This is a genomic window from Halobacillus litoralis (assembly GCF_009856445.1).
Lineage (GTDB): Bacteria > Bacillota > Bacilli > Bacillales > Halobacillaceae > Halobacillus > Halobacillus litoralis.
The window spans coordinates 226,206-281,945 of the sequence record NZ_WMFA01000002.1 but is presented as its reverse complement, the minus strand read 5'-3'; the positions used below and the strand labels follow the sequence as shown (position 1 = coordinate 281,945).

General features: G+C 45.3%; 65 protein-coding genes (2 of these 65 running past the window's edge). 20 read left to right on the top strand and 45 right to left on the bottom strand.

Annotated features, from left to right (window positions below; genetic code table 11):
* Positions 1 to 628, bottom strand: partial view of a nitrilase-related carbon-nitrogen hydrolase gene (locus GLW00_RS06650; protein WP_160912427.1) — the 5' portion only. The gene continues 824 nt to the left of window position 1, outside the view; the window shows 628 of its 1,452 coding nt (coding positions 1–628); it begins with the start codon at positions 626 to 628; its stop codon lies off the left edge, out of view.
* 225 nt (positions 629 to 853) lie between these two features.
* Positions 854 to 1,936, bottom strand: coding sequence for a mechanosensitive ion channel family protein (locus tag GLW00_RS06645; RefSeq protein WP_160912425.1), 1,083 nt, complete (start codon positions 1,934 to 1,936; stop codon positions 854 to 856).
* Positions 1,937 to 2,266: 330 nt separating this feature from the next.
* Here GLW00_RS06645 and GLW00_RS06640 point away from each other — a divergent pair, with 330 nt between their 5' ends.
* Positions 2,267 to 3,370 (top strand): diguanylate cyclase, encoded by a 1,104-nt coding sequence (locus GLW00_RS06640; RefSeq protein ID WP_160912423.1) that lies wholly within the window; start codon positions 2,267 to 2,269, stop codon positions 3,368 to 3,370.
* Between the two features lie 183 nt (positions 3,371 to 3,553).
* Here the strand turns inward: GLW00_RS06640 and GLW00_RS06635 are convergent, their stop codons facing one another.
* From GLW00_RS06635 to GLW00_RS06600, 8 genes are all read right to left on the bottom strand, one after another.
* Positions 3,554 to 3,997 carry a GNAT family N-acetyltransferase gene (locus GLW00_RS06635; RefSeq protein ID WP_160912421.1) on the bottom strand — a complete coding sequence of 148 codons (444 nt, stop codon included), beginning with the start codon at positions 3,995 to 3,997 and terminating at the stop codon, positions 3,554 to 3,556.
* A 63-nt stretch (positions 3,998 to 4,060) separates the two neighbouring features.
* Positions 4,061 to 4,240: a hypothetical protein gene (locus tag GLW00_RS06630; protein ID WP_160912419.1), complete on the bottom strand. Its 180-nt coding sequence runs from the start codon at positions 4,238 to 4,240 to the stop codon at positions 4,061 to 4,063.
* Positions 4,241 to 4,514: 274 nt separating this feature from the next.
* Positions 4,515 to 4,952 carry a cell wall hydrolase gene (locus GLW00_RS06625; protein ID WP_160912417.1) on the bottom strand — a complete coding sequence of 146 codons (438 nt, stop codon included), beginning with the start codon at positions 4,950 to 4,952 and terminating at the stop codon, positions 4,515 to 4,517.
* Positions 4,953 to 5,205: 253 nt separating this feature from the next.
* Entirely contained in the window at positions 5,206 to 5,610 is a 405-nt protein-coding gene (locus GLW00_RS06620; protein ID WP_160912416.1) for a hypothetical protein, read from the bottom strand.
* An 18-nt stretch (positions 5,611 to 5,628) separates the two neighbouring features.
* A complete protein-coding gene (locus GLW00_RS06615) occupies positions 5,629 to 6,462 on the bottom strand; it encodes a DUF817 domain-containing protein (RefSeq protein ID WP_160912414.1) in 834 nt (277 codons plus the stop codon).
* Positions 6,463 to 6,472: 10 nt separating this feature from the next.
* Positions 6,473 to 6,685, bottom strand: coding sequence for a helix-turn-helix domain-containing protein (locus GLW00_RS06610; protein ID WP_160912412.1), 213 nt, complete (start codon positions 6,683 to 6,685; stop codon positions 6,473 to 6,475).
* Positions 6,686 to 6,695: 10 nt separating this feature from the next.
* Positions 6,696 to 7,178: a DUF2975 domain-containing protein gene (locus GLW00_RS06605; protein ID WP_160912410.1), complete on the bottom strand. Its 483-nt coding sequence runs from the start codon at positions 7,176 to 7,178 to the stop codon at positions 6,696 to 6,698.
* 650 nt (positions 7,179 to 7,828) lie between these two features.
* Positions 7,829 to 8,995 (bottom strand): lactate 2-monooxygenase, encoded by a 1,167-nt coding sequence (locus GLW00_RS06600; protein WP_160912408.1) that lies wholly within the window; start codon positions 8,993 to 8,995, stop codon positions 7,829 to 7,831.
* A gap of 266 nt (positions 8,996 to 9,261) precedes the next feature.
* Here GLW00_RS06600 and GLW00_RS06595 point away from each other — a divergent pair, with 266 nt between their 5' ends.
* The 5 genes from GLW00_RS06595 (at position 9,262) to GLW00_RS06580 (ending at position 12,819) form a co-directional block, all read left to right on the top strand.
* Positions 9,262 to 10,104: an aldo/keto reductase gene (locus GLW00_RS06595; RefSeq protein ID WP_160912406.1), complete on the top strand. Its 843-nt coding sequence runs from the start codon at positions 9,262 to 9,264 to the stop codon at positions 10,102 to 10,104.
* 235 nt (positions 10,105 to 10,339) lie between these two features.
* Positions 10,340 to 10,840 carry a DUF3231 family protein gene (locus tag GLW00_RS06590; RefSeq protein WP_160912405.1) on the top strand — a complete coding sequence of 167 codons (501 nt, stop codon included), beginning with the start codon at positions 10,340 to 10,342 and terminating at the stop codon, positions 10,838 to 10,840.
* 81 nt (positions 10,841 to 10,921) lie between these two features.
* Positions 10,922 to 11,044 carry a hypothetical protein gene (locus GLW00_RS20795; RefSeq protein WP_272482810.1) on the top strand — a complete coding sequence of 41 codons (123 nt, stop codon included), beginning with the start codon at positions 10,922 to 10,924 and terminating at the stop codon, positions 11,042 to 11,044.
* 82 nt (positions 11,045 to 11,126) lie between these two features.
* Entirely contained in the window at positions 11,127 to 12,260 is a 1,134-nt protein-coding gene (locus GLW00_RS06585; protein WP_160912403.1) for a zinc-dependent alcohol dehydrogenase, read from the top strand.
* A 121-nt stretch (positions 12,261 to 12,381) separates the two neighbouring features.
* Positions 12,382 to 12,819 carry a YndM family protein gene (locus GLW00_RS06580; protein ID WP_160912401.1) on the top strand — a complete coding sequence of 146 codons (438 nt, stop codon included), beginning with the start codon at positions 12,382 to 12,384 and terminating at the stop codon, positions 12,817 to 12,819.
* 77 nt (positions 12,820 to 12,896) lie between these two features.
* On the opposite strand, the gene GLW00_RS06575 is transcribed toward GLW00_RS06580, so the two are convergent.
* A complete protein-coding gene (locus tag GLW00_RS06575; RefSeq protein WP_160912399.1) occupies positions 12,897 to 13,829 on the bottom strand; it encodes a nucleoside hydrolase in 933 nt (310 codons plus the stop codon).
* Between the two features lie 114 nt (positions 13,830 to 13,943).
* A complete protein-coding gene (locus GLW00_RS06570) occupies positions 13,944 to 14,375 on the bottom strand; it encodes a hypothetical protein (RefSeq protein ID WP_160912397.1) in 432 nt (143 codons plus the stop codon).
* A gap of 469 nt (positions 14,376 to 14,844) precedes the next feature.
* Here GLW00_RS06570 and GLW00_RS06565 point away from each other — a divergent pair, with 469 nt between their 5' ends.
* A complete protein-coding gene (locus GLW00_RS06565) occupies positions 14,845 to 15,573 on the top strand; it encodes a PAS domain-containing protein (RefSeq protein WP_160912395.1) in 729 nt (242 codons plus the stop codon).
* Between the two features lie 283 nt (positions 15,574 to 15,856).
* Here the strand turns inward: GLW00_RS06565 and GLW00_RS06560 are convergent, their stop codons facing one another.
* The 11 genes from GLW00_RS06560 to dacB all read right to left on the bottom strand — a co-directional run bounded on the left by GLW00_RS06560 (position 15,857) and on the right by dacB (position 30,312).
* Entirely contained in the window at positions 15,857 to 17,080 is a 1,224-nt protein-coding gene (locus GLW00_RS06560; protein ID WP_237417457.1) for a M14 family metallopeptidase, read from the bottom strand.
* Positions 17,081 to 17,159: 79 nt separating this feature from the next.
* Entirely contained in the window at positions 17,160 to 18,368 is a 1,209-nt protein-coding gene (locus GLW00_RS06555) for an aspartate kinase (RefSeq protein WP_160912393.1), read from the bottom strand.
* 18 nt (positions 18,369 to 18,386) lie between these two features.
* Positions 18,387 to 20,195 carry an IucA/IucC family protein gene (locus GLW00_RS06550; protein WP_160912391.1) on the bottom strand — a complete coding sequence of 603 codons (1,809 nt, stop codon included), beginning with the start codon at positions 20,193 to 20,195 and terminating at the stop codon, positions 18,387 to 18,389.
* Between the two features lie 16 nt (positions 20,196 to 20,211).
* Positions 20,212 to 21,549 (bottom strand): lysine N(6)-hydroxylase/L-ornithine N(5)-oxygenase family protein, encoded by a 1,338-nt coding sequence (locus tag GLW00_RS06545; RefSeq protein WP_160912389.1) that lies wholly within the window; start codon positions 21,547 to 21,549, stop codon positions 20,212 to 20,214.
* On the bottom strand, positions 21,524 to 22,072 hold the full coding sequence (locus tag GLW00_RS06540; RefSeq protein ID WP_160913758.1) for a GNAT family N-acetyltransferase: 549 nt from the start codon (positions 22,070 to 22,072) through the stop codon (positions 21,524 to 21,526). The genes GLW00_RS06545 and GLW00_RS06540 overlap by 26 nt, the downstream gene beginning before the upstream one ends.
* Positions 22,073 to 22,094: 22 nt before the next feature.
* Positions 22,095 to 23,843 carry an IucA/IucC family protein gene (locus GLW00_RS06535; RefSeq protein WP_160912387.1) on the bottom strand — a complete coding sequence of 583 codons (1,749 nt, stop codon included), beginning with the start codon at positions 23,841 to 23,843 and terminating at the stop codon, positions 22,095 to 22,097.
* Complete coding sequence (locus tag GLW00_RS06530) at positions 23,840 to 25,348, bottom strand: pyridoxal phosphate-dependent decarboxylase family protein (protein WP_160912385.1); 1,509 nt, start codon at positions 25,346 to 25,348, stop codon at positions 23,840 to 23,842. Before GLW00_RS06530 ends, GLW00_RS06535 begins: the two co-directional genes overlap by 4 nt.
* A gap of 5 nt (positions 25,349 to 25,353) precedes the next feature.
* Entirely contained in the window at positions 25,354 to 26,703 is a 1,350-nt protein-coding gene (locus tag GLW00_RS06525; RefSeq protein ID WP_160912383.1) for an aspartate aminotransferase family protein, read from the bottom strand.
* A gap of 292 nt (positions 26,704 to 26,995) precedes the next feature.
* The gene (gene lipP1, locus GLW00_RS06520; protein ID WP_160912382.1) at positions 26,996 to 27,943 is read right to left on the bottom strand and encodes a LipP1 family hormone-sensitive lipase; all 948 of its coding nucleotides are present in this window, start codon (positions 27,941 to 27,943) and stop codon (positions 26,996 to 26,998) included.
* Complete coding sequence (locus GLW00_RS06515; RefSeq protein ID WP_160912380.1) at positions 27,940 to 28,575, bottom strand: GNAT family N-acetyltransferase; 636 nt, start codon at positions 28,573 to 28,575, stop codon at positions 27,940 to 27,942. The genes lipP1 and GLW00_RS06515 overlap by 4 nt, the downstream gene beginning before the upstream one ends.
* A gap of 240 nt (positions 28,576 to 28,815) precedes the next feature.
* On the bottom strand, positions 28,816 to 30,312 hold the full coding sequence (gene dacB / locus GLW00_RS06510) for a D-alanyl-D-alanine carboxypeptidase/D-alanyl-D-alanine endopeptidase (RefSeq protein ID WP_237417456.1): 1,497 nt from the start codon (positions 30,310 to 30,312) through the stop codon (positions 28,816 to 28,818).
* Positions 30,313 to 30,642: 330 nt separating this feature from the next.
* Between dacB and GLW00_RS06505 the strand changes: the two genes are divergently transcribed.
* Positions 30,643 to 31,254 (top strand): hypothetical protein, encoded by a 612-nt coding sequence (locus GLW00_RS06505; protein ID WP_160912378.1) that lies wholly within the window; start codon positions 30,643 to 30,645, stop codon positions 31,252 to 31,254.
* A 957-nt stretch (positions 31,255 to 32,211) separates the two neighbouring features.
* A complete protein-coding gene (locus GLW00_RS06500) occupies positions 32,212 to 33,798 on the top strand; it encodes a M4 family metallopeptidase (RefSeq protein WP_160912376.1) in 1,587 nt (528 codons plus the stop codon).
* Between the two features lie 104 nt (positions 33,799 to 33,902).
* Here the strand turns inward: GLW00_RS06500 and GLW00_RS06495 are convergent, their stop codons facing one another.
* From GLW00_RS06495 to GLW00_RS06470, 6 genes are all read right to left on the bottom strand, one after another.
* The gene (locus GLW00_RS06495) at positions 33,903 to 34,415 is read right to left on the bottom strand and encodes a DinB family protein (protein WP_335808449.1); all 513 of its coding nucleotides are present in this window, start codon (positions 34,413 to 34,415) and stop codon (positions 33,903 to 33,905) included.
* Between the two features lie 153 nt (positions 34,416 to 34,568).
* The gene (locus GLW00_RS06490) at positions 34,569 to 35,414 is read right to left on the bottom strand and encodes a DUF2785 domain-containing protein (protein ID WP_160912374.1); all 846 of its coding nucleotides are present in this window, start codon (positions 35,412 to 35,414) and stop codon (positions 34,569 to 34,571) included.
* Positions 35,415 to 35,443: 29 nt separating this feature from the next.
* A complete protein-coding gene (gene fosB, locus GLW00_RS06485) occupies positions 35,444 to 35,869 on the bottom strand; it encodes a metallothiol transferase FosB (RefSeq protein ID WP_160912372.1) in 426 nt (141 codons plus the stop codon).
* 39 nt (positions 35,870 to 35,908) lie between these two features.
* Positions 35,909 to 36,775, bottom strand: a complete 867-nt coding sequence (locus GLW00_RS06480; protein WP_160912370.1) for a protein kinase family protein — start codon at positions 36,773 to 36,775, stop codon at positions 35,909 to 35,911.
* A gap of 92 nt (positions 36,776 to 36,867) precedes the next feature.
* Positions 36,868 to 37,410: a GNAT family N-acetyltransferase gene (locus GLW00_RS06475; protein ID WP_237417471.1), complete on the bottom strand. Its 543-nt coding sequence runs from the start codon at positions 37,408 to 37,410 to the stop codon at positions 36,868 to 36,870.
* On the bottom strand, positions 37,394 to 37,777 hold the full coding sequence (locus GLW00_RS06470; RefSeq protein WP_160912368.1) for a VOC family protein: 384 nt from the start codon (positions 37,775 to 37,777) through the stop codon (positions 37,394 to 37,396). Before GLW00_RS06470 ends, GLW00_RS06475 begins: the two co-directional genes overlap by 17 nt.
* A gap of 79 nt (positions 37,778 to 37,856) precedes the next feature.
* Between GLW00_RS06470 and GLW00_RS06465 the strand changes: the two genes are divergently transcribed.
* The 5 genes from GLW00_RS06465 to GLW00_RS06445 all read left to right on the top strand — a co-directional run bounded on the left by GLW00_RS06465 (position 37,857) and on the right by GLW00_RS06445 (position 40,534).
* Positions 37,857 to 38,036: a hypothetical protein gene (locus GLW00_RS06465; protein ID WP_160912366.1), complete on the top strand. Its 180-nt coding sequence runs from the start codon at positions 37,857 to 37,859 to the stop codon at positions 38,034 to 38,036.
* A 12-nt stretch (positions 38,037 to 38,048) separates the two neighbouring features.
* On the top strand, positions 38,049 to 38,231 hold the full coding sequence (locus GLW00_RS06460; RefSeq protein ID WP_160912364.1) for a hypothetical protein: 183 nt from the start codon (positions 38,049 to 38,051) through the stop codon (positions 38,229 to 38,231).
* A 313-nt stretch (positions 38,232 to 38,544) separates the two neighbouring features.
* A complete protein-coding gene (cidR, locus tag GLW00_RS06455) occupies positions 38,545 to 39,429 on the top strand; it encodes a cidABC operon transcriptional activator CidR (protein WP_160912362.1) in 885 nt (294 codons plus the stop codon).
* 204 nt (positions 39,430 to 39,633) lie between these two features.
* Positions 39,634 to 40,188, top strand: a complete 555-nt coding sequence (locus GLW00_RS06450; RefSeq protein ID WP_160912360.1) for an acyl-CoA thioesterase — start codon at positions 39,634 to 39,636, stop codon at positions 40,186 to 40,188.
* Positions 40,163 to 40,534, top strand: coding sequence for a hypothetical protein (locus tag GLW00_RS06445; RefSeq protein ID WP_160912358.1), 372 nt, complete (start codon positions 40,163 to 40,165; stop codon positions 40,532 to 40,534). Before GLW00_RS06450 ends, GLW00_RS06445 begins: the two co-directional genes overlap by 26 nt.
* A 98-nt stretch (positions 40,535 to 40,632) precedes the next feature.
* On the opposite strand, the gene GLW00_RS06440 is transcribed toward GLW00_RS06445, so the two are convergent.
* From GLW00_RS06440 to GLW00_RS06405, 8 genes are all read right to left on the bottom strand, one after another.
* The gene (locus tag GLW00_RS06440; protein WP_160912357.1) at positions 40,633 to 41,019 is read right to left on the bottom strand and encodes a VOC family protein; all 387 of its coding nucleotides are present in this window, start codon (positions 41,017 to 41,019) and stop codon (positions 40,633 to 40,635) included.
* A gap of 39 nt (positions 41,020 to 41,058) precedes the next feature.
* A complete protein-coding gene (locus GLW00_RS06435; RefSeq protein ID WP_160912355.1) occupies positions 41,059 to 41,877 on the bottom strand; it encodes an MBL fold metallo-hydrolase in 819 nt (272 codons plus the stop codon).
* Positions 41,878 to 42,024: 147 nt separating this feature from the next.
* Entirely contained in the window at positions 42,025 to 42,963 is a 939-nt protein-coding gene (rbsB, locus tag GLW00_RS06430; RefSeq protein ID WP_160912353.1) for a ribose ABC transporter substrate-binding protein RbsB, read from the bottom strand.
* A 10-nt stretch (positions 42,964 to 42,973) separates the two neighbouring features.
* Positions 42,974 to 43,930, bottom strand: a complete 957-nt coding sequence (gene rbsC, locus GLW00_RS06425) for a ribose ABC transporter permease RbsC (protein WP_160912351.1) — start codon at positions 43,928 to 43,930, stop codon at positions 42,974 to 42,976.
* Positions 43,923 to 45,413, bottom strand: a complete 1,491-nt coding sequence (locus GLW00_RS06420) for a sugar ABC transporter ATP-binding protein (RefSeq protein WP_160912349.1) — start codon at positions 45,411 to 45,413, stop codon at positions 43,923 to 43,925. Before GLW00_RS06420 ends, rbsC begins: the two co-directional genes overlap by 8 nt.
* Positions 45,414 to 45,427: 14 nt before the next feature.
* Positions 45,428 to 45,814, bottom strand: coding sequence for a D-ribose pyranase (gene rbsD, locus GLW00_RS06415; RefSeq protein WP_160912347.1), 387 nt, complete (start codon positions 45,812 to 45,814; stop codon positions 45,428 to 45,430).
* Positions 45,811 to 46,701, bottom strand: coding sequence for a ribokinase (gene rbsK / locus GLW00_RS06410; RefSeq protein ID WP_160912345.1), 891 nt, complete (start codon positions 46,699 to 46,701; stop codon positions 45,811 to 45,813). Before rbsK ends, rbsD begins: the two co-directional genes overlap by 4 nt.
* Positions 46,702 to 46,706: 5 nt before the next feature.
* Complete coding sequence (locus GLW00_RS06405; RefSeq protein WP_160912343.1) at positions 46,707 to 47,684, bottom strand: LacI family DNA-binding transcriptional regulator; 978 nt, start codon at positions 47,682 to 47,684, stop codon at positions 46,707 to 46,709.
* Positions 47,685 to 47,829: 145 nt separating this feature from the next.
* Here GLW00_RS06405 and GLW00_RS06400 point away from each other — a divergent pair, with 145 nt between their 5' ends.
* Positions 47,830 to 48,498, top strand: coding sequence for an HAD hydrolase-like protein (locus tag GLW00_RS06400; protein ID WP_160912341.1), 669 nt, complete (start codon positions 47,830 to 47,832; stop codon positions 48,496 to 48,498).
* A gap of 36 nt (positions 48,499 to 48,534) precedes the next feature.
* Here the strand turns inward: GLW00_RS06400 and GLW00_RS06395 are convergent, their stop codons facing one another.
* Positions 48,535 to 49,371 (bottom strand): LysR family transcriptional regulator, encoded by an 837-nt coding sequence (locus GLW00_RS06395; protein WP_160912339.1) that lies wholly within the window; start codon positions 49,369 to 49,371, stop codon positions 48,535 to 48,537.
* 138 nt (positions 49,372 to 49,509) lie between these two features.
* Between GLW00_RS06395 and GLW00_RS06390 the strand changes: the two genes are divergently transcribed.
* Together GLW00_RS06390 and GLW00_RS06385 are read left to right on the top strand one after the other, a co-directional pair.
* The gene (locus GLW00_RS06390) at positions 49,510 to 49,842 is read left to right on the top strand and encodes a DMT family transporter (RefSeq protein ID WP_237417455.1); all 333 of its coding nucleotides are present in this window, start codon (positions 49,510 to 49,512) and stop codon (positions 49,840 to 49,842) included.
* A gap of 2 nt (positions 49,843 to 49,844) precedes the next feature.
* Positions 49,845 to 50,144: a DMT family transporter gene (locus GLW00_RS06385; RefSeq protein WP_160912336.1), complete on the top strand. Its 300-nt coding sequence runs from the start codon at positions 49,845 to 49,847 to the stop codon at positions 50,142 to 50,144.
* Positions 50,145 to 50,238: 94 nt separating this feature from the next.
* Here the strand turns inward: GLW00_RS06385 and GLW00_RS06380 are convergent, their stop codons facing one another.
* The 3 genes from GLW00_RS06380 to GLW00_RS06370 all read right to left on the bottom strand — a co-directional run bounded on the left by GLW00_RS06380 (position 50,239) and on the right by GLW00_RS06370 (position 51,771).
* On the bottom strand, positions 50,239 to 50,622 hold the full coding sequence (locus GLW00_RS06380; protein ID WP_160912334.1) for a hypothetical protein: 384 nt from the start codon (positions 50,620 to 50,622) through the stop codon (positions 50,239 to 50,241).
* 98 nt (positions 50,623 to 50,720) lie between these two features.
* Positions 50,721 to 51,596: an aminoglycoside 6-adenylyltransferase gene (locus GLW00_RS06375; RefSeq protein ID WP_160912332.1), complete on the bottom strand. Its 876-nt coding sequence runs from the start codon at positions 51,594 to 51,596 to the stop codon at positions 50,721 to 50,723.
* Positions 51,597 to 51,609: 13 nt separating this feature from the next.
* Complete coding sequence (locus GLW00_RS06370; protein ID WP_160912330.1) at positions 51,610 to 51,771, bottom strand: hypothetical protein; 162 nt, start codon at positions 51,769 to 51,771, stop codon at positions 51,610 to 51,612.
* Positions 51,772 to 51,862: 91 nt separating this feature from the next.
* Between GLW00_RS06370 and GLW00_RS06365 the strand changes: the two genes are divergently transcribed.
* From GLW00_RS06365 to GLW00_RS06355, 3 genes are all read left to right on the top strand, one after another.
* Positions 51,863 to 52,240 (top strand): nuclear transport factor 2 family protein, encoded by a 378-nt coding sequence (locus GLW00_RS06365; RefSeq protein WP_202412401.1) that lies wholly within the window; start codon positions 51,863 to 51,865, stop codon positions 52,238 to 52,240.
* Positions 52,241 to 52,338: 98 nt separating this feature from the next.
* The gene (locus tag GLW00_RS06360; protein ID WP_160912329.1) at positions 52,339 to 52,785 is read left to right on the top strand and encodes a DUF2243 domain-containing protein; all 447 of its coding nucleotides are present in this window, start codon (positions 52,339 to 52,341) and stop codon (positions 52,783 to 52,785) included.
* Complete coding sequence (locus GLW00_RS06355) at positions 52,778 to 53,560, top strand: cytochrome c oxidase assembly protein (RefSeq protein WP_160912327.1); 783 nt, start codon at positions 52,778 to 52,780, stop codon at positions 53,558 to 53,560. Before GLW00_RS06360 ends, GLW00_RS06355 begins: the two co-directional genes overlap by 8 nt.
* 10 nt (positions 53,561 to 53,570) lie before the next feature.
* Here the strand turns inward: GLW00_RS06355 and GLW00_RS20930 are convergent, their stop codons facing one another.
* The 4 genes from GLW00_RS20930 to tyrS form a co-directional block, all read right to left on the bottom strand.
* On the bottom strand, positions 53,571 to 53,810 hold the full coding sequence (locus GLW00_RS20930; RefSeq protein ID WP_160913749.1) for a tetratricopeptide repeat protein: 240 nt from the start codon (positions 53,808 to 53,810) through the stop codon (positions 53,571 to 53,573).
* Positions 53,811 to 53,822: 12 nt separating this feature from the next.
* A complete protein-coding gene (locus GLW00_RS06345; RefSeq protein WP_160912325.1) occupies positions 53,823 to 54,041 on the bottom strand; it encodes a hypothetical protein in 219 nt (72 codons plus the stop codon).
* Between the two features lie 185 nt (positions 54,042 to 54,226).
* A complete protein-coding gene (locus GLW00_RS06340) occupies positions 54,227 to 54,847 on the bottom strand; it encodes a nucleotidyltransferase domain-containing protein (protein ID WP_237417454.1) in 621 nt (206 codons plus the stop codon).
* A gap of 22 nt (positions 54,848 to 54,869) precedes the next feature.
* Positions 54,870 to 55,740, bottom strand: the 3' portion of a protein-coding gene (tyrS, locus tag GLW00_RS06335) for a tyrosine--tRNA ligase (protein ID WP_237417453.1). 368 nt of this gene lie beyond the right edge of the window; the window shows 871 of its 1,239 coding nt (coding positions 369–1,239); the start codon falls outside the window, past its right edge; its stop codon occupies positions 54,870 to 54,872.

Here is a 55,740-nt window from a genome sequence, read left to right as displayed (position 1 = left end):
CCGTTTGATGATCCACTGATCCGTTGACTCTCAAACTCCCCCAGACTATGGTAAGTAAAAGAACCATGACTGTTGCCAGGGCGACTCCCTTTCTGTGTACTTTCGGCCGATCAAGCGTCAGCCAATACACGATGGCAGCGACCCACGTAAGGACGAATGTGAGCCCCGTCACCCCGATGATTGAGGCTACTTGCGCCATTGGCAGGAAATGGGCCTGCGAATACCCAAGGACGCCAAACGTACCAAACGGGTTCAAATACACATTCGTATAGTCTAAAAGGGTATAGGAGCTAGGGAAAATCAATGTGACCAGAAAGGATCGGGTCACCCGGTAACACAGTTTCTGCAAAACGAAGGGCAGCGCATATAAAGCCCCCGCCACCGCAGGGATAAAACCGAATAGAGGAATATCCAATTCCGGAAGCATACGGTTAAAACTCAACTGATTCCCCAGAGCCATGATGAGCGTAAGAAGAATCCACGCCCAACGGCCCCTCAAGTCCTTTACGGCAACCATGAAAACGAACGGAAACACCCAGGCAGCTATGGCAATCAGATATTTCCCGTTACTTAACATCATAAGTACTGTCCCTAATAATAATAAACTAAAAATGTACCTTTTCTTCAATTATATTCCCTCCTTTTCACTGATACTCTTATTCTAGGAGCTCAGCGCGGCAGAGGAATCTGTTTATGAATAGAAGGGACAAAAAGCACGGTCAAAGGTACAAATAGTAAAGTGAAAAGGGCAGACTCCTGCACGATTCGTAACTGCTTGGAAAATTCCTTTTATACACCCACGAAAAAAGGCATAAGCCTTCAACGAAGGCTTATGCCTAGACTCAACTAACTCTCAAGAGTCCTCTTCCTGACCTTTCAGTAAAGATGGAGGAGCAGATTTAATGTGCAGATCTCTTTGAGGGAAAGGAATTTCAATCCCGTTTTCATTCAGCTGCTCATAAATGGAGAAGTTCAGCTCACTTTTCATCCGGATCACTTCTTTCGGATCGGATATCCATAGAAACAGTTCAAAGTCCAATGACGAGTCACCGAACCCTTTAAAATTCACGAAAGGCGCTGGTGATTCAAGGACGAAGGCGTGCTCCTGCCTTGCCAATTCGGCAACCACAAGCAGGATCCTTTTCACCTTCTGCACATCACTTCCATAGGCCACCCCGATGGGAATCGTCAAACGAAGCCTCGGATCCGCAAACGAACGATTCACTACTTTTTCCTCTAAAAAATAAGAATTCGGGATGATGATGTGTTCATTCTCCAGCGTACGGACGACTGTCGCACGCATGCTGATTTTTTCAACATCCCCGATGACATCGTCAATAAGCACCCTGTCTCCAACTTTTATCGGTCGTTCAAAAAGGAGAATCAAACCGGATATAAAGTTTGAGGCGATGTTCTGCATACCGAAACCGATCCCCACACCTAAGACGCCGGCAAAAACGGTAAGAGCACTAAGATCGATACCGACCGTCGTCAAACTGACCAATACAGCGACGACCATAATGACATAATGGACGATCCGCTCCATCGTGAACTGGATGCCCTTATCCAAATGATGACGCTCAAAGAAAAACGGCAGCAGATGTTCATTCAGAACCTTTGACAGCCTGTAGGCAAAAGTGATGATCAGCACGGCTATTATGATTAAGAACAGTGTAATCTCTACCTGACCGATGGTGAATAGCGGATACAGGAGCCAGGCAGAATCAGAGAAATAGAAAATCACGAATAAAAGCAGGCCATTGAACACCACCCAATTAATCAAAGAGAAGGCGGCTCGCTGAATACTTCCCTTATCCCGGAAGACCCGGTTGATCAAGAAGCTCAACCCCAAGCGGCTCAAGAATAAAAACAATAGGAAGCCCAGCACGATCAGTATATCTGACCAGGGCCAGTCATTTACCTGGAAGATTGACATAAGTATTCACTCCATAAAAGTCTATAATCCTGTTATTCCCTCTTAGAATATATTAAACAAAAGAGAAAAAACTCCTCCCCTTCCACGCATCGGCGATAAAACTACACCAGCCTTATTTTCAAACGATCGTAAAAATTCAAAGGACAGGCACAGCAATTTTGAGTTTACTATTTTCTTCATTTATAAGAAAAGTATATAATACTACACAGACTATACCAACGATTGCCCCTCCCCTACTCTCGTACAGCAATGGTTCATGAGACAAGACGAGTGACCGGAGCGGGAACCGACCTCACGTACGAGGAATTTTTACATAAATAGGTGATACCCATGATTTTAAAAGAACTGATTTCCAACGTAGCCCTATTAATTGCCTCCTTATTCGTTTATTCACAGTCCACACATGCCATGCCTTTGAGCCGTTCTTCTACGATGAAGACGAAAATCTTCTCAGGTATTCTTGCAGGTATTTTAGCGAATGTCCTGATGCAGTACAGCATGCACTTTGATACGACCATTGTGGATCTTAGGCACATCCCTGTCATTTTGGTGGCGTACTATGGCGGGCCGGTTCCTGCTCTTGCCTCCATGTTTCTCGTCATTATCGGCCGGTTCTTTATCGGCTTCAATACATCATCGATGCTTGCGCTATTGCTCATCGTTTCAATTACACTTTTCACGTTGACTATAACTAAACTGAACATGTCCAAACGGAAGAAGATTTTCCTGACACTTACTTCATCAAACGTGATCTTCACCTTTATGATTGTTTACCTCTTAGAAAATCCAGGGACCTTGTCCTTCCTGATTCCGTCTTTTTGGATCATTTCGTACATGGCTGGTTTTATCTCTTTCTATGTGATCGAATTCGTCCGTAGAAGTCAAAACATGTTGAATAAATATAAAGCAGAAGCAGCGACAGACGGTTTGACTGGATTGAACAATGTGCGCAAGTTCGATGAATCTTTCAACAAGATCGCCTCACAAGCCATACATAATGAAGAAAAATTGTCGCTGTTGTATATCGATATTGACCATTTCAAAAAGGTCAACGACACCTATGGCCATAAAGAAGGGGATCAGGTGTTAATCGAACTAAGCCGGATTCTGAAAAATACCGTACGCTCCTTCGATATTGTGAGTCGAAATGGTGGAGAAGAATTCACCGTCATTCTATTGGATTGTCCGACAGATCGTGCCATGGAAATCAGTGAAAGGATCAGAGAAAGAGTGGAAAATCACCCCTTCCTGTTAACCACCGGACAGATGATTCACATTACCGTTTCCATCGGGCTCGCCTGCTACAATGAGACGACGATACAGCCGAAACTATTAATCAAAGAAGCGGATCACGCCCTTTATGACGCCAAGCAAACGGGCAGAAATAAAGTGTGCATCACCTCAGGCCGGGAATGGGTAAGTCATCGAGCGTAACGTTTCACAGTTGCGCTCTCTTCATGCACTTTTAAATGATGTGGACCTAGACCAAATAAAGACTTAAGTACCTGGGATGCCCTCATGGAAGTGACAGGAAAATTAGTGGGATTAAAACGATCTGAATTCAAAAAAAGCAAGCCTACCGCTGTTAGGTTTGCCCGCTTTGAGGATAAGAAAATCTTATAAGACCATTCCCATCTCGATATCACACTGTTTCTGCTCAATTTTCTTAAACCCGATTTTTTCATAAACACGAATCGCTGCTTTGTTTTGCTCATCCACCTCTAACCTTACCTCATTCATGTCCTCATCGTAGTGATGAATGCCAAAGGCTATGCCCTGCTTCACGTAGGTTGCCCCTAACCCTTTTCCAATCCAATCCGGCCTCAAGGCTAACCCGATTTCCATGAGGTTTCTGTTTATATTGAACTCAAACAATCCAACAACTTCCTCATCGACGAAGGCGGCATATCCCTCGCATCCACCAGGACCCTTTAACTGACCTGTGTGCTGAAATGACTCAAAATAAGGCTTCATTTCCACTTTTTCTACGAAGTTCTCATAATTCCATGAATCGATTTGTTTCACATCTTCTAGCTTGATCGGCCTGAACTTGAATTCCATTGAACCACTCCTTACTACAATTTCCATGGTTACGCTCTCGATTTGCAAAGGTCCTGTGCTGCTCTAATATCTCTTCCCTTGTCTTTTTGATAGGAACAGAAGGACGAGACTATAACCAAGACTGCCTCCAACAATGGTCAATAACAACTGTCCACTATCAAAACCGGAGTGGGTGAACATGTCGGTCACGACTAAACCAAAAAGCACGCCAATGAACAGCAGAACGGCTTTCTTCCAATTCATGCTTTCTACACCTCCTCTTTGCTCTTCCATGCTCCTTAAGACCAACCAAAATGGGGTCCTCCGCAAACGTTCAAATCTAGTGATCGTTCACTCTGAAAATGGATTCGATGCCTATGTATTGGCGGATTTTGTTACTTTTCTTTCCCCTGCCCATCATTTCTCCATTCCCATTATTTCAGACCCCTTCCTAGTACTCAAGGAGCATTTTAAAAGCGCAATCCTATGCAGGACTGCGCTTCATCTAGCCTTTCCATCCCTTGCCATCACTGGCTTCTTAAATGTAAACACTGGCACATGTTCCAGCTACAGGTTCATAATAGCAATGATTTTTATATCTGCCTGTGAACTGCTGTCCATACCATGTAGGAGGGCACGTGGCATTTGGATTGAAATACCATAACGCATACTTTGCTGGGTGCTGCCTCCAGAACCTTAAATTCTTTTCTGCTAATCTTTTTTCCGTAGATCTCGCCCGGTTATAAAAAAGATTTCCTTTCTGGACCGCTTCGAAAGAATAATTTCCTCCCTGGACTTGAAAGATGACATCCCGGATGTTTCTTACATCCGTAAAATCCAGGCAGTCCGCGGCTGCCCGATTCACAATGACATTGCCGACGTACAACATCCCCTGTTTTCCTTCACCCACAGCTTCTGCCCGCATCATCCGAGCCATCAGAGCAACATCTGAATCTGTATATTTCACTCTCACCATTTTTACTCACCCCAACATATTCTATGAAAAAAAGCTGGGTTCATGTCATGATTCAGCAATGGATGAGCGCTGGACTGCCTCGCTGAGTAAAGAAGCCAAGTTTTAGTCAGGAAGCGAAAAAGGCCCCCAACTTATAAAAGCCGGGGAACCTTTTATTACTACCATTTAAGTGTGGGAATCACTCCACCAGCTGCCACTTACCTGATCATCATTGATATTAAGGTGTTCAAGTTCCAACGTGTGGCAGGGTGGTTCACATCTGTGATATTCCATCCAAAAAGAGAGCAAAAATCAAGCTGACCAGCGTAAATCCGGCTAGAGGAATGGCGAATGCGGGATTATTCTTCATCTCTAATCCTGATAAAATCACACCCAAACCACAGAGAACGACCCATACCGGAAGGAAAAGCACGTCTGCCACTCTTGCAGGCAGCCAACCATAGAAGCCTGTTAACCATAAAACCCAATGGGTAAGCAGTAAGCTGCCAATCACCAAAGAACTCTTAAACGGCAAAGATCCTCTTCCTTGTTTTTTCACGATATGTAAGGGTACAAGCACCATCAGGAATCCCACCACTATAAAAAATCCAAGTAGTAATACAGATATCCCCATGTCATCACACTTCCTCTCTTCCCAAAAATGAAACGCCTCTGTCATGCCCATGCCTTCTATGACTCACAAATATAACTTTCCATAACGCTTCTGAACCTTTGGACGTCTCTCCTCACCACTGAAGCCGCGACTTTTTGCAGGGTGTTTCTTGACCCGTTTCAAAGTCGCTACAATGAGAAAACTCACAATAACTAATAACAGCCAAGAACTCACTTTCCCAAGATGAACGAGACTCCAGGCATCCGCCTGGTTCGGGTATTCCCATGCGCTGAAATAAGTGGCGATATTTTCTGCGACCCATATGAAAAAACCGATCAGCACAAACGAAAGCGCAAGGGGCATCCGGTAACGCGTACCATTCACCTCGTAGCGGACCCATGCTTTCCAAAAAACAAGAAGGACAAGGCCTGATAGCCACCATCTGATATCGATCCAATAATGGTGGGTGAAAAAATTCAAATAGATTGCTGAAGCCAGAGGAACGACAAGCCACGCTGAAGGCCAGCGTACCAACTCAACCTTGAGCCTTCTCCACGCCTGACAAAGATAACTTGCCACACTGGCATACATGAAGCCGCTATATAATGGGACCCCGAAAACTTTCGAGTAGCCTTCTTCCGGGTAAGACCAGGAGCCCATATGAACTTTGAATAGTTCGAGGGCAAGCCCAATCACGTGAAACAACGTAATCACTTTCAGTTCATCCCTTGTTTCAAGTCCGGAGCGCACCATCCACCACTGCATAAGAAGACAAATGATCAGCAGCCAGTCATACCTAGGCAGCAAAGGCATCGGAATCCATTGTGTAATCGCCAAAGAAGCAAAGATAACGACAGGGAACAAACAGGACCATGCTTGCTCCCAACCAAAGTGTAAGAGTTGTTTCACCGCTCTCATCTCATCCCTCCTAATCTTCGTCTTCCTGATATTCCAGAATGTCCCCCGGCTGACAGTCAAGCGCCTGACAGATCGCTTCCAAGGTAGAAAAACGCACCGCCTTCGCCTTGCCATTTTTCAAAATAGAGAGATTCGCCATCGTAATACCGACCTTTTCCGATAGCTCGGTCACGCTCATTTTCCTTTTCGCAAGCATCACATCAATATTGATAATAATCGCCATATGGATCACCTCAGACCGTAAGATCATTTTCAGATTTAATAGTAATGGCTTCTTTCAGAAGTCTTTGCAGGACAGCAGCAAAGACGGCGATGACGGCAGAAGCGAGGATGATGACCATCGCAATGACAATCAGACCAGGAGCGTCATCGAGTTCAGCGACCGTATAGATCACCGGCATGAGGACCACGTAAAGAACGCTGATGGTGACAGCACAAAATTTGATGACCCTCAGTGCGTTGACCGATAAGTCTGAGAACGCCTTATTGCTGTCAATATAATTCAGAAGCTTAAACGCTTGATACAGCGCAAAGTAAAAAGGGATGGCTGTCAAATACATATAAATGAAGACCACCGGTTCAATGATTGGAAAATCAGACAACAGCACGCCCGCATATTCCGCAAATTCAGGAACAAAAAAGATACACAACGCAAGAACTGGCAGCCCAATCAAAAAGACCGCCAGCTTCAAAAAGAGTGTAGATCCACGTTTCATAAAAAGCACCTCATCTCCTAATATCTTTTCTTATCATACAACTACATTTATTGTTTATCAATAAAAATATATCTTTTATAGATATTTTATTATTGATTTGGAGGCACATAACCTTTGACTGTTTCCATGAAAAAACGCAGACCTCCTGTAACTCAGAGATCTGCGCTATTTATTAGTGAATCCTGGGAGGGGCAACTCTTTGGCGCGACTCGCATCCCCTTTGGCGCGATTCACCACCCCTTTGGCGCGACTCACCACCCTTTGGCGCGACTCACCACCCTTTGGCGCGACTCGCCTTCCCTTTGGCGCGACTCACCTTCCCTTTGGCGCGACTCACCACCCTTTTGGGGCGACTCGCATCCCCTTTGGCGCGACTCGCATCCCCTTTGGCGCGACTCGCCTTCCCTTTGGTGCGACTCGCATCCCCTTTGGCGCGATTCACCACCCCTTTGGCGCGACTCGCCTTCCCTTTGGCGCGACTCGCATCCCCTTTGGCGCGACTCACCACCCCTTTGGCGCGACTCACCTTCCCTTTGGCGCGACTCACCACCCTTTTGGCGCGACTCACCACCCTTTGGCGCGACTCACCACCTCTTTGGCGCGACTTGCCTTCCCTTTGGCGCGAATCATCACCTGTCAGCATGCGCCGGTCATCTGTCCTCGAGCAGGACGGATCGATTCAATTCAGACACCGACGAACAGCCGCTTAAAGCCATAGTGATATCCGTGTCTGCCAGTAAATTTCTCAACACCTCATGCACCCCTTGTTCACCGGCTACCGCAAGGCCATACATGCAAGGCCGTCCTACCAGGACAGCTTCTGCTCCGAGAGATAATGCTTTAATCACGTCAGCTCCCCGGCGGATTCCTCCATCCATCAGCACAGGGAGCTCATTTCCTACCGCTTCAACAATAGGCGGAAGAGCCTTCAACGAGCTCATGGCTCCATCCACCTGCCGTCCACCATGATTGGATACGATGATTCCATCCACGCCGTATTCCAATGCTTGCTTAGCATCATCCGGATGAAGAACGCCCTTCAGCAGGATTGGTAAATCGGTATGCTCTCTTAGGAAAAGCAGGTGCTCCCAAGTCAATCCCGGGTTTCCGAATGTTTTTGTCCAATGCATCACGGCCTGTGTGGGGTCCTCTTCAGGAGGTGATGCGAGTCGAGACCGAAAGACAGGGTCGGTAAAGTAGTTTCCGACACCCTCGCCAATCAAAAAGGGCAGGTACACATTTTTCAAGTCTTTTTCCCGCCATGCCATCATAGGCGTGTCCAAGGTAACGACAATCGCATCATATCCTGCTGTTTCTGCCCGTCGCACAAAACTTGCCGTCACTTCTGGATCCTTATTCCAATACAATTGAAACCATTTAGGAGCGTCCCCCATCACTCCGGCTATTTCCTCCATCGTTTTTGTAGAGGCAGAACTTGCGATGTAAGGAATATTTAATGCTGCAGACGCTTTGGCTGAAGCTAATTCTCCCCCTTCATGAATAATCGACTGCACACCAATCGGCGCCTGCAGAAGGGGAGTCTCGTACTTTTTCCCGAATAATTCAATGCTTAAGTCACGATCCTCTACATTTTTAAGCACCCGCGGGACGATTTTCCACCGGGTAAAGCTGTGGTGATTATCTTTCATCGTCTCTTCACCACCTGCGCCTCCCGCTACATAATAGAAAGGACCATCCTCCAGAACTTCTCTCGCTTTCGCTTCCCAATCTTCATACGATACGGGAAGCCTATCAGGATCAGGCTGAGTCATAGTCCGATAAACTTCAAATTGAACTTGATTTCCGTAATTGGACATTCTTCTTCCTCCTCAACAATCTCGTTTCAACTCGTGTATTTCCCTATTATTCCCTTTTATCCTAACATAAATTGTAAGCGCTTTATAAAAGATGTTACACTCCCTTTTCATCCACTTCGCCGTAATTCATTCCTTTGCATCAAAAAAGTTCATTTCTCTTGTAAACGCTGACATTGGTTTACAGTTCTGCTGACAAGGTAAAAGAGTAGATGTTTAAACTAATTCCTTCCACTAATAGGAAAGAACCAAAAAGGAGTGCATGTAGAATGAATCAATCTATTCCTGAAATCCAACTGAACGATGGTCTCACCATTCCTGCCTTGGGATTTGGTACGTACCGCCTGAACGGAAACCGCGGTGCTTCAGCTATTCAAAGTGCCATAGACACAGGCTACCGCCTCATTGATACCGCTTATAACTATGAAAACGAAGCGACGGTAGGAGAAGGAATCCGCCGCAGTAACATTCCGAGAAATGAATTAAGAATCACATCCAAACTTCCTGGTCGCTACCATGAATATGACAAAGCCGTAACAGCCATCCAGGAATCTCTGTTCCGTGCCCAGCTGGACTATTATGATCTTTATTTAATCCATTGGCCGAATCCAAAAGAAGATAGGTATGTAGAAGCATGGCAGGCATTGATTGACGCCCAAAAATGGGGATTGATCCGCTCCATCGGTGTATGTAATTTTCTCCCTGAACACTTGGAGCGCCTCGAACGGGAGACAGGCATCATACCGAGCATGAATCAGGTGGAGCTCCATCCCTTTTTCAATCAGGAAGAACAAAGAGCCTACCACCAGGAAAAACAGATCCAAACACAGTCCTGGAGTCCGTTGGCGCGAGTCCAGAACATCCTCGACAATGAGACCATCCAATCCGTAGCGGAACGACATGGAAAAACGGTTTCCCAGGTTATTCTGCGCTGGCATTATCAACTCGGTTCTGTCGCTATCCCTAAGTCCTCTTCTCCTAAACGGCAGAAAGAGAATCGTTCTGTTTTCGACTTTTCACTAAATGAAGAGGAAATGGAGCGCATCAATCAATTGACTCGACCGGATGGCAGAATGAATGATCAGGATCCTGCCACTTACCAGGAATTTTAAATAAGCTCAATCGATTACTCTCCACCCTTAAACCTTAATAAAGAGAAGCAGCACTATACCCACGTGCTGCTTCTCTTTATTGTCCAACGAATCTCTTTCCCACTTCTTTCCTCATGGAGGACCAGAGAGATAGAAATGGTCCCTCGTCGATTACATACAACCGCCGCCATTTGATGAATCATTTTTTATAAAGAAAGAATACTACCTCTGTACCAAAAATAAAGGAGTGGAGAACATGGGTATTTTAAGTGGAAATCAGCAACAGGAGCCCCTTCATTACGGAGAGGTCTTCAGCCTTTGGAGCTATTTGTCAGTGGCAAAAGGTGATTCTGCCAGCTATCAAACCTTGTATAATCATGCGGGTGACAAAGAATTGAAACGTCTTCTGGAGGAGCTTGTCCAGGGAATCAGACAGGAAACACAGGAAATTGAAGATATCCTGAAAGTGAACGGAGTCGTTCTTCCCCCTTCTCCACCTGAAAGATCTGTAGCGGACCTTGAAGACATTCCCGTAGGCGCACGCATGAATGATCCTGAGATCAGTGCAGCCATTTCGCTGAACATTGCTCAAGGTCTCGTCGCCTGCAGTCAAGCTATCGGTCAAAGCACGCGTGAAGATATTGCCATGTTGTTCGGTAAGTTCCATATGAACAAAGCTCAGGCCGGTGCCAAAGCACTTCGACTGAACAAAGAAAAAGGCTGGTTGGTTCTGCCTCCTCAGCATAAAAAAAGCTGATTAACTTAAAGTCCTGCCAACATTACCACAAGGGCTACCCTTGTGGTAAAACTTTAATTCTTTAAGAAAAGAGGGATGGGTTTGAATGAGAAAGTAGACAAGATCTATTTCACCCTTTTAGCAAGTACCATTTTGTCCACCATACTAAGTATCGTAGTGATTACTCTTTCAGTAAAACATGATCAGAAAGTGAATGGAAAATAAGCGCAACTCCCCTGAGGTCACATACACCAAAGTAACCTCACATTCACAGCTGGAACGAATCTATAGGAAAGAAGGATGATCGATGAAAGCTGTTACCTACCAGGGAAAATATTCGGTCGCCGTCAAAGAAGTGGAAGCTCCAAGGATTCAGGATAAAGAAGATGTCATTGTCCGTATTACATCAACCGCCATTTGTGGTTCTGATCTACATTTATATCAGGGCAATTTTCCTCTGCCGATCGGCTATATCATTGGACATGAACCGATGGGAATCATTGAAGAAGTCGGTCCTGATGTTACAAAAGTAAAAAAAGGAGACCGGGTTGTTATCCCCTTCACCGTTGCCTGCGGGCATTGTCCTTATTGTGAAAGCAATCATGTCAGTCAATGCGACCAATCCAATCCTCATTATGATTCCGGCGGTCTTCTCGGATACTCAGAGAAATTCGGAAATTATCCAGGTGGTCAAGCAGAATACCTCCGTGTTCCTTTTGGAAACTTCACACCATTTAAGGTTCCTGAGGACTGTGAACTGGATGATCCATCTTTGTTGTTTCTTTCAGACGTCCTTCCGACTGCTTATTGGAGCGTTGAAAATGCAGGTGTCAAACCAGGAGATGCAGTGATTGTCCTTGGTTGTGGTCCGGTCGGTTTAATGGCTCAAAAATTCGCTTGGCAAAAGGGAGCAGAACGTGTCATCGCTGTCGATCACCTTTCCTACCGCCTCAACCATTCCAAAATCAACAACCGGACAGAAGTATTTAATTTCACAAAGCACAAAGACATGGGAGAAGTACTGAAAGAAACGACTAAAGGTGGAGCCGATGTTGTGATTGACTGTGTGGGCATGGACGGAAAGAAATCTCCACTGGAATTTATGGAGCAAAAACTTAAACTCCAGGGTGGAACACTCGGGGCGATCCAAATCGCCTCAAAAGCAGTGCGGAAATGTGGAACCGTGCAGCTTACAGGGGTCTATGGAGGAAATTACAATGCATTTCCACTTGGGGCATTTTTTTCGAGGAACATCCAAATTAAAATGGGCCAGTCCCATGCACGCTCTTATATGAAGCCACTTTATGAACAAATTGTACGAAACGAAATTGATCCTAAGGTTATCCTGACTCATGAACTACCTTTAGAAAAAGCAGCTGAGGGTTATAAGAAATTCAACAATCGCGAAGATGACTGCATCAAGGTCATCTTAAAACCCTGATACCTTAATAGGGAAAAAATACGAAGAATAAATCAGAAATTTCAAGAGTCCAGGTTCTCTTGATACGAGAGGAATAATTTCAACCCAATGGCACATCTTATAACTTGAGGAGGTGCCATACATGACTCATGTAAAATTACTGGCCCTGAAATTTGTCATCACGTTAGGCATTCTGTTTATCATCTTAGGTTTAGGATTTGACGTCTCTTTCGGAAACGTCTTTCTCATATCTCTTGTTGTCAGTGCTCTTGGCTATTTAGGAGACGTGACGATTCTAAAGAAATCCAGCAATACGATGGCTACGGCCGGAGATTTTGTGCTTAGCTTCGCTGTTATATACTTTATGACAGATGCACTCACCGTCGGAGACGATGTATTTGAAGCCACACTGATTTCGGCGATTTCCTTAGCGATTTTCGAATATTTCTTCCACCAGTCAGTGGCAAGAAGCCTCGATCAGGAAAAGGAAGAAAATCACGAAGTACGCTCCACTGGCCAACTGCAAACGGAGGCTTCGGAAGAACTTTTTCCGTATGAAGAAGAGGATAAAGAAAAATAGGAGCTTGACCAAGGGAAAACATACCATGTTTTCCCTTGCTTCATTTCACCTGCATTTTCAAGGTCCCACTACTTCCATTATTCCACGCGGACCATCACCTTTTTAAACTCTTCCATAAACTTTTGATAATGAAGATTGATGGCAATCTTCGTATCCCCTTTAGGACTGGAAGGGCGAACGTCAATATAGGAGAGCCCTCTTGTTTCAATTCCTTCAGCTACATTGGCATCATAATATATGTAATCGACTAAATCTGGATTTTTCACAAGCATCACTGTCAGCAAATCATGAATGGGGGCTCCCTTTATACCAGGGGTCTTATCTTTATAAAAACGGTAGTAATATTTGAAGATGGGAGCAATCAAATATGAATAAACATTCTTTTTCGATTGAGCGATTTCCTCTACAACATCCGGTGTAATGACAGCATAACGCGTAACATTCAAGGGTGTGACCGTTAGATTTTCAGCGAAGGTAAGGACATAGTTGGAAGAAGTCGGATCCCCGAAGAAATTGGCTTCCGCGAGAGCCGTTATATTTCCAGGAACGAAAAAAGCGCCTCCCATAACAAAAAAAGACTGAACGAATTTTATTTCTTCTGGAAATAAAATAAATACAGTGGCCAGTGTCGTCTGTCGTCCCGTACTTACAATGATCAGCTCATCCTTGTACTTTTCCATAAGCATCCGGATGGTATCAAAAGGGGCGGTCTCATAGGTCATGTCTTCAGGAGGACGGATGGGGCCGATGCCTTCTTCCCCATGAATTTCGGGGTAAAAGAATACTTCTTCCTGCTGCACTGGATTCGATGCCCCAGGGATGATTGGGATATCATCTCTCCCCGCTAATTGCACCAAATAAGCCGCATTTTTCGTAGCTTGTTCTCTTGTTATGTTTCCATAACCGGTAACAATGCCGACGATATCAAGTTCAGGATCCAACATGGCGTACATAATCGCTAAAGAGTCATCGATCCCAGGGTCACAAAATAAAAGAATTTTCTTCCTCATAAACCGTCCTCCTCTACCCTATATCTTATTCAAGAAGAAGGAACGCTTATGCCGCTTAGTAGGAGGAACCTGTACTTTCAACGTTCTCTTGATGACTTTCCATAAACAAATCCTTTATTCGGACATCTCTTCATCCCAACTGTCCTTTCTTAATTTGTAGATATAGAGCACAGGGACCAGGAAACTTATAAAGATGATCCCTCCGATCAGAAGGCCATTCCATATCGTCTGACCTTCTGAGAAAGAAACAAGCATTCCAACAATCACCGATAGGACCCCGACAATCGACAACGATACATATAAACCTTTCAGAGGAGACTTGGGCGCCTTTTCATGATCCACACTTATACTCATTGATAAATAAGCATTGACGATGACAGAGATCATGAATACGAACCAAAGCGGGTTGTCCGTCATTCCATCCAAGCCTTTTGTAAAAAGATCATAACCCAACAGGGCTAAAATCCCGAGGGTTTGGATGATGAATACAACGCGGATATTCTTCAGATTCTTCAACTGCAAACGTTCATCTTTAATCTTCTGCATAACACATTCTCCTTTTCCATTCATTAAAGTTTTGATTTATTCATTGAAAAATTTCGAGTTACCCATCCATTAACCATGTCTCATCCACTTCTTGCTGCCTTATGTAATTTTCATAATTGTTATTACCTTCTCCCACACTGTAACATATAATTTACATTACGGAATACTTATTTTACAAAAAGTGGAACGATCCGTATATATCCGTTTAAAAAGGTAGGAATGAAGCTCCTGAAAAAATTTAAATAGAAGCTCTATCAATCTAAAATATAGGCATCAATTAAATTATGTTTGAACAAAAATTTTGACTTTACTATGTAATTCATGAATGATGGACGTTACGGAGTATTTAAGGTAAGTTCAAACGTTCAACTATTATACAAATATAGGAAAAGGATTTTTGTCGTAGAAAATAGAACTTAATATATAGAAGAAAGTGCGTTTCATCAATCAAGTACTGAGGGGGAGCAAAATGACGCCGTTAAACGAAGTATTCGATCAACTGTCCTTAGGTGTGATGGCGATTGATTTAGACTATCGAATCACTCATATCAACCAGCAGGGGACACGCCTTTTAGAAGTAGAGGAGAAGGATGTCCTCGGACAAAGCGTCTATGACCTCTTTCCTGATGCTCCTGAAGAAGTCCGCCATGTGGAGCGGACATTGAGGACTTCTGAGGAACTCACCTATGATGCAATTCCCTATCAATGGGGAAAATATAATTTGTATTTATCGATCCGCACAAGGGTTTTACAAGAGAATGGCAAGATTTATGGGGCGATGGTGGAATATAGTGATGTCACAGAGTACTATGATAAAGAACAGCGAATGCTGAAGTGGATGGAAGACATGTCTGTGAACGTCATTCCGCTGTCTCAAGGTCTAGTTCTCCTTCCATTACAGCCCATTATGGATCAAATCGAATTTCAATATATACTGGACAGAGGCTTACATAATGTTACCCGTATGGGTGCACACCAAGTGATTATTGATTGTTCAACAATCAGTACGGTGGACATTATTTTCTTTGATAAACTATCCAAACTGATTCAGTCTCTCTCTTTGATGGGGATTCACACGACCATCTCAGGGATGAAACCAGAACTTGCAAGGACGTGGGTATCCTCTGACCTGCCACCAATCAAAGTGAAATTTTTCGCGACCTTACAAGTGGCTTTAAAAGAGTTATACAAACAATAAAATTTGAGCGTATGTAACGTTCATGTTCTTACAACCGGAGGTGATCGGCATGTTCTTTCGCATCTTCCACAAAGCCAGCCGCCCAATGAAAATTGCCTTACTTTCTGGTTCCTTTTTATTGTTGATTGCTGGAATTATGGCCCTCCTCATTTAACACCATAGACACAACCTTCCCCTTAAGAGGGTTTGATTTGTGTCGACTCCTTGGTTGCCCTGTTCTTCTTCACAGCCTCTTATCAGACTCACTAAAAATCCCCCCAGCCCGTATGCTGGGGGGATTCTGCTAAAACGTTTGCCTTGATGCGGATGATTGTAGGATGCCCTCTTCCTTTAACAACGCCTCAATCGCCAAACAAGCTTCCTTTAAAACCGCTTCTTTCCATTCCTCTTCTTGCGGATAGAACATGTTCATAAGTTCTTCCCGGACCCACTCCCTGCTTTCAGGGTGTTCCGTTCCTTCCCAGTAAAGCTGGTTCTCTAATATAATCGTCGTAAACTCCCGGAGCTCAGCTTCACGGCTGGTCCCGAATGTGCCAAATTCGAACAAGGCGGAGAATAGGGATGTAGAAGGATATTCAGAATCTCTTAACTCATAAAAATAATTGGTAGAATCCCCTTTCACGTCATCCGGGGAATACACTTGGATATTTTCCATCCCGTAAGTCGACTTCAATTCATCTTCCTTTTTCCCATGATTCTCAGTAATGACCATGGTCACTTCATTGGTCGGTCCAAGGGCTGTGTGCCAGTCCATGTGAATGACATGATTGAACCGCTCCAATAAATGCTTCTGCCAGGTTTTGATATAGGAACCAGAAGGCTCTTCTTCATATCCGCCAAAATAAACCCCGCGCTCGAACTGAAACTGTCCCATTCCTTTGGCCTGCTTGATGCCTTTATACCCCTCATTCATCATTCCTTTACTTAAAGCTTCATACAGTTCTGTCTTCTCTTTGGAAATCAGATCCAAGGGTTTCTTCGGGAGAAAGATGTGGCTTTCTTTCTCATAGTTCTCATTAAGATCATAGGGGATATCGGTTTCCTCCAAAAAGTAGTTCCGGTTTAAATCTACATTATTTTCCGTAACTCTCCGGAAATGTCGCATCCCCCAAGGGTTAATGGCATGCACGAAACATACTCCGGTGGTGGAAGGATCAATGGATTCAAGGTAGCGGTCAACGAACAAATGGAGAACAGCTGCCCCCGCGTATCCTTCGATTCCATGTTCCCCCGATGTCAGCATAGCCACTTTGTCGTTGGAAGAAGTCGCTTCCGCATAAATGACGTCGATCGTGTTGTCTTCATTTTCACCAATCGAATGCTGATGAAGTTTGGCTTCCGGCCAGACTTCCTGAACTTTGCTCAATAAACCTCTGAACGTTTCTCTGGATTCTTCATAGTTATTTTTAAAATAGTTATGGATATCGATACTACTCACCATCCCTTTATAGTAATAGACGAGACTTCTTAACCAGTCATCACTTTCTCTAATAAAGATACCTTTCATTCAAAATCTCGAAACCTATGTTTATAAAAAAGCCTGCCCCCAGCTTACATCCAGCAGGGGGCAGGCTTTCGAGTGACGTTCAATAGGCAAGCGGGAATTTGTGTTGTTTTACATTCATAAAGGCGTCATACAGCTGTCGAGCCAACTCTTTCCCATGTGCTTCAGGGACCGAAGCACTCCATACGGCGGGATGACTGTCGATGTGATAGATCTCCTCTAGAGGCATCCACTCTTTTTCATTCAACGAAGCGTTCTGCTTCCTTTTCATTTCTTCCTTACCGAAAATCAAATGAATGGCTGCTTTTTCAATCTCCGTTTGGATGGCTTGTATTCCCAGCTGATCTTTGGATTGATCAAGGTATGTGATTATCTGGTTAAGATCATCTTCCTTGATAACGAGGATAAATTCCTCAAGTCGTGAATGAACAGACGTGGTTCCGATGACATCCGTATCCTTCAACCACCTCCACAGTTTTTCCTTTTTCAACCGACTTCCTGAAAGACGCAGGTGACAGAGGTTGGTTTGATACGTAACCCCGGCGACAGAAGCGGGCAATGGATCATTGGATATCCAGGTCCCTGGCTTTTCACAGAAGCTGGAACGAACAACCAGCGGAACTTGATATGCTTTTGCATGAGCGACTGCCCGTGGATGAATCACCCCCGCTCCCATTTCAGCCATGGTGAGCAGGCTGTCGTAATCCATGGAGGAATATTTCTGTGCGTTCGGAATCACACGGGGGTCTGCCGCATACACCCCATCAACATCAGTGCAGATGTCACAACGATCCGCCTTCAACGCTGCAGCCAAGGCAGTAGCTGTCGTATCGGAACCACCTCGGCCCAACGTGCAGACTTCCCCGTTCGCCGCTCTACCTTGAAATCCAGCGACGATGACAATCTTACCTTCTTGCAGCTCTTTCTTAATCTTTCGGGTATCTATAGACGTAATTTCGGCATTCCCGTGGCGGTGTTCCACTTCAATCCCTGCCTGCCCGCCTGTGATGGCGATGGATGCCAGACCTTTTTCCTGAAGGGCGAGTGCCATCAGAGCGCATGACACTTGTTCTCCTGTAGCTAAAAGCAGATCCTTCTCTCTTCCGTTTGTACAGGAAGAAACTTCACGGGAGAGTTGCACCAGTCGATTGGTTGTATCGCCCATCGCTGAGACAACCACAACCATCTGGTTGCCTTTTGCCTGTTCCCCAATGATCCGATCGGCAGCCTGTTTGATTTTCTCCGTTGTTTGTAATGAAGTCCCGCCGTATTTTTGTACTATGATTGCCATGATCCATCCCTCTTTTCGTCAGACCTTCTGTTCTTTAAAAGCAGCCAGTGCATTGGTTACGCAGCCGAATTCCGATGCATGTGGACGATCATCTCCATCCGCGTATCCATAATCGACCATGCGGTTGCGGTTGAGGCAAAGCTTCGTCATTTCCGGTTTGAAGAAATCAAAAAGCTCAAAGCGTTCCTTCAATTCCGGGAACCTGCGCTGGTAATCGCAGATTGATTCTGCCAACAACTGCCAAAAGTATTCTTCTGCCAACAGCTGATGCTTTTCTAAGATGTGGCTTAAATAACGAAGATGGCAGATGAATAGTCCAGTAAAAATAAACTGCGTCAATCCTTCCGGTGGCTCTGTACGCAGTACCGTTTTCATCTCTTCCGTTACGTGCTGAAGCTCAGGAAACGGCTGGTCGGTCACGTTCACATCATCGACAAAATCCTTGACGGCAAGACGATGCGGCTTATGATCTTTCAGTACGAGAATCGTGTTCTGCCCGTGGGGGGAGAAGACCGTGCCATATTTATATAAGTAATGAAGCAAAGGATCCATGACCACTTGATAAAACTTCTTCATCCAATCTTCCGCATCCAGTCCAGAAGACTCGATCAACGATTGAATGAAAGGTTTCCCTTGATGATCTTCGTGAACCAGTGCTGCAAGTGTAATGGCCTGTTCCCCGTCTTCCAGATACGTATAGATGCTTTCACGCCAAATTGACCCCAGCATTTCCAAGTATTGATACGGAGCATCTTTAACCGCACCATAATGTTTATGATCGACATTGATGCTAGCATTTTCTCCTGGCAGAATCACCCGGCACTCGTTCTTTAAGAAGTCGTCCTGTTCATAAAGTCCTTTGATCCATTCCGTGACTTTTGGTGCGATCACAGTCCGCTCGGAAGGCAGGCCGCGGTATACAAGAGTATTCAGGATGCTCATCGGAAGCTTGACATGATGCTTCTCTTTGAAACTTCTATTTACAAACGTACGGATCGACTGTTGAGGAAGATAAGCGTCGTCACCATCTCCCACAGCAATGATCTCCTTTTTCGCGATTTCTTCCGGGAAGTTTTGGATCAGCTGGTCATTCCACTGCCATTCATGGACGGGGAAAAAGTAATAGTCTTCCGGGACACAGTTCTGTTTCCTCACTTCGGAAAAGAAACGATCTCTCTCTTGTCCACTCAACTCCTCATCCAGCAGCTTTTCATAGCTGAGGTTCTGAACCGAATGGAAGGTTGCTAGATTTTTATGTGCCGCAATCCAGTTAAGCTTCACTTCCTGCTGATGCTCAGGAGCAAAACGCAGGTAATCATCATAACCGAAACCGATTCTTCCTTTGTTATAGGTGATCCACGGATGCCCCTTCATATATCCTTCCAACTCGGCATAATCAAGATTAATCAGCTCATCAGATGAAACCTCTGTCTTTTCCATCAGATGAACATCCGCGATCAACGTGGCGTTCATTTCTTTGATTAAATGACCAATTGTTTCTGCAGACATGCCGATGATTTCCTTTAAATCAACCAGCAATTCGATGGCATTGTCCGCTTCTTCTTCCAGCCCTCCTTCGACCTTTTTCAGATCGTCAGTAGAGACATCAAAACTGTCGAACAGTCGTTTTTCAGCTGCAAACCTGTACGATTTATCGGCGGTGACGGACAGTTCATAGGCCCTCATTTTCCCCTCTGCACGTAGAACTTCCGGGTGGATCATATCTTCATACATATATTCTGCGAACATTTTCGCCATCAATTGTTGATTGGCTCTCTTCCAATTCTCTCTGTTCAATTGTTCATGAATGTCCGGTTGAAATAACACACGGATCCCCTCTTTCTTATGATTGATGTTGTGTGACCAAGACTTTTTTCGTTCCAAACGTTTGGAAGACGTTGTTTTCCTGTATGGAATAAACGTTTCTTTGAGCAATTCTGTTGATGATCACCGCATTGCGATGGGCACCAAGCCCAAGATCAGGTGCGCCGACGCCGTGGGAGTGAAGTTCGCCATTTTGAATGAAAATGTGTCCCTCCGCCGTAAGCTTTGTAGCGAGGTCATAGCCTTTGTTCACGGTAAATCTGCCATGATCATCCCAAATGATGCACTCCTTTAGGCCTGAGAAAAAGGCGGGCACACGTGGCTGATATCCTGTACCTAAAATGACCACATCCGCTTCCATCTCCACAGCTTCATCTGTGACTTTCTGATAACCTTTTAAGCTTAGATGGTCTGCTTTCTGTTCGATGGTCGTCACTTCGGTCATCGCCTGAAGATGAATCGACGGATCAGCATTGCCGACCGTCCGTTCATAAAGATGGTCATAAATGGCGGCGATCGTTTCTGAACTGATGCCTTTGTAGAGAAGGTCCTGCTTATGTAACAGCTCGTCTTTCTTCCATTGAGGCAGCTCATAGAAGAAATCGATATAATCCGGAGAAAAATACTCAAGCCCAAGTTTCGAATACTCCATCGGAAAGAATCCCTGCGACCTTGTATACCATTGAAGCGAACCGCCTGTTTCCTCCTGGTGTTTCGCCACATCAAGGAAAACTTCCGCCGCGCTCTGGCCAGATCCAATCACTACGACAGACTTGGATAAGTCACTCGATGGTTTTCTTTTCAAATATTCGGACGTATGGAAAACGGATGCTCCAAGTGCACCTTGAAGTGCCTCCGGTACCCGCGGCTCCGTTCCAATGCCCATCACGATGTTTTCAGCGGTGTAGGTGTGCTCCTTTCCCGTAGAAGAGTCATGAGCGGTCACTTGATAAAGGGTCTTTCCTCCGAGATCAGCCGTAGTGACACGGATCACCTCGCTTCCGAACCGCAAACTGTCCAGTCGTTCACTGACCCAGCGGCAGTAATGATTGTATTCCTTTCTCGGGATATGGAACTTTTCCAGAAAATAAAAATTATACAAACGGTTATGTTCCTGCAGGTAATTCAAAAAGCTGTGCTTATTCGTGACATCCGCCATACTGACAAGGTCAGCGAAAAAAGGCACTTGCAGCGTCGTTCCTTCCATCAATAGATGAGGATGCCACTGGAATTCTTCTTCCTTTTCAAGAAAGAGGGCCGAGACATCATCGACCGTATCCAGGAGGGCAGCCATTCCTAAGTTGAACGGTCCAAGTCCAATGCCGATCACATCAAAGATCTGCTTTTTTGTATTCATCGTTCCACCTCTTTTCAAATGTTTCTCGTTCACAAAACATCAGCTGCGCCTCTTTATCCGGAAGCCTTATGGGCGCGATCGGTGCGAACCCGCACCTTTCGAAAATATGGATCATCTTGTCGTTCCGGATATCCGGTTCTGCCACGACTTTCGTTGTCGCTTCGTGCTGAAACTGGAAACGCACCATCGCTCTTAAAAGGGGCAGGGCAAAGCCTGAGCCGAGGTAATCTTTTTCCCCGATCAACAGATGGATGCCCTGATCGTAAGCCTTTGGAGAGTATGCGTTTTCCAAGACATCCCCTTGAACCCAGTAGGCCTCCCAGTAGCTCATCACTTCCCCGTCAATCATACCGAGGTAAAGCGTCTGGTGGGTGTCGAGCAGTGCCTTCCGGTAATGTTTTTCAAACCGCTCAAACGGAAAATTCAACTGCCAGAACGGATGCACATGATCTTCATTCATCCACTTGTGAACTAACGCAATATCGTCTATCCGAGCTTTCCGAAACGCAATCGTCCGCTGAATCGTGTCATCATACACTTCAAAATCAACGCTCATGAACGACTCCCACCTTTACAGCAAGCGGATTTTCGACCGCTGTATAAACCGACTGCGCTTCCATCGGTCCGACCAGTTCATCCATATCATACAAACGGGTCAGCAGATTGGCCTTACATGGAAGCGTGCTTTCTTCCAAAAGCGTTTGGACAAACAAGGATGGATGATGGTTCATTAAACGTTTGCGAAGAAGATCCATCAATTTTTCTTCGTCGGCTAATCGACTGACACCGAACCCGTTGATCAGTCCGAATAAATGATTGAAAAAGAAATAATAGCGAAGCCGTTCATCCGCCACCTCATCCTCGCAGATCGTATCGCTCTTGCTGTTTAACGAAGGGAGCAGTTCCATCAGGTGATCCGCTTTTGAGCGGCTGAAGTAATACCCCTGGTTATCTCTGTAATAAAAAGCCGAAGGATAGCCATTTTCTAAACGGACAACGGAGTTCTGCTGGTGGGCTTCAAGGGCGATTCCATAGGTGTGATGAAGCCATAGAATAGGATCCAGACTGATCGACAAATACTGGTCAAACCACTCCATACTGACTTCTTCCACTGCGCGCCCTTCTTTTTCCGCGAGACTATGGATGATGGCAGAAAGTCTGGACGTTCCTCCGTAGGCATGGTCCTGGACAAGTCCGGCGATAAGAGTCACCTGCTCGTTGTCCGGATAAAAAGGATTTTCCCTCAAGGAAACTTCAAATCCTGATGGTTCTTTCGATAAAGGAATGTTGATCGCCGCGGGGTCTTTCATCATATGGAAATTCGGATGATGATGGCTCAATTGCTCTCCCAGTTCTGTATCGAGCAAACGGGACACTTCCACCCCACGGGCCAGTTCCTTCGGCTGGTTCGCCCTCAGGGAATTCGTAATTTTCACCGGTACAGAAAACTTATACATGAACCGTGAAGCTTCACTGTACAGCGTCCGGAATGAAGAAGTAGCCGTAAACCCGGCACCCGCTGGACCAAGATGGGTAACATTTCCGGAAGCCAGATACCTTTGAACTTCCGGATCTTTTAAAACCACCGGCACTTGCAGTGGGTGCATAGGAAGTAAAACGCGTCCTTTGTTCCATTCCTCCACCAGCGGTTCCGCCCCGTCCTTACCCTTGACATCTTCGAAGATGCAGGCGGAAGCGGTGCGTCCCAGACTGGAGTCTTCCTCAACAAGCTCGGGATTCACACTGAAATAGTGGAGCTGAAAACTCCCTTTATACTCAGGGGAATATTCCCGGTCCTCGACATCGGTCAGGCCTTGTTTGCTTTTCGGAGTCGGATGCAGCAAATGGCCGAATAACAGCGACTGCTCTGCCTCGATATAAGTAAAATCCTCTTCCATCAGCTTGTGACGATCCTCGTACCTTGCCGCTACATAATCCTTCATTTTCCTGCAACTGAGCAGCACACGCAGGACAAGTTCATCCTCTGACCATTCCTGTCCGTTGCCGATGAGCCATTCCTTCACAAGAAGGGTCGTCATCGTGACATAATCAAGAGTATTGGACCCTTCGCTTCCTTCCGATTGAAAGGTCATAGGGAAGTCAAACAGGTGCCTCCCCGTTAACGACCAGTAGTTCACAGGTACATGGATGATCACATGCTGTCTGACCAAAGCGATGCGTAACATTTTAACGTCCCCAGAATTCTCCCATTCATAGTTGCCTGTTTCTCTTAAATAACAATTAAGAAAGCTTTGCATTGTCGCCTTCTCGGCAATTTCTTTTGCTTTATTCACTGAGGTGTCCCTCCTAAAATCTGTTTCGCTGTATGTTCAATTTCATCAATCACGGATAGCACATCTTCTTCGGATGTACGTGGATTTAAAAGCGTGAACTTCAAGTATGTTTCTCCTCTGACCGATGTTTTCGCGATAACAGCTTCTCCTTTATTAAAAAGCGTCTGTTGGATATTTCGGTTCAAATCACTCACCGTCAGGATTCCGTCCGGCTGGTATTGAAACACGACCGTCGAAAGTTCAGGGAACGGGTTTTCTACATGGAAATGATCACGATGCTCCAATTCCTCTGCAGCAAAGCGTGCCACTTCCATTGTCCTGTCCACCATTCTCCCTAATAAACGCGTACCCAGAACTTTCAAGGTCATAAGAACCTTCAGCGCATCAAACCTGCGCGTCGTCTGGATGCTTTTATTCACAAGATTCAATATGCCTTCTTCTTCATCTTCTACAGGGTTTAAATAATCGGCATGATGAGATAACAGCCGCAGGTGCTTGCGGTCTTTGACGAGAAACATCCCACAACTGATCGGCTGATACAGCCATTTATGGAAATCAAGGGTCACCGAATCCGCCCGGTTTATTCCAGCCAGCTTATCTCCATGCTGCTCACTAAGCAAAAGCCCAGCACCGTAGGCGGCATCCACATGAAGCCAGAGACCCTTTTCTTCACAAAGATCAGCAAGACTCTCAAGCGGATCGATGCTCCCGTAATCCGTCGTGCCACACGTGCTGACAACCGCAAAAGGCAGGAGCCCTTCCTGTTCCAATTGTTCAACCGTACGCCTGACTTCATCCGGATCCATCCGGTGGTTCCCAAGGACGGGAACCGGGACGACGGCCTGCTCGCCAAGACCTAGCTGTGCCACTGATTTTTTCACAGAGAAATGAGCTTCCGCAGAACAAAGGACTCTCATCTTTTTAAACGACTCAGGTAGTCCGTCCCTCTGGACAGCATGGTTCCATTTCGATAGACAAAAAGAATCGCGGGCGAGCAGCAATCCCATATAGTTGGACTGTGTTCCTCCACTTGTGAAGACCCCGTCTCCTCTTTCCGAAAATCCGATAAGACCTGAAAAGTAATCGGTCAAACCTTCTTCGACATAAGTCGCTGACGGGCTCTGATCCCAGGAATCCATCGATTGGTTCAGCGCCCCGATGATCAGTTCAGCCAGCAGTCCGGGTAAAACCGGGGGGCAGTGTAAATGCGCCATGCTCCTTTCGTGGGAGACGTGAAGACTGTTTTTTATCACCGGCCCTTCGATTTCCCGGAGCACTTCATGAAGCGACTGCGGTTCTTCTGGAAGATCAAGGACCATACGAAGCTCCTGCTGGATGGCATGAACGGTCTTTCCTTCAAATGGTCGCTCCATGTCCTGGAAAACTCCGGCCAGGGTATCGACGACGAGTTCGACATGGTTCCGAAAATGCTCTCCTGCCTCTTCTCCGTGTTGAAGGAAAAACGAATCGAATGCAGCTGCTGATTTATTCGTTGTCGTTATCATATTTTTCACTCCGTCACGGCGGCAGCTACGGCTTTGTTGAAGATGGATAATATGGTATCAACCTGCTCCTCGGTCATTACAAGGGGTGGTAGGAAACGGAGCACGGCTCCATAGCGACCTCCACTTTCAAGAATCAACCCGCGGTCAAAACAGGCTTTCTGGATACGGTTCGTCAACTCTGGATCCGCTGGATAACTGCCGGCCAACCCAGGCTTCCCGGAAGGATCGACGATTTCCACTCCAAGCATCAAACCACGGCCGCGCACATCTCCAAGCTGCGGGTAATGCTTCTGCAGTTCTGTCAATGACCTGTGAATTTTCTCGCCCATGGCTTTTGCATGAGTAGAAAGCTGGTGCTCCTTAATATATTTTAGGGTGGCTGTTCCTGCCGCCATCGCCATTTGGTTGCCCCGGAAGGTTCCGATATGAGCACCAGGATCCCATGCATCAAGGTCACGGTCATAAACGACCACCGATAACGGAAGACTGCCGCCTATGGCTTTCGAAAGGACGAAAGCATCCGGCACGATGCCGGCATGTTCGAAGGAGAAGAGTTCTCCCGTCCGGCCGATCCCCGTTTGGACTTCATCGATGATCAAAGGGATTCCCCGCTCTTTGGTGATCCGGCGCATTTCCTGCAGCCACTCGATAGGTGCTGGAATGGAACCTCCCTCTCCTTGTACGGTTTCAAAGATCATCGCCGCCGGAGGAAGAATTCCGCTTTCCGGATCGTCCAGCAATTGTTCAATGTAAGTGGCACTCAGCTCAGCTCCTTCTTTTCCCCCTTTTCCAAATGGACAGCGGTAATCATATGGGTATGGAAGGAAGTGCGTATCCGGCATCAGACCCTGTACACGCTCTTTCGGCCCGAGGTTTCCACTGATGGCCATCGTTCCATGGGTCGCGCCGTGATACCCTCCCTGGAAAGTAAGAATGCTTTGTCTACCTGTCGCGGTTTTGGCAAGTTTCAATGCCGCTTCAATCGCATCCCCTCCCGTCGGTCCACAAAACTGAACCTTCGCACGATCACGGAACCCTTCCGGAAGACTGGAAAACAGCTCATCCACAAACCTTTCTTTCACTTCTGTCGTTAAGTCGAGCGTATGTAATGGCAATTTATCGTGAAGCACTTGTTCCATCGCTTCAATGACGACCGGATGATTATGTCCTAAAGCCAATGTTCCTGCACCGGCCAGGCAGTCGATGTAACGGTTACCCTCCATGTCTGTGATGTAGATCCCCTCTGCTTCCTGAATCGCTAACGGGAACCGTCGCGGGTAGGATCGTGCATTCGACTCTCGTTGATTTTGTTGATTCAATAATTCCTCGTTGGATTTCTTTATATCGACACTCATGTCATTCCACTCCTTTTTGTCTTGCTTCATTGCCTACCGTTATACTATTTGATAATGATTATCAATGTCAACACTAATTGAAAACTATTATCATTCTCAACTATGCTTTTATTTCCTGATTTAGAGCGGTTTTCAGCGATAAAAGACGGAGATTATTTTTCTGATAATTAAGGAAATCGTCATGAATGAAAACAGGCGGTTTTAACTACACGCCCCTCCTTTTCTAGGATTTTCTTCCCCTGTGTAAAATTGGACAAAAAAAGACCACCTCCTGGAATGGAGGTGGAACCCGTTATCTATGGAGCCTTTCTTTTAAAGTCCTTGTTATACTTTCCAGCGCTTCTGCTGAACGGTCGACGACGCCCGCCATATTGATAAAACTGTGCACGAGATCATCAAAATGGTGATGAGTTACGGTGACACCGGATGCGTGGAGTTCCTCCGCATAAGCAAACGCCTCTTCTCTCAGAGGGTCGTACTCTGCGGTGACCATTATTGTTGGCGGTAACCCGGCCATTTTTTTGAGCCTAAGAGGGGAAACAAACACATCCCGCCCCTCTTCCTCCCGATTCAAATAATGCTGGAAGAACCACTTCATTTTTTCATTTGTCAAGTTGTACGTATAATTCGACCTGTAGGATTCCGTGTCAAAGTTATAATCCAATACAGGGGTAATCAGGAATTGATGGGAAATCTCAATGCCGGGTTTATCCATAAAATAGATCGCTGAAGCAGCTGCCAGGTTACCTCCTGAGCTTTCCCCTCCTACAGCCAGTCGATGAGAGTCTGTATTCCAATGACCGGCCTCATTGGAAACCCAAGTGATCGCATCCAAAGCATCGTGAAAAGCCGCTGGATATTTATGTTCAGGTGCTAAACGGTAATCCACTGAAACGATAACGGTTTTCGCATGACACGAAAAATAACGACAGATGTTGTTTGAACTGTCGATATTTCCGAAAACCCAGCCACCCCCGTGAAAATAGACGAGCACAGGAAATGGTCCTTCCCCTTCAGGCGTATAGATTCTTACTGGAATTTCATTTCCTGCTCTTCCCATGAAGGAAGAATCATCCACGTTTACACCGTCGACAGGCAGCTCTTTAAAATATTCTCGAGCCACTTCGTAGTAATCTCTGGACTGTTTCGGAGTTAATTGATCAAGCGGAGGATGTTCAAGCTGGGACATCCTGTTTCCAATGGTTTGGAGTAAACGCAGGACTTGTGGATCTACTTTCATACCAACAGCTCACTTTTGGATGAAGCCATCCTGGTCAACATCTCGATTTCGACACCATTGTCTCGAAGTGAATGTTCAAACGCTTCTTTCGCTCCCACAATTAAGGATGCTTGTTTCCCATGTAGATCTATACGGCCCAGATTTTCTCCCCCAACTTCTTCGAGTATCGGAATCACAATCCTGTTCCGTCGGTCGGGTTCTCCAATGATTCTTTTTGCCTGGTAACGATCAAACAGGAAATAGATCATTGCACGAACAAGTGACAAACCGTCCTCTTTATTCAACAAGTGACGAGGTCCAATTAACAGATGCATACCTAAATCACCACTTTGATCATGGTAATAGTCTATAATTGGATCCTTTTCAATCGCGTAAGCAATCAAATAACAAACAGGCTCCCCGTTGTATGTACCTATGTAACCATCCTTATGTTCAGCTTCTACAGACTTACGCACCCATGAACGGAGCTCTTCCACTGGCAGATTCAGCTTCCAAAACGGGGAAATGTGCTTCTGATGCATCCAGTCATAAAGCAGCTCCACGTCTTTTTCTTCCAAGGTACGAAAAGAAAAAATATCTTCCTTCGCTCCATCTTTCACTTTTAGTTCTGACCTATTTTTTGATTCGTTCATTCCTTACCCTCCCGATATAATTGATAACGATTTTCATTATCATTAATTGATGATTATAAAGGAAGGTGAAATAAAGAGCAACAGATCTTAAGTCCCAGAGTTTTTCAGAGATCTTGAAATAGAAGGGTTTCTTCCTTGCTTCCCTTGCATAGAAAGGATCATAGGCTCAAGTGCACCAAAGTGCGTTCCATTTACCTAAAAAGAAAAGGACTTCCTCAACGTGAGAAAGTCCCTCTCTTGTTAATCTTCAATGTTCTGTTCATATTCCGCGAGCGTTACAGCAATTTCATCTTCAATATCTTTTACAGAACCAAGATAATTGTTCAATACAATCGAAAAAATCAACTCTTCCCCATCAGCTGACGTTACATATCCAGATAGCGATGTTACTCCCGTCAAGGAGCCCGTTTTAGCCCGCACATTATCTTCGGCAGCTGTATCATTCATGCGGTAACGAAGCGTACCGCCAACAAAACGTTCCCCATTACCTGCCACCGGGAGAGAGTTCCAATAATCAGGGAACCATTCTTTATCTTTTACCTGGTACAAAAGGTTGGAAATCTCATTGGCTGGAACCATGTTTACATGGGACATCCCTGACCCGTCGCGAAGCCGCATCGTATCCGCATCAACGCCGTTGCCAGTCAGGAAATCCTCCACGACCTCCAACCCTTTATCCCAACTTCCTTCATCATGGACCCGTTTCCCCATCTCTTTGAGCAATACTTCTGCGTGACCGTTGTTACTGATTTTCATAAACGGGATAAACAACTCTTTAAGAGGGATGGATTCCTTGGATATTACAACTTCTGCAGCCTCCGGCGTTTGACCGTCTACAAACTTTTTGCCTTTCACTTTAATTCCCTCGTTTTCTAAAGCTTTGTGAAAGAGAGATAGCGCGAGACCCGTTGGTTCGGAAACGGCAATCCACGACCTAGAACGGCTTCCATCCACTGGGATTTCTCCTTCTATGACAATTTGATTGGTCTCGTGTTTCCGCTCAATGGAAATGTCTTTCGATTGGTCGGAAGGTACAGTCGTTGCACGATTTACGATTTCGACATAATCGTTCTCAGGCGTCACTTTAATCTCTGCTGGTTCCCCTATCTCATCCGACGGGTAAGCCGCTACAATGACCGTACCCGCATCATAGTCCTCATTTGGGGACACCGTCAGTGCAGATATTTGAGCACCTGTATAGTTGGTTTCATCGTTCCAGGCAATATCTTCAGATAAACGAATATCATCATACCACGTATCATCTGCGACAAGGTCTCCTTTCACTTCCCGGATCCCTTTTTCTTTTAATGACTGGGCCATAGCAACGAAGTCCTTTTCCATCAACGTCGGATCGCCTTTTCCTTTAATATATAAATCCCCATGAAGTTTTTTTCCTTTGACCTCTCCATTAACAAGAATGTCTGTCGTAAATGTATATTCCGGTCCAAGAACTTCCATCGCCGCCGCTCCTGTAAGCAACTTCATGTTCGATGCAGGCTTCAACCGAATGTCCCCATCATGATCGTAGATCACTTCCCCTGTCTCTGCTGAACGAATACTTACTCCAGCGAGAGCGCCATCAAGATCTTCATCCATTAAAATCGTACGGATTTCATTACCAAGATCGTCGTTCTCTGCCTTAACCCCAACGTTCTCATACGCTTGAAAAGGGGTCAAAATCAAAAAAGAAGCCATCATTAGAAAAGCCATTTGTTTCCAACGAAACGGGTTCATCATTATGTATATTCCTCCTTGAAAATTATGGATAATTATAACCTTAACAAAATGACAGAAAATTATAACGATTTGACAGGATATGAATAAAAACAGGCCCATAGTCGCAGTCTTTAGTACTTAAACCTTTTTCACCGTCTTTTTATGACCCACCCTCTCCTTCCTAAAAAAGAGGGAGTCTAAGAAAAAACTTGTTATGTGGGAGGTAGATCCTTGTACAGGGAAAACCCCTATGAATGGAATTAGGCAAATTCACCAATTTACGAGAAAAGATGGGCGAAGAGGCAGGAGTTGAATAGGATGAAGAGATATATTCAAGGGAGGCGAACGTTTATGTACCATGATAATCCTTATGCAACTTATTTCCAACAGCGTCAACAAGGGGCTATGATCTGCTTTCCACAAGGGCAGGGACCGCAGATGCAAGGAGGCATGCAAGGAACGATTACAGGGGAAAACGGTGAAGAAATTAACGTCAACTGTTACCCCTTATATCCTCACTCCGGGGCGCAGAATGGAACAGGAAATCAAGGGAATGGAACTGGAGCCAGTAACGGAGAAAATGGGAGTGAGGGAAATGGTAGCGGTGAAACTGGCGGCATGCAGCAACTGCCTCAGATCCCGTCCCAGGGGCAGAGCGGAAGCGGAAATGGCAGCGGGATGATGCCTGGATTCCCTGTTCCCGGACAAAATGGAAATGGAATGATGCCGGGGTTCCCTATGCCGGGGCAAAACGGGAGTGGAGCAACCCCTGGATTCCCTATACCTGTGCAAAATAACGGTGGCATCGGAAGTGGGATGATATCCGGGTTCCCTCAAGGTGGTGGCAGCCAGGGCGGCATGACAGGCGGTGGAATGATGCCGGGACTTCCAGGTATGGGAGGTCAATCACGCGAATATCCAGCACCTTGGAGCTATCAAAATCCCCATCCTTACTACAGCTAAAAATTTGGTGCCTGCCCGTCAACGACTCCAATGAAAGGCAGGCACGCTACTTTCATGTGGAAGAGTACACCTCCACATGAATTGTAAGCCGTACTATGGAGAAGAAGAAATGAATCCTGTCCTAGAACATAACTGAATCGAAAATTGGATGCCTGAGATGATCATAACAAGAATGAGAAAAAGTCCGGCATTGACTTAAATCTGAATGATGAACTTTTATAATATTGTAAATTCTACATATTTTACTTAACGAACAAAGAATAAGAGAGTAAAATTCGAAGTAGAGTTGGGCTTAATGATGTAAATGATAGAAAGGAAGAGATAACGTGACTACCAAAAATATATACGACCGGTTGAATAATGAAAAAATTGTGGGTATGTACTATAAGGTATTAACGGAAATCTTTAACGGTACTTTATCAGATGTGATGTTCAATGAAATAGACTTATTAGAAGCCATTGCTGCAAAAAGAGGGATATACCTCTCCTATTACAGGGTGAAAGAACATTCATATCGACCTTCCCAGGTACTCTTACTTATAAGATTCCATTAATACCAGGAGCTAAAAACTTATTACAAATTACTCCTTAGAGGTGTGAATGATCTAGCTAGTAAGGGCTCAGAAAAGAACCTTCTCCTCTTCGCCTCTCGTTCCTCAATGATATACATCCTCATCCCCCTACTTTCAAAACTACCGGGCTAACCATTCACCTTTCAATTAAGTTTCAACAATACTTCAGCACCCTCATTCGTCGTATAACACAATTAAATACGACAATGGTTCAAAAACACTCTGTATACATGTTAAAGTGAGCTTTTTCAACTAAAAGTACAAAATTCCCAAGTCTCTTGTTTCAGGTACATTTAAGCACCTATTTCCCCCCCTCTATATCCCAAACACGAATTCAGAATATTATGTTACATTGAATTTGTGTTAAAAATACAGGAGGGATTCGATGAACTGGAAACACACAGTAGCTACATTTGTTTTAGGTACGAGCCTGGTGACTGGCGGCACCATGGCTCACGCAGAGGTTGGAAATAACGGAAACGGCAAAGCGGAAAACCCGGTTTTCATGAAAGAAAACCTGCAGGGAAAAAAGGTCAAGTCTGAAAAGGGAGTCAAAGAGTTCTTCAAATACAACGAGAAACTCTCTCAACTCAACCCAAGCAGTGACTTGGAATTGCTGAAAACTGAAACGGATGATCTTGGAATGACACACTATACATACCAACGATTGGTCGGTCAGGTACCCGTGGCGAATGCCAAAGTTGTCGTTCATACAGATCAGGATGGACAGGTGACGGCTGTAAACGGGGAACTTCATGAAGATGCTCCAAAGAAAATCAAACAGACAAAAGAGGTAAAGAAGAAAGAAGCACTGGATTTAGCCTGGGATGAAATTGATGTGTCTCGTGAAGAAGCGGACCATGTTCAGAAGAGTCTGAAGGGTGAAGACTTTCAAACGTTGACAGAGAACTCAAACCTTGTCGTTCATTATGAAGATGGCACGTACACACTGGCCTATCATGTGGAACTGCAGTTCTCCAAGCCCTACCCTGCCAACTGGCAGATCTATATCAACGCTGAAAATGGAGAGGTTTTGAAATCTATGAACCTTGTTCATGAAGCGACGGGGACAGGCACAGGTGTTTTAGGAGATTCGAAATCTTTGAATACTTATTTCTATAACAATACGTACTATCTTTTTGATACAACAAAACCGATGAACGGCGTCATTGAAACCTTTGATAACTATGGCGGCGAGTATTACAGCCTGCCTGGTTCTTATGTTACAGACTCTGGAAACACCTTTTACAGTGAACGACAAAAGGCTGCAGTTGATGCTCATTATTATGCAGGGGAAGTCTTTGATTATTACTATGATCAGTTCGGACGTGTGAGTTATGATGACCAGGGAGCAGACATCCGTTCAACTGTCCACTATGGCAGCAATTATAACAATGCGGCCTGGACTGGAAACCAGATGATTTACGGGGATGGCGATGGTTCTACTTTCACTTATCTTTCAGGAGCTGATGATATCGTCGCTCATGAATTGACACACGCTGTAACGGATACGACGGCCGAACTGATTTACGAAAACCAATCCGGTGCGTTGAATGAATCCTTCTCTGATGTGTTTGGGTACTTTGTAGATTCAGAGGATTGGTTGATGGGTGAAGATGTTTATACACCAGGACAACCGGGGGATGCCCTGCGCTCCATGTCCAATCCGAATGCTTACAATCAGCCGGATCATATGAATGAATACCAGAACCTTCCGAACACAGAGGCCGGTGACTGGGGCGGCGTGCACATCAACAGTGGGATCCCGAACAAAGCCGCTTATTATACGATCAACAGTTTAGGCATTGCACAATCCGAACAGATTTATTATCGTGCATTGACCGTCTATTTGACACCGGGCAGCACCTTTACAAATGCTAGAGAAGCATTGGAACAATCGGCTCTGGACCTTTATGGTACGTCTGCATCAAACGCAGTATCTCAAGCATGGGATAATGTAGGAGTCTATTAAAAAATTATTGCAGAGATACAATTTAACAAGAGTACTCACAGCAAAAGCGCGTCTAAGGATCTCCTTAGACGCGCTTTTTTTAACTAATCATATCAGATAAACGGTTAACAGTTGGCAATCATCTTCCTTATCACTCTCATCTGTCCTCTATGATTGATCTCATCCTCCAACACGTGAAACCAGATAAAATAGTTGTTCGAAAGATGGTGATCCCACATACGCTCTTCGTATAACCAGTCATCCGCCCGTTGGGATAGCTCATAAATAGTACGTTCTCTCACTTCTTCAAGTTTAGAAAGATAGTATTCAAGGGGGTGCCCCTGAATGTTTTCTCTTCCTTTTTCTCCAAGACTGTAAGCAGCCCCCCATTCCTGCATTTCCTGTTCATTTGGCGCTCTTCCATCGAAAATCTCGATTTGGAACCCTTTCTCTACGGCTGCGATATGTAACAATAGCGCTCCTATAGTATTGCCGTCATGACCTGGTAAAAAATCCAACTGATCCATAGTCAGTCCCTCTACTGCTTGCCGGGTAGTTTTTCTAGCATAGTTCATTTGAGAGACCAACAAACCTATTTGCGGGGAAAATCCCTTCAGCGGTTCTACTTTTACTTCCACCTCAATCACCTCTACATCTTAAAACTAACAGCACTCGATTCTATGTTTTTGAATCATCCTTACATTTGGAATATTCCATTCCGAAGTAACGGGAAACGATCGGTTGATTACTAGCCGTAAGTGGTGGCAGGGGTACCTCACTGATGTCATCACTCATTTCCCAAGCAATACTACCACTTGTTTTTGAAGCTGCATATAATTAGACTGCTGGTTTAATTGGATGTACAGGCTTTTCAAAAAAGCTTTGGCGTTGTTTCGGAAGATTAAATACTGCTCCATAGTGGCTTTGTTTTTATGCTCGTGCCAATCTAAGGATAACTCTTTCAAGTGATCCTCCACGAGGTTGATCTCCAATCCACGGTTCAACATTTCCATGATCGGCGTCAGGATCCGCTCCTCTTCCCCATGAATATAGGCATGTTCATAAATGAAGATCTTCGACCATAAAGCGCGAAATAGCTCTGGATAAACGGCACTGTCCGTTTTTTCGTTTCTGACCAGTTCATCAACGGCATCGGCCACATGGGCCATGCTGTGAGCCCAACCTCTATCGTTGACATATCCCCGATAGTCTTCCTCTAACGAAAGGTAACGAAGAAACGCTTCTTTCACATCGACGATATTCGTTCTGCTCAAAAAATCATCTTCCTTATCACGGTACAAAAGAAGGGCCATCAGTAAAGAAGTGAAAGTTCTGGTGAACACAGTGTCTGTATCCTTTTCTCCAATCCCTTTGAAAAGCAGCTCCCGCAGACACAGATCCATCATTTCTTCCATTAGCTCCTCTTTCAGCTGATTCTTTTCTACAATCAACTGGGCGAAGGTGGAGAAAATCAAATCATCTCGAAGCGCAGCATCCAGCGAGCCGATATGAGCCATCATCGAGGAGATGAGCTCTTGTTCATGAACCTCGGCCCATGGAATTTCTCCCTTTTTCACTTCTGATAAAACCTTTTTCAGTTGCTCCTCATTCATAGGCTCAGCTTTTAAATAGACCATCAAACGTCTCCTTTTTGGACTATGTACTCTCATGAATCATAAAAAGTCATATGAGGTTTAGCCTCTTTATAATAGTCGATCCGTTCTTTCCTCGTCCCTGTATGAAATTCGAATTTATGACCATCGGGATCTGTAAAATAGATGGACCGTTTATCTCTCTGATCACGCTCCCGCCCCGGCAGGATATTCACACTCAGACGGACAAGCTCATCATAGGCGGCATCAAAATCACATTCTTTTATCGTAAAAGCGGTGTGGGTGTAAGAAGCGGACATTTCATTTCTGGGTATATCTTTCTCTTCATTCAATGCCAGCCACATGCCCTGCAAATCAAAATAGGCCGTCGTCTTTCCTCTCACTAATAATTGAGCTCCAAAAACTTTTTCATAGAAAGTGATGGATGTATCTAAGTCAGATACTGAAAACAGTAAGTGATTGAGCCCCTGGATTTTCACAAAAAGCACCCCTTCCTAATTCTTGAGAGCTATGCCCTCTTAACATCGTCTCCTTGCCTCTTCCCAGGCTTCCTTGAATGCTCGAACGCTGCTATACCTTGTTCCTCTATCTTCACCCACTGCTTTTCCAGCCACTTCAAAGAGACCTTCACCAGCTTCCCATTTGGAAAAAGAATGGTCGGTCTCCCCACCCAAAAGTCCGAACGCAATCGCTCCCATGGTGTACTCATTGGTGCGTTCATCGATCACAGCCCCGAGTTCATATTCTTCTTTAGACTTTGATCGATCCGCTCCCCAGAACTCTTCACCTATATCATTGACCGTCGGTGACTTCCGATAGAAATCGATATCACATAGGGTCGTGACATCGTTATTAAAATCATAGAGAATGCTGCCATCATAAAAATCAATGGCCACGAATCCCTGTTCCTCGACAAAAGCATGAAAAGAAAAAATCGTATCCAGCGCCTGTAATCGCGAGGGCACACTCAGCTTCCTGAATCGATAATAAGGAGACGTAGGGTCTGTATATTTCGCTGGCCCGCCATGCGACCAATGCGAATGAAGACATTCTCCCTCCGCCCAGTTGAACACAGCAGCATACCCTTCCTTTAAGGCAAAATGATGTTTAAGCCTGATCACGGAAGGGTGTTTCAATTGCTGATAAACAGACATGGCTGTTCGAAGCCGCTCCACCGCTTCTTTCGGCTCTCCGGAAAAATCCATCGGCTTCGCTCCTGCATATTTAACGAAAAACTTTCCATCTTCCCTTTCCACCCCAAAGCTGATGTTTCCCGAATCCTGTTCATCAAAGACGCAGAACACATGTCCCATCTCTTCCAACCAACTGAAATCATGGTCCTCCTGCACAGAAAAGGACACCTCACCCATCTTTTTTGTTTTCATAATTTCCTCCCTGTTAGAGGGATTTCACGTAGTTTATAGGGGTTATGATACGCTCACCCTTGAAATGTCCCCAAAATTACCTCTGTTACTTGTCATAAAACAACGCCTCCTTTAAAGTCCTTGAATGAAGCGGTATAGATCCACACGTCTTTTCCATCCAGAACGACGCATTTCTCTTTCCCCATACCCACTTTTTCAGCCACACGTTGAGAAGCTGTATTTCCGCACTGGATCAATGAAACCAAGCGGCCCCGCTCTCTCTTTCCATGTTTCAAAAGAGCAGCAGCCGCTTCTGTTGCATATCCACGACCCCAATACTCCCGCCCTATCCAGTAACCCACTTCAAGTTCCTCTTTTCCCTCAATGAACTTGGGAACAAGTCCCGCATGTCCAACCTTCATCCCATCCGATTTGCGGACGAGTACGTGCAGTCCATACCCATCAAAAACGTTATATGTACGATAGATCCACTGCAGAAAATCCGTGGCGCCTTTTACACCTTTCACTCTTCCGTCCCCAATAAAGCGCACAGTTTCCGGATCTGTTAACATGGAGAACAAAAAAGGAAAATCAGCATCCTCATACTTTCGGAAGGTTAACCGTTCCGTCTTCATCCCTTCAACGAATAGATTCATAGATTTCAAGAAGGTTCCCGTCCGGATCCCTGAAGTGCGCCACTTTGATTCCCCAGTCCTTCTGCTCCACAGGTTCAGTTATGAACGTCACTTTTCTTTTCCATTCTTCATACATATCTTCTACGTCATCTACTTTAAAGATGAGGGCAGCTCTATCCTCTCTGCTTCCGCTTTTTGCATACACATCCCCCAGTGCTTCCACCATCTGCTTCCGTTCAAAGACACCGAGCGTCACCCCTTGGAATCTAAAATCAGCATAGTTGGAGTTTTCATCCCCCCATGTCACCTCGAACCCGAGTGTATCGCGGTAGAAATGAAAACAAGTCACATAGTCATCGACAAGTAATCGTACATGTGTCAAATCCATATCCATCATCCTTTCTTCATGTTTTTGATTTGATGAAAAAGGTAATAACAGGAAGTAAACCATTTATGGAGCTGATCAAATGACCCGGAGCCAACAAATTTTTCTTGGACTAGCCCTTGGATTCGCCCTCTTTCTAGGATTCCAGCTGGGATTAGCCGTTTCTGATCAATGGATCGTCATCATTCTCATTGCTCTGGGATGTGGATTCATTACCCGCTTCGTGCTGCAGTGGTTTTTCAAAAGGAAAAATCATGGGTAAGGAGGTATTTTTATGTGGCGGAGAGTGCAATGGGGACTCATCACAGCTTTCGGATACATAGTCGTTTCAACGATTCTCGGCTTTATTGTTTTTGGTGAACCCAACCTATCCCTCATTTTGGGGCTTGCTACAGGCGGATTTATTTCCGGAATCACTTACTTATACCCTCCTCCAAAAAAATGGCGGAAAAAGTGAACCGCTTTTTTGCATGGGAAGAATTCAGAATAGTCCCTAATTATAATTTCATAGTATATGATTTCCATATAAACGTCCATGGGTCACTTATGGACTGCCCCGTCAAACCGTGCGTGTAATCCTACCCCAAAAGTGGAGACTGAGTACTGGAGTCAGGTTATTTTCTCTACACCCCCTACCTTTTATTTCCCTGGAAATCTTTTCTCCTCCACTGATACCCTGAATACCTCCAATGAAGATTCCCATTGATAAGATGCATTCCTCTCTTTATGATGAAACTTAACCCATAAGATTCAAAAAGGAGTACAAAACCATGGACATCCGTCATTTGCAATACTTCATCGAAGTCGCGCGTTTCCAAAGTTTTACTAAAGCAGCTGAACATTTATTCATCTCACAACCAACCATCAGCAAAATGATTAAGAACCTGGAAGAAGACCTTGGTGTGGAATTATTCGAACGTACACGAAAAAAAGTCATCCTCACTGATGCCGGGCGGCTGATTCTCATGCAGGCGAAAACCATTGATAAGGCATTCGAGAACCTTAACACCCAGCTCAATGATCTGCTCGGGCTAAAAAAGGGGCACATTCGAGTAGGACTGCCCCCGATCATGGACGCCGAGCAGATCATCAACATTATCGGAGGCTTTCATGCGAAACACCCACACATTACTTATCAGCTCGTAGAAGATGGCGCGAAAAGAATTGAGGAGAATATCCTTCAGGAGGAACTGGATGTCGGTATTACCGTATTGCCGACGCAGGAAGACAAATTTGACCATTTCTTCCTTTTAAGTGAGGAGCTCGAAGTCATTCTCCCTCCTGCCCACCCGTTAGCCGGGCGAAAACAGATCCGGCTGGAAGAGCTCAAAGACGATTCCTTTATCCTGTTCAGTAAAGACTTCGTGTTAAACGACCGGATCACCTCCTCGTGCAAAGAAGCAGGCTTTATACCGAAGGTCATCTCCGAGAGCTCTCAGTGGGACTTTATCGGCAAGATGATCGCTTCCAATCTCGGGATTTCCATCCTTCCCAAAAGTGTGGCCCGTCTGCTTACACAGGATGTAAAGCGATTAAAGGTCATCCAGCCTACAATCGCCTGGGAGCTCGCCATCATTTGGCCGAAGTCTCAATACATATCCTACGCTACGAAAGAATGGCTTGCTTATACACAAGATCGATTGAGTATGGAATAAAGACGGACCAGCTTCCTCCTGAGGCTGGTCTTTTGCATGCGTCAAATCAATACTTGAAAACACTTCCATTGATAAAAGCTATGCTACCCATGACGATTCGCTATTTCACTTATGAAGACAACGCTCGTACACTGAAATTATCACCAACTCAAAGACATGCCCTGATGTTAAGAGAAGAAATAAATCGAAACGGGAGGCAGACTCATGGAAGCAAAACGCACAAAAGAAAGTTTAGTCATCAATACAGATCAAGTAATGATCAACGATTTAAACAATTACAACACCCTATTCGGCGGTGTCCTCATGAAAAAACTGGACAATAACGCTACCTTATCCGCGAGGCGCCATGCCCGTGTGAAAGAATGCGTGACCGCTTCGACCGATTCTATTGATTTCCTCCATCCCATTCATCAGACCGATTCGGTGTGTGTGGAATCATTCGTCTCCTATACCGGAAACAAGTCGATGGAGATCTTCTGCAAAGTCATCGCTGAAGATATGATCACCGGTCACCGCCGCATGGCCGCGACCGCCTTTTTAACCTTTGTCGCTCTCGATGAAAACAAAAAAGCCGTCAAAGTTCCGAGGATAATCCCAGAAACGGATGAAGAGAAATTCCTCTACCAATCCGGGGAAGAACGTGCCAAAACCAGACGAATCCGCCGGGAACACAGTGCTCAGCTCACGGATATTATCGGACTTGAAAAACCATGGGAAAAAGGAGCGGATGAACATGTTGAAGTTAGCCAGTTTGGATGAATTGTACGAAGCAAAAAAAGGGTTGGAAGAAGTCAGCCGCCACTATCCGGATGTCTATGAAACGTTGACTCATGTGGTCAGCTTCACACGACAGCTTCAAATCAAATATGGGTATATGGGAGCGATGTTAATGGAGGAAGACTTGAACACGACGTATCCATCCTTCATTAAAGGATCGATCCTGTCGGTTTATAAAAAAGAAGTGGACAAACTGAAAAAGCATGAAGATTTCCATGTCGTCAAAGACATATTGAATCAACACAGAAAAGTAGGAGATGCGAAACTCTTCCTCTTAATCTTGGGAGCTAAGCCAGAGCTTTTGAAAGGTTCCATGTTCATTAAATAACGGACAAGTCAACAACCTCCTCGCTCTTTTCAACGGAAAGGGGCGAGGCCTTTATTGTAATCGAAAAAACTCTCCGGATTTCATCCGGAGGCTCTTTCTTATGTAGGGTTGGAGGCGCTGGACGAATGAACTTCGCCTAATTCTATACGGTTTCCATCTGGGTCCAGAAGAACCGCAATCGTCCCCCATTCAAACACACACGCTTCTTCTAAAAAGTAAAGGCCACGACTCTTCAGGAGATGGACTTCTCTACTGAGATCTTCCACATCAAAACGAAGAACGGATGGGTTCTGGTTCCTCTTTTTCTCTTCACACTGAGCCACCCCGCCTTTTTCGACCATCAAATAGCCTCCAGAGGGAAGATCGAAACAAACTAGCTTCTCTTTCCTCTTTCTTACAGGCAATCGCAAAAGATTGCCATAGAAGCTTACACACTGATCATAACGTTCAACAAACAAAATCAAACCGAATTCATCGATGTTCATCCCCATTCCCCTTTCTATATTTCCTCTATAAAAGCCCATTCATGTTGTAAACAACGTTCCCTTTAGTGCACGAATGTAGCGTTCAGCTGAATCCCGAACAACCTCATCCGCCCTTGATTTAACAACGTGATGAAAAGCATTATAAATACGGTTGAAAGCAAGTCCATTTACTTTCTCCACAATTTCCGCGACTTTAAATGCCGGGAGAGGAATCAAGTTTGGATAACTGTACATGAAGCTCACCCATCGATGATCGGCCACAACCTGGATGATATCCCCTGTCATCAGAAGGCCCTCCGTCCCTTTTTCTATGTGTAGAACCGCTCCCCCTTTGAAATGTCCCCCCAGGCGATGAAGAGAAAGGTTTTCTGAGAGTTTCATAGATTCCCCTTCCCAAAGATGGAGCCTTGAACTCTTTTCCATCACCCATTCCTTATCATCCTGATGAAGATACACGGGGGCATCAAAGGCTTCCGCCCAATCGGTCATCCGCGAATAATAATGTGGGTGAGAAATAGCAATCGCATCGATGCCGCCCAGACCGCGAATGACATCCACCGTCTCCTGATCAAGGTAAGTGATGCAGTCCCAGAGAATATTCAGCCCATCTTTTTGAATAAGGTAGGCCGTTTGGCCGATCCCTAGTTTTGGAGTTGTGGTTATGCTGTACACGCCTTCTTCCTCTTCGTGAATGATGTTTCTATAAACGCTGGACTGAACCAGCTCTTTATGTGTCGTCCATGTCTGTCCCTCCGGGTTTACATACTGCCTTTCTTCACTGCATATTTCACAACGATCTGGTCCCTCTTCCCTTTCTGAATACTGAACGCCACAGGTCTGGCAAATATACTTCTCCATGAATCTTCCTCCTTGAATTGTTCCGCTTTTGTTCTATCTTTAGCTTAGCTGGAAAATGAGAAAGAGAGCACCTGCCATGGATGGAAGAATTTCTACAACTTTCGGAGTATAAAAAAAGAGACTCATCACGAGTCTCTTTTTTTATCTTTATTCCTCTGTTTCCAAATCCGACTCCTGCGTGACGAGCTTCAAAGGAACGGGAATCGTCTCTTCCACTTCCTCCCCTTGCAGCACATCGGCACCGGCCTGTACGGCAAGCTTCCCGATTTCCTCCGGCTGCTGAGCAACGGTAGCGGACAGATTTCCATTCTGAATACTAGTCATCGCATCATCGTTCCCATCAAAACCGACGACAAGCACATCCCGTCCCGAACTCTGGATGGCCTGGTAGGCACCTAGAGCCATTTCATCGTTATGAGCAAAAACAGCTTTGATGTCCGGATTTCCCTGGATGATGTTTTCCATCGTATTCAATCCTTCTGTCCTGTCAAAGTTCGCCGTTTGTTTAGCCACGACATCCAGTTTTTCATCCGCAATGTTGTGGAAACCAGCTCCGCGTTCACGTGTAGCGGACGCACCTGGGACACCTTCGAGTTCAGCGACTTTGGCACCTTCCCCAAGCTGTTCAACCAAATATTCTCCTGCCATTTCGCCGCCTTTTTCGTTATCCGAGCTGACCAATGTTGCGACTTCCCCTTTTTCCGCAGAACGGTCAAGCGTCACGACCGGAATTCCCAAGCTGTTAGCTGACTGGACAGCGGTTGAGATGGCGGAAGAATCGGTAGGGTTGATCAGTAATACATCCACACCTTGCTGGATCAAATCCTCCACGTCATTGATTTGTTTTGCGGCATCATTCTGCGCATCTACCACAACAACTTCCATTCCTTGAGCTGCCGCCTCATTTTCCACCCCTTCTTTCATAGAAACGAAGAATGGATTATTCAATGTAGACACAGACAAACCAACTTTTATATCATCTGGATTTTTATCCCCTTTGGGTTTGGCCCATTCCGGTGGCTGGAGCGAGCAGGCACCAAGGAATACCAAGGATAAACTCATCAATAATACGACTAGCTTCTTCATGTTACCCCTCCTATGCTGCTTTCTTTCGATCGATTAGTACGGCGATGATGATGACGACACCTTTGACCACCATTTGGAAAAAGGACGACACGCCGAGAAGGTTCAAACCGTTATTCAACGTTCCGATAATCAGGGCACCAATCAATGTCCCGATAATCAAACCACGTCCACCGGAAAGGCTTGTCCCGCCAAGGACAACAGCAGCAATCGCATCAAGTTCATACGAGGTACCTGCTGTCGGCTGGGCCGAGTTCAAGCGTGATGTAAGAATGGCTCCGGCAAGCGCTGAAAGCAGACCGGCTAGGGAATAAACCATTACTTTGATTCTTGAGACTTTGATACCCGAAATAAGTGCAGCTTTCTCGTTGCCCCCGATTGCATACGTTTTACGGCCGAATGGGGTTTTATGAAGAATCACCCACAGGACAGCGAAAGCAAGCAGCATCGTAATCGCTGGTACCGGAATACCCAGGAAGTATCCTCTTCCGAACAGTTGGAAAGCATAGCTGTCACCAAGACCGGTGATCGGGTTACCATCAGTATAAACAAGCGTCAGTCCACGAAACATCGTCATCGTTGCTAGTGTCGCGATGAACGGAGCCATCTTCCCTTTGGTAATAAGCAGACCGTTGACCGCTCCCATCAAAGCACCAAGCAGACATCCAATCAATATCGCTAAAATCGGATCCACACCTGAGACCATCATTCCCGCCATTAAAGCACTGGATAAGGCGAGAATCGATCCGACAGATAAATCGATGCCCCCGGTTAAGATGACGAACGTCATTCCATAGGCAATCAGAGCATTGATCGCGACTTGTCTTAATAGATTCAATAAGTTCAAGGGTTCAAGAAAACTGGGGTTAATAATGGAAACTGTCGCCATCAATACAAGTAAACCGACGAATGGTCCTAACTTCTGCATCACGTTTCCGATGTGATTCGTTTTTTTGACTGCATTAATCATTGACATTACCTCCTGTTGCCAGTGTCATAATTTTTTCCTGATCGGCTTCTTCTTTGGAAAGTTCTCCAGCAATGGTTCCTTCATGGACGACGAGCAACCGGTCACTCATGCCTAACACTTCCGGAAGTTCAGAAGAAACCATGATGATCGCTACGCCTCTGTCTGTAAGCTCATTCATCAACTGATAAATCTCCCGTTTCGCCCCAACATCGACACCGCGGGTCGGCTCATCCAAAATGAGGACCTTTGGACCGATTCCGATCCATTTGGCAATGACCACCTTCTGCTGGTTTCCACCGGACAAGTTCTTCGCTTCTGTTTTGGCTGATTCGGTTTTGATCGTCAGCCTTTTGATGAGCATATCGACAAATTCGCGTTCGCGTTTTTCTCCGATGAGACCTTTGTCTGTGAAACTGTACAAACTCGGAAGGGCGATGTTGTCCTGAATCGGGAAATCAAGAACAAGTCCTTCTTCTTTTCGATCTTCCGTAATGAAACCAAGACCTAGCTTGACCGCCTGGCTCGGGCTTTTCACTGTCACTTTTTCTCCATTGATGAAAATGTCACCTTCATACTTGCCATCCAAACCAAAAATGGTGCGCATGATTTCTGTACGGCCTGCGCCCATTAGTCCTGCGACGCCAACGATTTCACCCGATCTTGCCCGGAAACTCACATCCTCGAAGAGTCCTTTTCTGGTCAGACTTTTCACTTCCAGCATCGTTTCTCCGGGTTTTGCCTCTCTGGCAGGAAAACGATCGGTCAGTTCACGGCCGACCATCTTCCGGACGACATCATCAAAATTGGTTTCAGGGATCGGTGTGGTATCCACCGTCTGCCCATCACGCATGACCGTAATCGTATCGCAGATCGTAAAGATCTCCTCCATCCGGTGAGAGATATAAACGATGGATACACCGGATTCTTTCAATGACCGGATGACATCAAAAAGTTTCTCTATTTCCCTGTCTGTCAAAGCGGCTGTCGGCTCGTCCATGATGATGACTTTCGCATCGGTCATGAGCGCTTTCGCAATCTCGATCATCTGCTGTTCCCCCACCGAACACTGCCCCGCTTCTTTCTGGAGTGGAATCGAAATGGAAAGCTTCTCAAACTGCTCATTCGCAACCGCTTTCATTTTATTGGTATGGATGAGTCCGAAATGTGTAACCGGTTCCTTATTGATGAATAAATTTTCAAGCACCGTCATGTCCGGCCATACATTCAACTCCTGGTGGATGAAAGCCACCCCGAATTCTTCCGCTTCCTTTGGGTTGGCAAACGTTTTTTCCTTTCCATCGATTTCAATCGTTCCCTGGTCCTTTTTATGAAGACCTGTCAGGATATTCATAAGCGTGGATTTCCCGGCACCGTTCTCTCCCATCAGCGCGTGAACTTCTCCATCTTTAATATGAATATCAACGCCCTCAAGGACTTTGTTTTTTCCGAAAGCTTTATGAATCTCGTTCATACGGATTTCCATAATTGCTCACCTCTTTAAAAAGTTACTCCAGCGTGAAGGATGCAGTTCGCATATGGGCTGACTTCCCCTGTCCGCACCACCGCTTTCGCCTGTTTCAACTGACCTTTCAGTGCTTCATGAGTGAGAGCGTCCATTTCCCCAAACCATTCTCTCATCTCGTTCTGAATAGAAGGGTTCTGCTCCATTTCCTCTGCGACAGTCACACGTTCGACAACCATTTCTTCTTTCAATACCTCTACGATGTCAAGGAATGAAGGAACGCCCTCCTTTAAGGAGAGGTCAATCTTCTTTACTCCTTCCGGCACGGGAAGTCCCGCATCAGCAACAACGATGGTATCGGTGTGACCAAGATCGGCCAAAACTTTGGATAGATGACTGTTTAACATACCGTGTCTTTTCATTCCCCGAGTCCCCTTTCCACTTCTTCCCGCGATGGCATACCGCCTTGCGCTCCGAACCCTGTAACGGATAAGGAAGCCGCTCGATTCGCGAAGCGCAGACTTTCTTTCACATCCATCCCTTCGGCAATCGCTGTTCCAAAAGCCGCATTGAAGGTATCACCCGCACCCGTGGTGTCGATCGGTTTCACAGGAAAAGAAGGCACGAGCATCTCTTCTTCTCCATCAAAATAACGGACACCTGCGGCTCCTTCTGTAATGAACAGTTTGTTCGGATGCTTCCTTAATGCCGATGCAAGTTCCTCTTTCTTAAAAAGAAGAGCCGCTTCATGCTCATTCGGCGTAAGATAGCTCACTTGTTCCACCACCACATCCGGGATTTCCCTCGCTGGAGCCGGATTCAATAACAAAGGTACACCAAGTGCGTGACATAGTTGTGCCGCCTCAATCACGGTTTCTTCAGGAACCTCCTGCTGAATCATGACAAGGTCACACGTTGCAATAAAGTCCCTCTTCTCCTTCACATACTCAGGAGTGACGTGATCGTTAGCTCCTTTGACGACAACTATGCTGTTATCCCCTTCCGCTAAAATGATATGAGCCGTTCCACTCTTTTCTTGTGTAACCGGTTCCACATAGTCGGTGTGGACACCATTAGATGCAAAATTATTTAAGATTTCCGTCCCGTAAGCATCCTCTCCCACACATCCGATCATGTAGACTTCTGCTCCAAGGCGGGCGGCGGCCACGGCCTGGTTCGCTCCTTTACCTCCGGAGACCGTTTTAAAAGATTCACCGAGGACCGTTTCCCCTGCCCCAGGCCGTCGTTTGGATGTCACGACTAAATCCATGGAAGAGCTGCCGATCACAGCTATTTTAGGTTTTCTCATTGATCTCATTCCTTTCGTGTCGTCTTTCTTTCTACTAGTTCCACAGGCATTTGAATGGTTTGTTCCACACCTGGTTCTTTTTTTATCGTACGGATTAACAGCTTTGCTGCTTCTCTGCCCATTTCATAGGCGGGCTGACGGATCGTGGAAAGGGTCGGATAGGACAAACGGCTTTGCGGAATATCGTCATAGCCGATGATTTGTACATCTTCCGGAATGCGCTTTCCACGCTCCAGGGCCTCATGAACAATCGCGATTCCGACAATGTCGTTACTCGCAATGATTCCATCTGTATCAGGAAATTTATCAAACAGTTCTTCTGCCCATCCTTGGGCGTCTTCGAAAGAATAAGAGGTCGTAGACAATACAGAAAAATCAACATCTGCCTGACTCAACTCTTCGATGGCACCCTTGTAGCGGTCCTGGGCAGGTTTGATATTGGTTGGTCCCTTTACAAGCGTAATTCTCTGCGCTCCTTTTTTGATGAGCGTCTTCGCTGCAAGAAGGCCGCCTTCTCTTCCATCTGCATAGACAGCAGGATAATTTTCCGACGCCCGGTCCAGGAGTACAAGTGGCAGGTCAAGGGCTTCATAGATTTTATAATCGACATGATTGGTAGCTGTAATGATGCCCACCACATTGTTCTGGACGAACGTTTGTATATAATCCAATTCTTTTTGTATATTTTCATCACTGTTGCCGAGCAGAAGCCGATATCCAGCCTCACTCAACTCATCTTCCACACCTCTCGCAAGCTGTGGAAAGAACGGGTTTGTAATATCAGGTAACAGCAGACCGATCAGACGGGACTCCCTTTTGTAAAGAGAGCGTGCCACTTCGTTCGGGCTGTAGTTTAGTTCCGCAATGGCTTCCATCACTTTCTTTCTCGTATCTGCTCCAACATAGCCGTTATCATTCAATACACGTGAAACGGTGGCCACTGAAACGCCTGCTTCACGTGCCACATCTTTAATTGTTACCATACATTCACCTCTATGTGTAACCGGTTACAGATAAAGTACCACATCTTTGTAATCGTTTGCAAGAACTTTTTTATCGAGATGAGACATGTTTTCTCATAAAACTGATATGATGAAACTCATAAATGATGAAAAGGAGCGCTTACATATGCCACATGCGATCATTTTTGATATGGATGGAACCTTGTTCCAGACAGAGAAGATCCTTGAAGTATCCCTGGTAGAAACGTTTGATTACTTAAGGGATTCTGATGAATGGAAAGGTGAAACACCACTTCAAACGTACAAGGAAATCATGGGTGTTCCTCTCCCTACTGTTTGGAAAACCCTGCTCCCCCACCACTCGGAGGAGATAAGAAAACAGGTAAACGCGTACTTTCTGGAAAAGCTCATCCTCAACATTCAAAAAGGAAAAGGCGCGCTCTATCCACAGGTTGAAGAAACCCTTGAAGCGTTTCATAAAGAAGGATACTCCCTTTACATAGCCAGCAATGGACTGACCGATTATCTGCATGCCATCGTCAACTATTATCGTCTGGACCGCTGGGTGACCGAAACGTTCAGTATTGAACAGATCGAATCCCTGGACAAAGCCGATTTAGTAGGCACCATTCTGGAAAAATACAACATCAAACAAGGAGCTGTGGTCGGAGACCGTCTCTCCGATATTCATGCAGCTAAGAAAAATGGCATGTCTTCCATAGGCTGTCGTTTTGATTTTGCTCAAGAACAAGAGCTCGCTGAAGCCGATCACGTCATTGATGACTTTTCTTCCCTGGACGAAGTGATTCGTAAAATAGAAAATCTCCACGTGTGACACTTAAAAAACAGCGCCTCATAGAGGTGCTGTTTTTTATTGGATATCTGTAAATAGGCCGTTCAAGTAATCAAGATTCTCTTCTGACCGTGCGTAAAGATACATGTCCCTTTTAAAAGGATGATCTTGAATCGGTAAAAACACGACGCCGCGGTATTCGACTTGCTGGACCATCATCTCCGGAAGATAAGCGATTCCCATTCCAAGCGCCACCAACCCCGCCATAGCGTGATACTGGGATTCTATCACTTCACCTGTGAAATCATGCTCATGCATAACGGACCGCACCTTCTCAGATAAAGGGCCTTTTGTCGGGATGATTTGCGATTCCTCCAAACATTCCTCAAGCGTGACTTCCTGTTTTTCTGCTAATGGAGAAGAAACAGGAATCGCAGCTATAAAATAATCGGTGAACAGATAGGCAGACCGCAGCGTTTTATAAGAAGAGGTATCCTGTATAATGGCCGCGTCAATGTCACCTTCTTCTAACAGGGGAAGAAGTTCTTCACTATCATCTTTGATTTCAGTCACATGAAGATTTCCTCTTGCCAGCTTATCGAAATACTTGGGCAGATAATACGAGGTAAGGACAGGCGTGGAACCAAAACGAATTTTATCTTCGTGGGACTGATATTGTTTCACCGTTTGATGAATACGCCCGAACAGCGGAGTCAGCTCCTCCGCCATTCCTTTTCCTTTCTCTGTAAGCTCCACACCGTAGGAAGCTCTGTTGAAGAGCGAAAATCCCAGTTCGTCTTCCAACCTTCTCATCTGTTTACTCAGTGCCGGTTGAGAAATGTACAAAGCTTCCGCTGCTTTCGTAAAACTCTGTTGTTTGGCGACTTCGATAAAGGCGTTTAATTTTTGCAGCACTCTCTTTCCTCCTTTCAATCTTTGTAGGATATCTCCATTATAACCTCAGGTTATGATGGTATGACAATTTGATTGTTCCTACTACCTCCGTTTTCTTTTATTCTGAGAATAGACGAAAGAAAAAAGGAGGACAGAATGATGAAAACCTATCTTTTATTAGGAATCTCCATTTTGTTTGAAGCTGCCGGAGCGACGGCGATGAAATATTCGGAAGGCTTTACGAATATCACAGCCAGCCTTGTCGTTATTTTCTGCTATGCACTTGCCGTTTCCTTCTATATATTTATTACTAAAAATCATGAAATCGGGTTGATCAACGCCTTATGGTCGGGCGGTGGGACGTTGCTTGTTACACTATTAGGTGTTGGTTTGCTGGGGGAATCGGTGACGATGTCCAAACTTCTAGGACTGATGTTGATCCTGGCAGGAATGGTGGGCTTGACAGTACCAGGAAAAGAAAGGAGCGTATAACCATGGGTTATTTGATACTTTCTCTAGTATTCGCGACCATCGGCAACATTTCCGTAAAACTATCATCCGGCTTCCAGCGAGTCATCCCCAGCATTACAGCCTTCGTTTTCATCGGCGCATGCCTGTATTTTCTCACGCTGAGTGTCCAGACACTCGAAGTCGGCATTGCTTATGCCATTTGGAGCGGGGTCTCGATTATGGCCACCACGATCTTTGGAATTCTACTTTTCAATGAAAAAGCAAGCCGTAGAAAGTTCCTCTTTATCATCCTCATTATTCTTGGCGTGATGATTATAAAATAAAAAGAGAGAAGGGTTCCTACGAAAGCCTTCTCTCCCCTGTGATGGAAGTCACTCTTTTTTTGTTCTCCACTTCCATAGGCCTATTATTCTATCATTATTCTATGTACTCCAAATGCAGTGTCTCTTCCTTTTCTCCCCATTCGATCGTGACCTGGATGTCGTGATCTTCGCTCGTCACCGCACACCCGGAACAGAAATTGCCCATTTGCTGGACCCTTCCATTATTCAACAAAACGTATTCTCCTTCTTTACCACCTGCAGGACTATCCAGGGTGTAATTGATATGTTCCGGAGCTTCCCCTTCACCTGCATAGTTAATGTGAAGACCTGTCGATTCACTGTCTTCGGACTTTACATCCGCTATGTATTCTACCTTCCAATCTTCGCTTTCACCTTCAAAGTGCAAAGTTTTCTGCCCAAGACACCCTGTCAAAAAGAAAGCCAGGATTAAGAACAATGGAAACCCGTTGTATTTCATACTCCATCCCCCCTGTTTATTCTATGCTCTCTAAGAACGCCTTTGCAGATAGATAGACACCTTTTACCGAGAGCTTTCCTTTCTTCCAAACAAGCTTTTTAAAAAATGCGATCAGCTGATGAAGGTAATTTTCTCACCTGCTTCAAGTAACGCGTCATGTTTTCATCCTCATCCCGTTTATATGTGTAAGCAAACTCATCCGCTACATCATTCGCAAGGGTACGGAATAATTCTCCGGCAGCAAACAGCGCTTCCCAAATATGTTCAGAATCCCCGTCTGCATAAGTCGATGTGTACATTTCCCACTTTTCTTCCGGCAGAAGCTTTTTAAAATAGTTCCCGGCTTTTCCTGTCGAGACTTGAAATCCGTTCTCTATGCCAATCCACCAGGAAACCATCTGATCCAAGTCCCTGCGGATGATACACTCCAGCATGAACTGTGCATAGGGCATTTCATCACGCCACAGACTTTTCGCGACGTTCTGCTGACACCACCAGAAATTATTGCAGCAGGCGTGATACTCCTCCTCCGTCGGCTTCCGTACGTGATAATCTTCGTCTGTCGCCTCCGGAATCACTGGCAGCAAATCGTCCTTGTCGAGCAACGGAACGGTCAGCTTGTCCTTCCCGTAGTATGCCTGCATATGGGGGATGGTTTCTATATGTAAATCCATTCGGTTCCCATCCGTAAAAAGCATCAAATAACCGTAGAAATCAGAAAAATCCCCCTCCGTACCCTGGTCATTTTTATCCGGCTCCTGCATCATCAGTCTTTCACCAAAGACATCCACCCACAGCTCATCTTTCAGGAAAGAGGAGGTTTCCGTCACGACGTAAACGATGTCATAATCCTGAAACAGATCTTCTTCTAAGGTAGGATTTGTCCGGGAACCGTTCATGTAAACGGCACGAATTCGCTGATTCTTTTTTGCGACAGACAATATCAAATCCATCATTTCCTTTTCTGATCTCATTTCTTTCCCACCTTTACAGTCCATATTTATGATCTATATAACGCTCATATCGTTCCTTCCAATCCATTCTCTTCATTTCCAGGTAAGCTGCTTTCTTCAGGCAGACCCAAGATAATATAGAGAAAAACAAGTAAACCAATAAAGGATTTTCCTGCTGGATGATCCTATCTTTCACCGCCTTTTCCCTCCTTCATAAAAATCGTTTCTTCAGCCTTTTTAATAGTATAATATTCCCATAGAAAATTTTAACACAAAGGAGAATCTTTATGTCATTAAAGAAAGAACTGAAGAACATGGAAAACCAACACCTTCTATTGAGCACTCGCGAATCCACAGAAAGACTTGACCACATATTGGCTGACGACTTCTGGGAAATCGGCAGTTCCGGTATGCCCTATGATAAAAAGTTCTGCCTGGATCAAGGGGTGGTCTTATCAGAGATGACTCTTCATCATTATGAAATTCAGTCACTCTCTGAGGATACAGTTCTCGCCACGTATTATCTTGAAGACCCGACAAGAAAGAGAAACACGCTCCGCAGTTCGATTTGGAAAATGATCGCCGGCCGTTGGCAACTGTATTTTCATCAAGGGACCGTTACAGATTTACATAAGGATGAGTATCAAAACATGCGTCGTCTCTGACCTTATAGTCAAACGTCCTATTTGATGCCAAATACGTTTGTTTATTTCAACGGATGGGTACAACATAGGAAGAATTTTGAAAAATAGGAGGCTGTTTTATGGGGGAAAAGCGTAATCTGTGGTCCGGCGTTCTGTTCGGGATCGGACTTGCTGCCTTTATCGATGAAACGATATTTCACCAACTGCTGCGATGGCACCACTTTTACGACAAATCCACCACGGATATCGGATTGATTTCAGATGGTTTTTTCCACGCGTTCAGCTGGTTCGCAACCATCGGCGGACTGTTTCTATTTGCCGACCTCAAACGCAGGAACCGTTTATCACTGATACGGTGGTGGGGCGGCGTGCTGCTCGGAGCGGGGTCTTTTCAATTGTATGACGGAATCATCCAGCATAAACTGATGGGTCTGCACCAAATCCGCTATGTGGAGAATGTTATCCCATACGACCTTGTCTGGAATCTATCTGCTGTGGTTATGATTGCTACCGGCCTGTTCCTTTTAAAACGTGCCAGCAAAAAAGGAGAACCTTCCCATGCATGAGACGCATGGTGGACTCCTCTTTGATTTGATGCTGGCCATTCCTTTCCTGCTGATCATTCTTTTGTACATAGGAGCGGGCTTAGTCTCCAACCGTTCCCCTCACCTGCAGAAATGGCCATATTGGCGTTATGTTTTATGGTCCATAGGAGTATTATGTGCCGGGATAGCTGTCATCGGACCGCTTGCAGACCAAGCGCGGATCGACTTTCGTGCCCACATGGTCGGGCACCTGCTCCTCGGCATGCTGGCTCCGCTACTGCTGGTACTCGCTGCACCGATGACCCTTTTGTTAAGAACGCTTCCCGTTTCCGCCGCCAAAAAGATGACTCTTCTCCTTAGAAGTTCTTATGTCCGTGTCATCAGCCATCCGGTCACCACGTCCATTCTCAACATCGGCGGATTATGGGTACTCTACACAACAGACTTGTATCACATGATGCATAACAGCCTGGGGGTCCATGTGCTGGTCCACCTTCATGTCTTTCTGGCTGGCTACCTTTTTACCATGAGCATGATTTACATAGATCCTGTCGCCCATCGTTACAGCTATCTGTATCGGAGTATCGTATTCATCTTCGCTCTTGCAGGTCATGGCATCCTTTCGAAATATTTGTACGCCTCTCCACCTGAAGGAGTAAGTGTAAATCAGGCGGAAACAGGTTCCATGATTATGTACTACGGTGGTGATGCTATCGACGCCGTTCTAATTTTCATTCTCTGTCTGCAGTGGTACCAATCTGCTCAGCCTAATAAAAGACTGGCCGCTCATCCATGAAAAGGAGCCGTTACCAAGTTTGATCCAGTTGCCTTGCATAAAAGCTTATGGCATCCTTGTACTTTTTGATCCAAGGATGATTTGAATATGAACCCAAAACCTTCAGCAATGATTCCACCGCTTGTGGGGACTCCTTTAAGTTATACAAGGTCATCGCGTGAAAAACCTGAATAGCGGGGTTGTCTGGAAATTCCCGTTTTCCCTTTTCCAGGACTTCCCTTGCTTCGTGATACTTCCCGATACACCGCAGACTGCTTCCCCACTAAATATAAGCCTGAGCTCTAAGCTCACCTTGAATGCCTTTGCAGACCGCTTTTTCATAAAAGGGAATGGCTTCCCGCTCCATTCCCTGCGCATCATGGGACACCGCACACCAATAATGTAAACCTGCGATGTCATCCTCCCTGTTTAATCGGTGCAAAGCTTCCTTTCTTGCTTTCTCGATCTCTCCTTCATCCAGCCATGCTTGAATTTGTCTCATAAAACCCCGCCCTCTTTTTATTGACTGCGATCTATAGATGATTTCGTTGATATATGTTTGATTCAATTGATATACCTTGATTTTTATTGATATCTTGAGAATTCAGTTGATATATCTTAATTTTAATTGATATCTTGTGAATTCAGCCGATATATGTTCAATTCAGCCGATATCCCTATGATAGACTACAGCTTCTGCAAGTGATCGATCCACGCATCCAACCGTCTGCGATCTCCCGGCCCTTCCAGCAGCTTATCGTAAATCCGATACCCTTCCATATCGTGCTCACGTAACCAGTTCAGTGACTTTTTCGGTCCGAGATACCAGCGTCCGATCATCTCGAAATAGATTTCAAGACTTTCCTTCACAAGCCAGTGAAAGCGGTAGCGACCTTCCATATCCCCTTTTCTCGAGCGTATCTTCATCTTGATCAGCCAATCTTTCAGAAACTGCTTCTCCTTCGGCTGTAAAGACGCCGGTCCCTTAGTAAAAATGGAATCGATCTCTGTCATCCACGGCTGTGCCAAACCATGGTCATCGACAAGCACCTCGGCTCGATGGACTTTCAAAAAGTCGGCCGGCTTTTTCATATCATCCGTCCCGTGGATCCATACATCTAAAAGCTTGCCGCTGAACGTTTCCACCTTATTCTGCGTTTCCAGCTCATCGGAGAAACCGATCAGATCGACGTCACTTTCTTCCGTAGAATCACCAGTCTGATAGGAACCGTACAAGAATACGGTATGACATTTATATGTCTCTTTCATATGTTCGGTTGCTTTATTTAAAAATTGCTGACGTTCCATTCCTTCATATCCCCTTTTCCTTTTAAGATCTTCTCAGCTTCACAAACTTCCTCTTCCCTACTTGAACCACCATTCTGTCTGTCACCTGAACTGTCTGAAAGGCATCCATCACTTTTTCCTGATCGATCCGGACACCTCCATTTTTTATCATCCTTCTCACCTCACTCTTGGAAGGTAGTAGTCCGAGTTCCTTTAGGAGATCGACAATGAGTATTTCATCTTCTCCTTCCCACATTACTTCATGAATCACATCAGGCATCACTTTTTTCTGAAAAACGTTGATGAACTGTTGTCGGCTTTGGTGGGCCGCTTCTTTTCCATAAAGCATGTCAACAAAAGAGGCAGCAAGCTTCATTTTGGCATCGCGAGGGTGAAGCGTCCCGTCATCAAGGGTCCTTTTCACTTCCTGGACTTCTTCCATGGATAGCGGAGACACGAGCTCAAAATACTTCGTAATCAACGCATCAGGAATCGACATCGTTTTTCCGAAAATATCCTCCGGCCGTTCGTTGACACCAATGTAGTTGCCTCTCGATTTCGACATTTTTTCAACACCGTCAAGACCCTCGATCAACGGCATGAGCAGGACGACTTGTTTTTCCCGGTCGAAATGCTCCTGCACCTGCCGGCCGAACAACACGTTGAATTCCTGGTCGGTCCCACCAAGTTCGATGTCTGACTCCAAAGCGAATGAATCATATCCTTGCATGACGGGGTAGAAAAACTCGTGAAGGTGAATTGGCTTGTTTTCTTTATATCGATGATGAAAGTCATTACGCTCGAGCACCCTCGCAACCGTCACCGTACTCGCGAGTTTTAAAACTTCTGCAAACCCTATTTGAGAGAGCCACTTCGAGTTGTAATGGAGTTCTACTTTTTCCATATCGATCACT

What these genes read in the sequence shown, in the direction of transcription:
- GLW00_RS06645 (WP_160912425.1), bottom strand. Translation starts at nt 1,936, where the DNA reads ATGTCAATCTTCCAGGTAAATGACTGGCCCTGGTCAGATATACTGATC.
- GLW00_RS06640 (WP_160912423.1), top strand. Translation starts at nt 2,267, where the DNA reads ATGATTTTAAAAGAACTGATTTCCAACGTAGCCCTATTAATTGCCTCC.
- GLW00_RS06635 (WP_160912421.1), bottom strand. Translation starts at nt 3,997, where the DNA reads ATGGAATTCAAGTTCAGGCCGATCAAGCTAGAAGATGTGAAACAAATC.
- GLW00_RS06630 (WP_160912419.1), bottom strand. Translation starts at nt 4,240, where the DNA reads ATGAATTGGAAGAAAGCCGTTCTGCTGTTCATTGGCGTGCTTTTTGGT.
- GLW00_RS06625 (WP_160912417.1), bottom strand. Translation starts at nt 4,952, where the DNA reads ATGGTGAGAGTGAAATATACAGATTCAGATGTTGCTCTGATGGCTCGG.
- GLW00_RS06620 (WP_160912416.1), bottom strand. Translation starts at nt 5,610, where the DNA reads ATGACAGAGGCGTTTCATTTTTGGGAAGAGAGGAAGTGTGATGACATG.
- GLW00_RS06615 (WP_160912414.1), bottom strand. Translation starts at nt 6,462, where the DNA reads ATGAGAGCGGTGAAACAACTCTTACACTTTGGTTGGGAGCAAGCATGG.
- GLW00_RS06610 (WP_160912412.1), bottom strand. Translation starts at nt 6,685, where the DNA reads ATGGCGATTATTATCAATATTGATGTGATGCTTGCGAAAAGGAAAATG.
- GLW00_RS06605 (WP_160912410.1), bottom strand. Translation starts at nt 7,178, where the DNA reads ATGAAACGTGGATCTACACTCTTTTTGAAGCTGGCGGTCTTTTTGATT.
- GLW00_RS06600 (WP_160912408.1), bottom strand. Translation starts at nt 8,995, where the DNA reads ATGTCCAATTACGGAAATCAAGTTCAATTTGAAGTTTATCGGACTATG.
- GLW00_RS06595 (WP_160912406.1), top strand. Translation starts at nt 9,262, where the DNA reads ATGAATCAATCTATTCCTGAAATCCAACTGAACGATGGTCTCACCATT.
- GLW00_RS06590 (WP_160912405.1), top strand. Translation starts at nt 10,340, where the DNA reads ATGGGTATTTTAAGTGGAAATCAGCAACAGGAGCCCCTTCATTACGGA.
- GLW00_RS06585 (WP_160912403.1), top strand. Translation starts at nt 11,127, where the DNA reads ATGAAAGCTGTTACCTACCAGGGAAAATATTCGGTCGCCGTCAAAGAA.
- GLW00_RS06580 (WP_160912401.1), top strand. Translation starts at nt 12,382, where the DNA reads ATGACTCATGTAAAATTACTGGCCCTGAAATTTGTCATCACGTTAGGC.
- GLW00_RS06575 (WP_160912399.1), bottom strand. Translation starts at nt 13,829, where the DNA reads ATGAGGAAGAAAATTCTTTTATTTTGTGACCCTGGGATCGATGACTCT.
- GLW00_RS06570 (WP_160912397.1), bottom strand. Translation starts at nt 14,375, where the DNA reads ATGCAGAAGATTAAAGATGAACGTTTGCAGTTGAAGAATCTGAAGAAT.
- GLW00_RS06565 (WP_160912395.1), top strand. Translation starts at nt 14,845, where the DNA reads ATGACGCCGTTAAACGAAGTATTCGATCAACTGTCCTTAGGTGTGATG.
- GLW00_RS06560 (WP_237417457.1), bottom strand. Translation starts at nt 17,080, where the DNA reads ATGAAAGGTATCTTTATTAGAGAAAGTGATGACTGGTTAAGAAGTCTC.
- GLW00_RS06555 (WP_160912393.1), bottom strand. Translation starts at nt 18,368, where the DNA reads ATGGCAATCATAGTACAAAAATACGGCGGGACTTCATTACAAACAACG.
- GLW00_RS06545 (WP_160912389.1), bottom strand. Translation starts at nt 21,549, where the DNA reads ATGAATACAAAAAAGCAGATCTTTGATGTGATCGGCATTGGACTTGGA.
- GLW00_RS06530 (WP_160912385.1), bottom strand. Translation starts at nt 25,348, where the DNA reads ATGATAACGACAACGAATAAATCAGCAGCTGCATTCGATTCGTTTTTC.
- GLW00_RS06525 (WP_160912383.1), bottom strand. Translation starts at nt 26,703, where the DNA reads ATGAGTGTCGATATAAAGAAATCCAACGAGGAATTATTGAATCAACAA.
- lipP1 (WP_160912382.1), bottom strand. Translation starts at nt 27,943, where the DNA reads ATGAAAGTAGATCCACAAGTCCTGCGTTTACTCCAAACCATTGGAAAC.
- GLW00_RS06515 (WP_160912380.1), bottom strand. Translation starts at nt 28,575, where the DNA reads ATGAACGAATCAAAAAATAGGTCAGAACTAAAAGTGAAAGATGGAGCG.
- dacB (WP_237417456.1), bottom strand. Translation starts at nt 30,312, where the DNA reads ATGATGAACCCGTTTCGTTGGAAACAAATGGCTTTTCTAATGATGGCT.
- GLW00_RS06505 (WP_160912378.1), top strand. Translation starts at nt 30,643, where the DNA reads ATGTACCATGATAATCCTTATGCAACTTATTTCCAACAGCGTCAACAA.
- GLW00_RS06500 (WP_160912376.1), top strand. Translation starts at nt 32,212, where the DNA reads ATGAACTGGAAACACACAGTAGCTACATTTGTTTTAGGTACGAGCCTG.
- GLW00_RS06490 (WP_160912374.1), bottom strand. Translation starts at nt 35,414, where the DNA reads ATGGTCTATTTAAAAGCTGAGCCTATGAATGAGGAGCAACTGAAAAAG.
- GLW00_RS06480 (WP_160912370.1), bottom strand. Translation starts at nt 36,775, where the DNA reads ATGAAAACAAAAAAGATGGGTGAGGTGTCCTTTTCTGTGCAGGAGGAC.
- GLW00_RS06475 (WP_237417471.1), bottom strand. Translation starts at nt 37,410, where the DNA reads ATGAATCTATTCGTTGAAGGGATGAAGACGGAACGGTTAACCTTCCGA.
- GLW00_RS06470 (WP_160912368.1), bottom strand. Translation starts at nt 37,777, where the DNA reads ATGGATTTGACACATGTACGATTACTTGTCGATGACTATGTGACTTGT.
- GLW00_RS06465 (WP_160912366.1), top strand. Translation starts at nt 37,857, where the DNA reads ATGACCCGGAGCCAACAAATTTTTCTTGGACTAGCCCTTGGATTCGCC.
- GLW00_RS06460 (WP_160912364.1), top strand. Translation starts at nt 38,049, where the DNA reads ATGTGGCGGAGAGTGCAATGGGGACTCATCACAGCTTTCGGATACATA.
- cidR (WP_160912362.1), top strand. Translation starts at nt 38,545, where the DNA reads ATGGACATCCGTCATTTGCAATACTTCATCGAAGTCGCGCGTTTCCAA.
- GLW00_RS06450 (WP_160912360.1), top strand. Translation starts at nt 39,634, where the DNA reads ATGGAAGCAAAACGCACAAAAGAAAGTTTAGTCATCAATACAGATCAA.
- GLW00_RS06445 (WP_160912358.1), top strand. Translation starts at nt 40,163, where the DNA reads ATGTTGAAGTTAGCCAGTTTGGATGAATTGTACGAAGCAAAAAAAGGG.
- GLW00_RS06440 (WP_160912357.1), bottom strand. Translation starts at nt 41,019, where the DNA reads ATGAACATCGATGAATTCGGTTTGATTTTGTTTGTTGAACGTTATGAT.
- GLW00_RS06435 (WP_160912355.1), bottom strand. Translation starts at nt 41,877, where the DNA reads ATGGAGAAGTATATTTGCCAGACCTGTGGCGTTCAGTATTCAGAAAGG.
- rbsB (WP_160912353.1), bottom strand. Translation starts at nt 42,963, where the DNA reads ATGAAGAAGCTAGTCGTATTATTGATGAGTTTATCCTTGGTATTCCTT.
- rbsC (WP_160912351.1), bottom strand. Translation starts at nt 43,930, where the DNA reads ATGATTAATGCAGTCAAAAAAACGAATCACATCGGAAACGTGATGCAG.
- GLW00_RS06420 (WP_160912349.1), bottom strand. Translation starts at nt 45,413, where the DNA reads ATGGAAATCCGTATGAACGAGATTCATAAAGCTTTCGGAAAAAACAAA.
- rbsD (WP_160912347.1), bottom strand. Translation starts at nt 45,814, where the DNA reads ATGAAAAGACACGGTATGTTAAACAGTCATCTATCCAAAGTTTTGGCC.
- rbsK (WP_160912345.1), bottom strand. Translation starts at nt 46,701, where the DNA reads ATGAGAAAACCTAAAATAGCTGTGATCGGCAGCTCTTCCATGGATTTA.
- GLW00_RS06405 (WP_160912343.1), bottom strand. Translation starts at nt 47,684, where the DNA reads ATGGTAACAATTAAAGATGTGGCACGTGAAGCAGGCGTTTCAGTGGCC.
- GLW00_RS06400 (WP_160912341.1), top strand. Translation starts at nt 47,830, where the DNA reads ATGCCACATGCGATCATTTTTGATATGGATGGAACCTTGTTCCAGACA.
- GLW00_RS06390 (WP_237417455.1), top strand. Translation starts at nt 49,510, where the DNA reads ATGAAAACCTATCTTTTATTAGGAATCTCCATTTTGTTTGAAGCTGCC.
- GLW00_RS06385 (WP_160912336.1), top strand. Translation starts at nt 49,845, where the DNA reads ATGGGTTATTTGATACTTTCTCTAGTATTCGCGACCATCGGCAACATT.
- GLW00_RS06380 (WP_160912334.1), bottom strand. Translation starts at nt 50,622, where the DNA reads ATGAAATACAACGGGTTTCCATTGTTCTTAATCCTGGCTTTCTTTTTG.
- GLW00_RS06375 (WP_160912332.1), bottom strand. Translation starts at nt 51,596, where the DNA reads ATGAGATCAGAAAAGGAAATGATGGATTTGATATTGTCTGTCGCAAAA.
- GLW00_RS06365 (WP_202412401.1), top strand. Translation starts at nt 51,863, where the DNA reads ATGTCATTAAAGAAAGAACTGAAGAACATGGAAAACCAACACCTTCTA.
- GLW00_RS06360 (WP_160912329.1), top strand. Translation starts at nt 52,339, where the DNA reads ATGGGGGAAAAGCGTAATCTGTGGTCCGGCGTTCTGTTCGGGATCGGA.
- GLW00_RS06355 (WP_160912327.1), top strand. Translation starts at nt 52,778, where the DNA reads ATGCATGAGACGCATGGTGGACTCCTCTTTGATTTGATGCTGGCCATT.
- GLW00_RS06345 (WP_160912325.1), bottom strand. Translation starts at nt 54,041, where the DNA reads ATGAGACAAATTCAAGCATGGCTGGATGAAGGAGAGATCGAGAAAGCA.
- GLW00_RS06340 (WP_237417454.1), bottom strand. Translation starts at nt 54,847, where the DNA reads ATGGAACGTCAGCAATTTTTAAATAAAGCAACCGAACATATGAAAGAG.